This is a genomic window from Pontibacillus litoralis JSM 072002 (genome assembly GCF_000775615.1).
Lineage (GTDB): Bacteria > Bacillota > Bacilli > Bacillales > BH030062 > Pontibacillus > Pontibacillus litoralis.
Map to the genome: position 1 here is coordinate 1 of NZ_AVPG01000001.1, position 57,671 is coordinate 57,671.

57 protein-coding genes (1 of these 57 running past the window's edge) are annotated in these 57,671 nt (G+C 37.9%); 15 read left to right on the forward strand and 42 right to left on the reverse strand.

Annotated elements, in window-relative coordinates:
- Window positions 1-72 precede the first annotated feature (72 nt).
- The gene (locus tag N784_RS00005) at window positions 73-1,401 is read right to left on the reverse strand and encodes a PhoH family protein (protein ID WP_036830755.1); all 1,329 of its coding nucleotides are present in this window, start codon (window positions 1,399-1,401) and stop codon (window positions 73-75) included.
- A gap of 122 nt (window positions 1,402-1,523) precedes the next feature.
- Between N784_RS00005 and N784_RS00010 the strand changes: the two genes are divergently transcribed.
- Window positions 1,524-2,120, forward strand: a complete 597-nt coding sequence (locus N784_RS00010) for a YhcN/YlaJ family sporulation lipoprotein (RefSeq protein WP_036830757.1) — start codon at window positions 1,524-1,526, stop codon at window positions 2,118-2,120.
- Between the two features lie 170 nt (window positions 2,121-2,290).
- Here the strand turns inward: N784_RS00010 and N784_RS00015 are convergent, their stop codons facing one another.
- Complete coding sequence (locus N784_RS00015; protein ID WP_036830758.1) at window positions 2,291-2,584, reverse strand: hypothetical protein; 294 nt, start codon at window positions 2,582-2,584, stop codon at window positions 2,291-2,293.
- Between the two features lie 297 nt (window positions 2,585-2,881).
- Here N784_RS00015 and N784_RS16120 point away from each other — a divergent pair, with 297 nt between their 5' ends.
- Window positions 2,882-3,085 carry a YlaI family protein gene (locus N784_RS16120; protein ID WP_084600068.1) on the forward strand — a complete coding sequence of 68 codons (204 nt, stop codon included), beginning with the start codon at window positions 2,882-2,884 and terminating at the stop codon, window positions 3,083-3,085.
- 54 nt (window positions 3,086-3,139) lie between these two features.
- Here N784_RS16120 and N784_RS00020 read toward each other — a convergent pair whose 3' ends face one another.
- Window positions 3,140-3,514, reverse strand: a complete 375-nt coding sequence (locus tag N784_RS00020; protein ID WP_052127064.1) for a YlaH-like family protein — start codon at window positions 3,512-3,514, stop codon at window positions 3,140-3,142.
- 150 nt (window positions 3,515-3,664) lie between these two features.
- Between N784_RS00020 and N784_RS00025 the strand changes: the two genes are divergently transcribed.
- On the forward strand, window positions 3,665-3,847 hold the full coding sequence (locus tag N784_RS00025; protein ID WP_036830761.1) for a DUF5325 family protein: 183 nt from the start codon (window positions 3,665-3,667) through the stop codon (window positions 3,845-3,847).
- 65 nt (window positions 3,848-3,912) lie between these two features.
- Here the strand turns inward: N784_RS00025 and N784_RS00030 are convergent, their stop codons facing one another.
- The gene (locus N784_RS00030; RefSeq protein ID WP_036830763.1) at window positions 3,913-4,722 is read right to left on the reverse strand and encodes an inositol monophosphatase family protein; all 810 of its coding nucleotides are present in this window, start codon (window positions 4,720-4,722) and stop codon (window positions 3,913-3,915) included.
- A 141-nt stretch (window positions 4,723-4,863) separates the two neighbouring features.
- Window positions 4,864-5,049 carry a hypothetical protein gene (locus N784_RS00035; RefSeq protein WP_036830765.1) on the reverse strand — a complete coding sequence of 62 codons (186 nt, stop codon included), beginning with the start codon at window positions 5,047-5,049 and terminating at the stop codon, window positions 4,864-4,866.
- A 184-nt stretch (window positions 5,050-5,233) separates the two neighbouring features.
- On the opposite strand from N784_RS00035, the gene N784_RS00040 reads away from it, so the two are divergent.
- Both N784_RS00040 and typA read left to right on the forward strand, forming a co-directional pair.
- A complete protein-coding gene (locus N784_RS00040; RefSeq protein WP_036830767.1) occupies window positions 5,234-5,863 on the forward strand; it encodes a YktB family protein in 630 nt (209 codons plus the stop codon).
- Between the two features lie 177 nt (window positions 5,864-6,040).
- On the forward strand, window positions 6,041-7,864 hold the full coding sequence (gene typA / locus N784_RS00045; protein ID WP_036830768.1) for a translational GTPase TypA: 1,824 nt from the start codon (window positions 6,041-6,043) through the stop codon (window positions 7,862-7,864).
- Between the two features lie 294 nt (window positions 7,865-8,158).
- Here the strand turns inward: typA and N784_RS00050 are convergent, their stop codons facing one another.
- Both N784_RS00050 and N784_RS00055 read right to left on the reverse strand, forming a co-directional pair.
- On the reverse strand, window positions 8,159-8,446 hold the full coding sequence (locus N784_RS00050; RefSeq protein ID WP_036830769.1) for a UPF0223 family protein: 288 nt from the start codon (window positions 8,444-8,446) through the stop codon (window positions 8,159-8,161).
- A 16-nt stretch (window positions 8,447-8,462) separates the two neighbouring features.
- The gene (locus N784_RS00055; protein ID WP_036830771.1) at window positions 8,463-9,419 is read right to left on the reverse strand and encodes an NAD(P)H-dependent flavin oxidoreductase; all 957 of its coding nucleotides are present in this window, start codon (window positions 9,417-9,419) and stop codon (window positions 8,463-8,465) included.
- Window positions 9,420-9,560: 141 nt separating this feature from the next.
- Here N784_RS00055 and N784_RS00060 point away from each other — a divergent pair, with 141 nt between their 5' ends.
- Entirely contained in the window at window positions 9,561-11,033 is a 1,473-nt protein-coding gene (locus N784_RS00060) for an aminotransferase class I/II-fold pyridoxal phosphate-dependent enzyme (protein WP_036830773.1), read from the forward strand.
- A gap of 52 nt (window positions 11,034-11,085) precedes the next feature.
- Here the strand turns inward: N784_RS00060 and N784_RS16125 are convergent, their stop codons facing one another.
- Complete coding sequence (locus N784_RS16125; protein ID WP_084600069.1) at window positions 11,086-11,193, reverse strand: GapA-binding peptide SR1P; 108 nt, start codon at window positions 11,191-11,193, stop codon at window positions 11,086-11,088.
- Between the two features lie 262 nt (window positions 11,194-11,455).
- Window positions 11,456-12,289, reverse strand: a complete 834-nt coding sequence (locus tag N784_RS00065; protein WP_036830775.1) for a polysaccharide deacetylase family protein — start codon at window positions 12,287-12,289, stop codon at window positions 11,456-11,458.
- A gap of 157 nt (window positions 12,290-12,446) precedes the next feature.
- On the opposite strand from N784_RS00065, the gene N784_RS00070 reads away from it, so the two are divergent.
- Entirely contained in the window at window positions 12,447-13,505 is a 1,059-nt protein-coding gene (locus tag N784_RS00070) for an FUSC family protein (RefSeq protein ID WP_036830777.1), read from the forward strand.
- Window positions 13,506-13,895: 390 nt separating this feature from the next.
- On the opposite strand, the gene lpdA (N784_RS00075) is transcribed toward N784_RS00070, so the two are convergent.
- The 5 genes from lpdA (N784_RS00075) to N784_RS00095 form a co-directional block, all read right to left on the reverse strand.
- Window positions 13,896-15,302, reverse strand: a complete 1,407-nt coding sequence (gene lpdA / locus N784_RS00075) for a dihydrolipoyl dehydrogenase (RefSeq protein ID WP_036830778.1) — start codon at window positions 15,300-15,302, stop codon at window positions 13,896-13,898.
- Window positions 15,303-15,306: 4 nt separating this feature from the next.
- The gene (locus N784_RS00080; protein WP_036830779.1) at window positions 15,307-16,575 is read right to left on the reverse strand and encodes a dihydrolipoamide acetyltransferase family protein; all 1,269 of its coding nucleotides are present in this window, start codon (window positions 16,573-16,575) and stop codon (window positions 15,307-15,309) included.
- 29 nt (window positions 16,576-16,604) lie between these two features.
- Window positions 16,605-17,582: an alpha-ketoacid dehydrogenase subunit beta gene (locus N784_RS00085; protein ID WP_036830781.1), complete on the reverse strand. Its 978-nt coding sequence runs from the start codon at window positions 17,580-17,582 to the stop codon at window positions 16,605-16,607.
- A 3-nt stretch (window positions 17,583-17,585) separates the two neighbouring features.
- Window positions 17,586-18,665 carry a pyruvate dehydrogenase (acetyl-transferring) E1 component subunit alpha gene (pdhA, locus tag N784_RS00090; RefSeq protein ID WP_036830783.1) on the reverse strand — a complete coding sequence of 360 codons (1,080 nt, stop codon included), beginning with the start codon at window positions 18,663-18,665 and terminating at the stop codon, window positions 17,586-17,588.
- A 462-nt stretch (window positions 18,666-19,127) separates the two neighbouring features.
- A complete protein-coding gene (locus N784_RS00095; RefSeq protein WP_036830785.1) occupies window positions 19,128-19,832 on the reverse strand; it encodes a YkyA family protein in 705 nt (234 codons plus the stop codon).
- Between the two features lie 256 nt (window positions 19,833-20,088).
- Here N784_RS00095 and def point away from each other — a divergent pair, with 256 nt between their 5' ends.
- Window positions 20,089-20,640 carry a peptide deformylase gene (def, locus tag N784_RS00100; RefSeq protein WP_036830787.1) on the forward strand — a complete coding sequence of 184 codons (552 nt, stop codon included), beginning with the start codon at window positions 20,089-20,091 and terminating at the stop codon, window positions 20,638-20,640.
- Window positions 20,641-20,695: 55 nt separating this feature from the next.
- Here the strand turns inward: def and N784_RS00105 are convergent, their stop codons facing one another.
- Window positions 20,696-21,472 (reverse strand): Cof-type HAD-IIB family hydrolase, encoded by a 777-nt coding sequence (locus N784_RS00105; protein ID WP_036830789.1) that lies wholly within the window; start codon window positions 21,470-21,472, stop codon window positions 20,696-20,698.
- Between the two features lie 551 nt (window positions 21,473-22,023).
- Between N784_RS00105 and N784_RS00110 the strand changes: the two genes are divergently transcribed.
- A complete protein-coding gene (locus N784_RS00110) occupies window positions 22,024-22,233 on the forward strand; it encodes a DNA-dependent RNA polymerase subunit epsilon (RefSeq protein ID WP_036830791.1) in 210 nt (69 codons plus the stop codon).
- Window positions 22,234-22,236: 3 nt separating this feature from the next.
- Window positions 22,237-23,904, forward strand: a complete 1,668-nt coding sequence (rnjA, locus tag N784_RS00115) for a ribonuclease J1 (RefSeq protein ID WP_036830793.1) — start codon at window positions 22,237-22,239, stop codon at window positions 23,902-23,904.
- Window positions 23,905-24,015: 111 nt separating this feature from the next.
- On the opposite strand, the gene N784_RS00120 is transcribed toward rnjA, so the two are convergent.
- The 11 genes from N784_RS00120 to N784_RS00170 all read right to left on the reverse strand — a co-directional run bounded on the left by N784_RS00120 (window position 24,016) and on the right by N784_RS00170 (window position 36,430).
- Window positions 24,016-24,684, reverse strand: coding sequence for a potassium channel family protein (locus N784_RS00120; protein WP_036830794.1), 669 nt, complete (start codon window positions 24,682-24,684; stop codon window positions 24,016-24,018).
- A gap of 140 nt (window positions 24,685-24,824) precedes the next feature.
- Window positions 24,825-25,838: a cytochrome d ubiquinol oxidase subunit II gene (locus N784_RS00125; protein WP_198134373.1), complete on the reverse strand. Its 1,014-nt coding sequence runs from the start codon at window positions 25,836-25,838 to the stop codon at window positions 24,825-24,827.
- Window positions 25,835-27,190 (reverse strand): cytochrome ubiquinol oxidase subunit I, encoded by a 1,356-nt coding sequence (locus N784_RS00130; protein WP_036830796.1) that lies wholly within the window; start codon window positions 27,188-27,190, stop codon window positions 25,835-25,837. Before N784_RS00130 ends, N784_RS00125 begins: the two co-directional genes overlap by 4 nt.
- Before the next feature lie 331 nt (window positions 27,191-27,521).
- Window positions 27,522-27,827 carry a cytochrome aa3 quinol oxidase subunit IV gene (gene qoxD, locus N784_RS00135; RefSeq protein WP_036830798.1) on the reverse strand — a complete coding sequence of 102 codons (306 nt, stop codon included), beginning with the start codon at window positions 27,825-27,827 and terminating at the stop codon, window positions 27,522-27,524.
- Complete coding sequence (qoxC, locus tag N784_RS00140; protein WP_036830800.1) at window positions 27,828-28,439, reverse strand: cytochrome aa3 quinol oxidase subunit III; 612 nt, start codon at window positions 28,437-28,439, stop codon at window positions 27,828-27,830.
- 3 nt (window positions 28,440-28,442) lie between these two features.
- On the reverse strand, window positions 28,443-30,401 hold the full coding sequence (gene qoxB / locus N784_RS00145) for a cytochrome aa3 quinol oxidase subunit I (protein ID WP_232305947.1): 1,959 nt from the start codon (window positions 30,399-30,401) through the stop codon (window positions 28,443-28,445).
- Between the two features lie 12 nt (window positions 30,402-30,413).
- A complete protein-coding gene (qoxA, locus tag N784_RS00150; RefSeq protein WP_052127065.1) occupies window positions 30,414-31,298 on the reverse strand; it encodes a cytochrome aa3 quinol oxidase subunit II in 885 nt (294 codons plus the stop codon).
- A gap of 242 nt (window positions 31,299-31,540) precedes the next feature.
- Window positions 31,541-33,373, reverse strand: coding sequence for an ABC transporter ATP-binding protein (locus tag N784_RS00155; protein WP_036830804.1), 1,833 nt, complete (start codon window positions 33,371-33,373; stop codon window positions 31,541-31,543).
- A gap of 13 nt (window positions 33,374-33,386) precedes the next feature.
- Window positions 33,387-35,147 (reverse strand): ABC transporter ATP-binding protein, encoded by a 1,761-nt coding sequence (locus N784_RS00160; protein WP_036830806.1) that lies wholly within the window; start codon window positions 35,145-35,147, stop codon window positions 33,387-33,389.
- Window positions 35,148-35,353: 206 nt separating this feature from the next.
- A complete protein-coding gene (locus tag N784_RS00165) occupies window positions 35,354-35,803 on the reverse strand; it encodes a TlpA family protein disulfide reductase (RefSeq protein WP_036830808.1) in 450 nt (149 codons plus the stop codon).
- An 84-nt stretch (window positions 35,804-35,887) separates the two neighbouring features.
- On the reverse strand, window positions 35,888-36,430 hold the full coding sequence (locus N784_RS00170) for a peroxiredoxin (protein WP_036830809.1): 543 nt from the start codon (window positions 36,428-36,430) through the stop codon (window positions 35,888-35,890).
- Between the two features lie 408 nt (window positions 36,431-36,838).
- Here N784_RS00170 and N784_RS00175 point away from each other — a divergent pair, with 408 nt between their 5' ends.
- A complete protein-coding gene (locus N784_RS00175; RefSeq protein WP_036830810.1) occupies window positions 36,839-37,669 on the forward strand; it encodes a mechanosensitive ion channel family protein in 831 nt (276 codons plus the stop codon).
- Window positions 37,670-37,878: 209 nt separating this feature from the next.
- On the opposite strand, the gene N784_RS00180 is transcribed toward N784_RS00175, so the two are convergent.
- From N784_RS00180 to N784_RS00200, 5 genes are all read right to left on the reverse strand, one after another.
- On the reverse strand, window positions 37,879-38,124 hold the full coding sequence (locus N784_RS00180; RefSeq protein WP_036830812.1) for a YkuS family protein: 246 nt from the start codon (window positions 38,122-38,124) through the stop codon (window positions 37,879-37,881).
- 70 nt (window positions 38,125-38,194) lie between these two features.
- The gene (locus N784_RS00185; RefSeq protein WP_036830814.1) at window positions 38,195-39,313 is read right to left on the reverse strand and encodes an N-acetyldiaminopimelate deacetylase; all 1,119 of its coding nucleotides are present in this window, start codon (window positions 39,311-39,313) and stop codon (window positions 38,195-38,197) included.
- A 62-nt stretch (window positions 39,314-39,375) separates the two neighbouring features.
- Complete coding sequence (dapD, locus tag N784_RS00190) at window positions 39,376-40,095, reverse strand: 2,3,4,5-tetrahydropyridine-2,6-dicarboxylate N-acetyltransferase (protein ID WP_036830816.1); 720 nt, start codon at window positions 40,093-40,095, stop codon at window positions 39,376-39,378.
- A 143-nt stretch (window positions 40,096-40,238) separates the two neighbouring features.
- Window positions 40,239-40,688, reverse strand: a complete 450-nt coding sequence (gene cbpB / locus N784_RS00195) for a cyclic-di-AMP-binding protein CbpB (RefSeq protein WP_036830817.1) — start codon at window positions 40,686-40,688, stop codon at window positions 40,239-40,241.
- Window positions 40,689-41,206: 518 nt separating this feature from the next.
- Window positions 41,207-42,421 (reverse strand): EAL domain-containing protein, encoded by a 1,215-nt coding sequence (locus N784_RS00200; RefSeq protein WP_036830819.1) that lies wholly within the window; start codon window positions 42,419-42,421, stop codon window positions 41,207-41,209.
- A gap of 174 nt (window positions 42,422-42,595) precedes the next feature.
- Here N784_RS00200 and trhA point away from each other — a divergent pair, with 174 nt between their 5' ends.
- On the forward strand, window positions 42,596-43,231 hold the full coding sequence (trhA, locus tag N784_RS00205) for a PAQR family membrane homeostasis protein TrhA (RefSeq protein ID WP_036830821.1): 636 nt from the start codon (window positions 42,596-42,598) through the stop codon (window positions 43,229-43,231).
- A gap of 45 nt (window positions 43,232-43,276) precedes the next feature.
- Here the strand turns inward: trhA and fadH are convergent, their stop codons facing one another.
- Complete coding sequence (gene fadH, locus N784_RS00210) at window positions 43,277-44,044, reverse strand: 2,4-dienoyl-CoA reductase (RefSeq protein ID WP_036830823.1); 768 nt, start codon at window positions 44,042-44,044, stop codon at window positions 43,277-43,279.
- 137 nt (window positions 44,045-44,181) lie between these two features.
- On the opposite strand from fadH, the gene N784_RS00215 reads away from it, so the two are divergent.
- The 3 genes from N784_RS00215 (at window position 44,182) to N784_RS00225 (ending at window position 46,101) form a co-directional block, all read left to right on the forward strand.
- Entirely contained in the window at window positions 44,182-45,057 is an 876-nt protein-coding gene (locus tag N784_RS00215; protein WP_036830825.1) for a metallophosphoesterase, read from the forward strand.
- Window positions 45,058-45,137: 80 nt separating this feature from the next.
- On the forward strand, window positions 45,138-45,401 hold the full coding sequence (locus N784_RS16130) for a hypothetical protein (RefSeq protein WP_332307828.1): 264 nt from the start codon (window positions 45,138-45,140) through the stop codon (window positions 45,399-45,401).
- A 199-nt stretch (window positions 45,402-45,600) separates the two neighbouring features.
- A complete protein-coding gene (locus N784_RS00225) occupies window positions 45,601-46,101 on the forward strand; it encodes a YkyB family protein (RefSeq protein WP_332307829.1) in 501 nt (166 codons plus the stop codon).
- Window positions 46,102-46,136: 35 nt separating this feature from the next.
- Here the strand turns inward: N784_RS00225 and N784_RS00230 are convergent, their stop codons facing one another.
- The 10 genes from N784_RS00230 to N784_RS00275 all read right to left on the reverse strand — a co-directional run.
- Window positions 46,137-47,045, reverse strand: coding sequence for a chemotaxis protein (locus N784_RS00230; protein WP_036831637.1), 909 nt, complete (start codon window positions 47,043-47,045; stop codon window positions 46,137-46,139).
- A 144-nt stretch (window positions 47,046-47,189) separates the two neighbouring features.
- The gene (locus N784_RS00235) at window positions 47,190-47,567 is read right to left on the reverse strand and encodes a YbaN family protein (protein WP_036830829.1); all 378 of its coding nucleotides are present in this window, start codon (window positions 47,565-47,567) and stop codon (window positions 47,190-47,192) included.
- A gap of 338 nt (window positions 47,568-47,905) precedes the next feature.
- Complete coding sequence (locus N784_RS00240) at window positions 47,906-49,177, reverse strand: dihydrolipoamide acetyltransferase family protein (RefSeq protein ID WP_036830831.1); 1,272 nt, start codon at window positions 49,175-49,177, stop codon at window positions 47,906-47,908.
- A gap of 20 nt (window positions 49,178-49,197) precedes the next feature.
- Window positions 49,198-50,181, reverse strand: coding sequence for an alpha-ketoacid dehydrogenase subunit beta (locus N784_RS00245; protein WP_036830832.1), 984 nt, complete (start codon window positions 50,179-50,181; stop codon window positions 49,198-49,200).
- Window positions 50,182-50,196: 15 nt separating this feature from the next.
- Window positions 50,197-51,141 carry a thiamine pyrophosphate-dependent dehydrogenase E1 component subunit alpha gene (locus N784_RS00250; RefSeq protein ID WP_084600096.1) on the reverse strand — a complete coding sequence of 315 codons (945 nt, stop codon included), beginning with the start codon at window positions 51,139-51,141 and terminating at the stop codon, window positions 50,197-50,199.
- A gap of 70 nt (window positions 51,142-51,211) precedes the next feature.
- Entirely contained in the window at window positions 51,212-52,633 is a 1,422-nt protein-coding gene (lpdA, locus tag N784_RS00255; protein WP_036830835.1) for a dihydrolipoyl dehydrogenase, read from the reverse strand.
- Window positions 52,634-52,647: 14 nt separating this feature from the next.
- Window positions 52,648-53,739, reverse strand: coding sequence for a butyrate kinase (gene buk / locus N784_RS00260; protein ID WP_036830837.1), 1,092 nt, complete (start codon window positions 53,737-53,739; stop codon window positions 52,648-52,650).
- Between the two features lie 28 nt (window positions 53,740-53,767).
- Window positions 53,768-54,862, reverse strand: a complete 1,095-nt coding sequence (gene bcd / locus N784_RS00265; RefSeq protein ID WP_156965137.1) for a branched-chain amino acid dehydrogenase — start codon at window positions 54,860-54,862, stop codon at window positions 53,768-53,770.
- Window positions 54,863-54,876: 14 nt separating this feature from the next.
- Window positions 54,877-55,782, reverse strand: a complete 906-nt coding sequence (gene yqiS / locus N784_RS00270; protein ID WP_036830840.1) for a phosphate butyryltransferase — start codon at window positions 55,780-55,782, stop codon at window positions 54,877-54,879.
- 119 nt (window positions 55,783-55,901) lie between these two features.
- Window positions 55,902-57,671, reverse strand: partial view of a sigma-54 interaction domain-containing protein gene (locus tag N784_RS00275; RefSeq protein WP_036830842.1) — the 3' portion only. Its footprint extends 303 nt past the window's final position; the window shows 1,770 of its 2,073 coding nt (coding positions 304-2,073); its start codon lies off the right edge, out of view — the gene reads right to left on this strand; it ends in the stop codon at window positions 55,902-55,904.

A 57,671-nucleotide genomic window follows, 5' to 3' on the forward strand; every position in this document is an offset into this window, starting at 1 on the left:
CAAGTTTCCGCCCATGCAGGGCGCACATCCATAAAGAAATCAGGCCCGCTTACGGCCTGATTTCTTTCGATTTTATAGAAAATCTGCTGCTAGTTGAGCTAATGGTGAACGTTCCCCTTTGACGAGCTTTACATGACCACTCAGTTTTTGTTCTTTAAACTTCTCTACTACATGAATGAGACCATTATTATACTCATCTAAATACGGATGATCAATTTGATGCGGATCCCCCAATAGCACAATTTTACTTCCCTCACCAATTCTAGTTAAAATCGTTTTCACTTCATGTTTCGTCAAATTCTGTGCTTCATCAATTAATATAAGTTGTTCTGGAATGCTACGTCCTCTAATATATGTAAGTGCTTCTACTTGTATAGAGCCAATTCCAGAAAGGATTCCATCCAATTCTCCCGCTTTCTTTACATCGAATAAGTACTCTAAATTATCATAAATAGGTTGCATCCATGGGCGTAGTTTCTCATCCTTTTCTCCAGGTAAAAAGCCTATATCTTTTCCCATTGGTACTACCGGTCTTGCCACAAGTAATTTTTTGTAAAAACCGAAGTCTTCTATTTGCATCAAACCAGTTGCAAGGGCTAGCAACGTTTTTCCTGTTCCAGCTTTTCCAGCAATAGTAACAAGGGGAATATCACGCCTTAACAACAACTCCAACGCCATCACTTGCTGAGCATTTCGAGGTCTAATTCCCCACGCCTGTTCATTTTGAAAACGACACTTTTGCAACGTTCCTTGTTGATTCCTTACAATTCCAATCGCAGAGTGAGAAGGATTCATTCGATTCTTCAAAATGATAAATTCATTTGGATGCATAGATTCTGCCACTTGCACTTGTAAATCTAATTCTCCCGTCTGAAAAAACAAATTAATTTCTTCTTCATTTACGTACAATTCTTTAAAACCTTTATAAATAGCATCTTCATTAACAACGCGATCACTAAGAAAATCCTCCGCTTTCAACCCGATTGCATCTGCTTTGATTCTCATTAGCATATCTTTAGATACTAATACAACTTCATTATTTGACTTCTTTTCCTTTTCTTCTAGATGTAAATTCAAGGCTACAGCTAAAATTCGATTGTCATTCGTGCGCTCTAAAAATACTTCTTCTAATTTAGAAAACGATCTGTGGTTCAATTCTACTCGCAGCGTACCACCATTTACCAATGTCACGCCATCATGCAATTTCCCTTGCAAGCGAAGCTTATCCATAATTCTAGATACTTCTCGAGCATTCCGACCAATCTCATCCATGTTCCGCTTTTTTGAGTCTACTTCTTCTAACACAACTGCAGGTATTACCATTTCATGTTCCTCAAAAGCATAGATGGATTTTGGATCTTGTAATAGAACGTTCGTATCAATGACATAAATTTTTTTCATTCAGCCGCCTCCTGAGTAAATAGTCAACATTGTTTTGGCTAGGCTTCCTGCTATAGTATATGCACTTATGTATAAAGTTAGACGAACATCAAATTATATAAACAAGAAAAGGAGGTATACTAATGCGCTTTATAGTTCCATTATTTGCTGTATGTTTACTAGTAGCTTGTCAAACTCAAGAAGAAGAAAGCCTGCCAAAGCAAGAAAATAAACCACCAACTGTTCAAGTGAAAGACTCTGATCCTGCTCCAAAGGATAATTTAAGTAATCAAGAACAAGCCAGGCACTTAGCGAAAGTAGCTAAGGAAGTCCCTGATGTACGTAGTGCTACTTCAGTCGTACTTGGTCCTAATGTCGTAGTCGGCATTGATGTCGATAAAGAATTAGATCGATCGCGTGTAGGGTCTATTAAATACACTGTTGCCGAGGCATTAAAAAAGGATCCCTATGGAAAAAATGCTGTCGTTGTAGCAGATGCTGATGGCTATGAACGAATTAAGCAAATAGGATTAAAAATACAACAAGGCCATCCTATTGAAGGTATAACAGATGAGTTAGCTGCAATTATTGGCCGCTATATGCCAGAAGTTCCTGTACCAGATGAGCAGCCTACAGAACCAGATCAAAATAAGGAATCCATTGGCGACGAGCAGGAAAAAGAATTAGAAGATATCGAAAATGATCAGTCGAATCATTATAAAAATAAATCTCCATCATAAGGAAGTAAGACATCACCCCTAACGTTAACGTATGTAACACTTTCTTCCACTTACATTTCTTCCTTATAACCATTTCATCACAAAACGTACGAGGAAGAAACGAAAAAGCATTTAATTTACACTTTTTTAACAATAAATAGATAAAAAAAGAATGCTTAACCACTTATGGATTAAGCATTCTTTGTTGATTGTTCTTCCTTTTCCTTTATTTGATTATAATACTGCACACCGAATTGCGAACCTTCATCCACCATTTTGGTATTTTCTACACAATCGAGTTCAGGAACGCCAGCCTTCTCTAGTGGTTGATTAATCGTTTTGTTCGACTGCATACTCTGTTCATACTTTTGCTTCACTTCTACCATCTTATCCTTTACTTGTTGACGACGCTTTTCATCTTTAAGTACATATGCAGATGCTACAGTAGCAGCCCCTATAGCAGACAAAAAAAGCCCTTTCTTCATGGTATTCCTCCTCCTATCTATTTCTATTCCTCTATTTCCCATAGGTGACAATCCTTAAACATAGTTTATAAAATTATTTTTGAACTTACTTCTTAGTTATTGAATTAATTTGCGCCATGCTCATTATGCGTTTCTAAAAATTACAGAGTGCTGTCCATCAAGCTCACCAATAACATAATGGTATAGCAGTCATTCCTATCATGTCATCCAATCTATAGTTTTTTGGAAAATGTATCGAACGGAATAAGCAAATCATGCTATAATAAATAAGCAAAGAGCACAAAATGAGGTGAAAGTATGCGAGTAAAATGTGTTTTATGCGAAGATGTCCATAATATAGACAGTAATTGCTTAAAAGCGAAACGCATGAGAAACAGAAGGATTCACACGTATATGTGCCCCCCTTGCCAAGAGCGCATACGCGAAAGAACGAATGAAAGAAAAGCAACAGGGAATTTCAAACTATATCGAGAGCCTGTCAAAGAGCAGCATTTATCATAGAAAAACAAAACGTATATAAAAAGGAGACTCCAGCTAAAGAGTCTCCTTTTTACTTTATGAAACGGAATTCCTTTCTTTCCTCTCCCGATGCAAGCGTAAACGATAAATAGCAAGCACAAGTGTTGAAACGAGCAAACCTTCTGCAATTGGTAATGATATACCTAATGGAACCGTTAAAATAATACACCCTAATGCAAGAAAAGCATACACGATAATACTTTTAAAGATTGGTAATTTCTTCGCAAATCCCAGCTTAAACGTTATAATAGATAACGTTAAAATAATGACATATAAAATGAGTGCGCCACGAATAGCTATCGAAACTTCACTCTGATCATTCAAATTAAATTCTTCACCTAGCCCATTAAATAATAATCGAGCAAAAAAAGACAAATCATTTGGTACTGGTATGGCATCTGTTTGTTCCATTCATGTTCCCCCTATTTCTCCCCATATGTAGCATATCCATTCTAATAATACTAAATCTGTTTCCATCCTGCCACCCTCACATATTTTCGTTGTTCAAATAGAGAGAAATACTGTAAACTATTTATATATTGATGTAGTAGAGGTGAAAGAATGAAAAAAGAAAATATCCCATTTATTATCATTGCCATTTTAGCCGTATTAAGCTTCATGCTTGTTGGAGTAGCAATTGGTTATCGTTCTGTCATTGGCATGCTCTTCTTCCTTGTATTAGGATTCGCTATGATGGGAATCGGTTTTTCCATCAAGCGTAAACAACGTGTATCTAATACATAGCATATTAAGTTGAAGTAATAAGTACGTGTAGCGATATCCACATGTACTTATTGCTCTTTCCTTTCTTAATACTTCTTCAGTGTAATGTATTGCTCCATTATTTCTTGATGTATTGCTTTGTTCGTTGCGACGATTGAATTCGTCATCAACATATTCACCGCCTTACCATTTGCCTGCGTTGTCATACCACCTACCTCTTGGACTAATACCATTCCAGCGGCAATATCCCAAGGAGATAGTCTCATCGTCACATACGCATCCATAATGCCTTCAGCTACATATGCAAACTCCAACGCGGCTGAACCGTAAGAACGTGTACCACGAACTTTACGAATTAATTGTTGTATCCCTTCTTTATGTACACGAGTATTCTCTGTTGCCCAAATACCGTTCACTCCAACTATAGCTTCTGCTAGACTTTTCTCCTTTGATAACGGACGTAGGAGATCACCATTTTTATATGCACCTTCTCCTCGTTTAGCATGATACAAACAATCCGTCATCACATCGTAAATCAATCCAATTTCACCAACGCCATCCTGATAAACCGCTACAGAAATAGCGAAATTACGCTTTTGATGGACGAAATTCATCGTTCCATCAATAGGATCGACTATCCATAAAGTACCTTGTAAATCTTTCACATGGTCTCCCAATCCCTCTTCCCCTAACAGACGGTGTGTTGGAAATTCACTACGTATACGCTCCGCAAAAAAACGCTCCGTATCTTGATCTATCTCTGTAACTAAATCATTTGGATTGGATTTCGTTTCAATTACAAAAGGGCAGTGCATTTTTTGCCGAATTCGTTCACCTGCTTCGAGCACGAATTCTTTCGCTTTATAGTAAATCATTTGCTTATCTTTATTATTCATTATATAGAACTCCTTTAACGTATAATTTCTAAACGCCATAAATAAAAGTTAATCATAGTAAGTGTATCAAATTTAAACCTAAACTTCACTTCCTGTTCCAATAAATGAAAAAGGAGCAAGGTTATCCTGCTCCTTTTTCATTTATTGGAAAGCGATCCATTCTTTCCGTAAAGCTTCTAATCTCTCTTTTATTGTTTCCATTTCCTCCTCGTCCTCTTTTTCTATTGCTTCAAATAACCGCATCAGTTCATAATCAATCTCCATCTTCACGACTGGCAAGCGATCCTTCCTACGCTTTTCTTGTAAATTTCCCATTAAACGTTTCATTTAACAACTCACTCCTTAATGAGCTCTTTTTTTATCTATATGCTCCAATCGGTTAACATGATAAATGTTTTATTACTTTTATTTATCCAAGTAGTCCCTCATTCAAACCTTGTACATAGAATTATGTAATTCATGCGTATTATGTTAAAATTTGAACATTGCTTAAAAAGAAAGGGGTATATATATGAATTCATTTACTGGTTTTACACAACAAGATTTCGATGTTTTTTCCATTCCTGGGTTAGAACAAAGGATGGAAGCACTTAAAACGAATGTGTCTCCTAAATTACAATGCATAGCGGAACAAATAGCACCTTCTTTAACAGCTATGACAGGTGATGAAATGTTTGTTCACGTTGCTAAACATGCTCGGCGCACAACAAATCCTCCTAATGACACATGGGCAGCAGTGGCTAGTAGTAAACGAGGGTACAAAATGCTTCCTCACTTCCAAATTGGCATGTGGGAATCCCATCTGTTCATCTGGTTTGCTATGATTTATGAAAATCCAATGAAACAGCACTATGCCAACACATTGAAACAACATATTACCGAAGTACGAAATCATATTCCAGATTCATTCGTCTGGTCTAAAGATCATACCAAACCGGATGTCATACACAATAGTAATCTTACCAACGACAGCTTCTTACAATTGCTTGATCGGTTAGAAAACGTAAAAAAAGCAGAGCTATTGTGCGGCATCAATATAGATCGCCATGATCCATTAATAGCAAATGGGGAAGCCCTCATACAAAAATGTGAAGAAACCTTCCAAACGCTTGAATATTTATACCGTCTGACGAAAAAATAAATAATGTAATAAAGCACCATGCGAGAAAGAAAAGAACAACCTAACAAGGAATAATAAAATCTTTGTAAATTAATTAACGTAGTTCTGTGTTCTTTTCTTTCTTTCTATATATTTATGTTATAATAAGCAAGTTCATTAACGAACGAGATTTGATTTGATAGAGGAGAGTATAGACGAATGAATATACGAGAAGACCTTCGTAATATTGCAATTATCGCACACGTTGATCACGGAAAAACAACTTTAGTTGACCAAATGTTACACCAATCTGGTACCTTTCGTGAAAATGAACAAGTAGACGAGCGTGCAATGGACTCGAATGATATTGAGAAAGAACGCGGTATTACTATTTTAGCGAAAAATACAGCGATTAATTACCATGATAAGCGTATTAACATATTAGATACACCAGGCCATGCTGACTTCGGTGGTGAAGTAGAGCGTATTTTAAAAATGGTTGATGGCGTATTACTAGTTGTGGACGCTTATGAAGGTTGTATGCCGCAAACACGCTTTGTGCTCAAAAAAGCTTTAGAACAAAAATTAAAACCAATTGTCGTACTAAATAAAATTGACCGCCCTAGCGCTCGACCATCAGAGGTAGTAGATGAAGTATTAGATTTGTTTATCGAATTAGGTGCTGATGATGAGCAATTAGAATTCCCCGTTGTTTACGCATCTGCTTTACAAGGAACTTCTGGTCTAGAACCAGAGGACCAACAAGAAACCATGGATCCAATTTTAGAAACGATCCTCGAATCTATTCCAGGCCCAATTGATAACATCCAAGACCCATTACAATTCCAAATCACACTATTAGATTACAACGAATTTGTCGGTCGTATTGGTATCGGCCGTATTTTTAGAGGGAGTATAAAGGTTGGCCAACAGGTTGCTTTACTGAAGAAAGATGGTACTTCACAAAACTTCCGCATTTCGAAATTATTCGGATTTATCGGGCTTAAACGTGTTGAAATTACAGAAGCAAAAGCTGGTGACATCGTAGCTGTAGCTGGAATGGAAGGCATTAACGTTGGGGAGACAGTAGCAGATATCAACCAACCAGAAGCGTTACCAATCCCGAGAATTGACGAGCCGACCCTTCAAATGACCTTTTTAACAAACAATAGTCCGTTTGCCGGAAAAGAAGGTGACTATGTAACTGCACGCAAAATTGAGGAACGCCTTCGTACCCAATTAGAAACAGACGTTAGTTTACGAGTTGAGGAAACAGAATCTCCAGACAAATGGATTGTAAGTGGACGTGGGGAGTTGCACCTTTCTATTCTTATTGAGAACATGCGTCGTGAAGGATATGAGCTGCAAATCTCCAAACCACAAGTAATTATTAAAGAAGTAGATGGTATGTTATGCGAGCCAATGGAGCATGTACAAATAGATGTTCCTGAAGAATATACCGGTGCAGTGATGGAAGCGTTAGGTCATCGTAAAGGTGAAATGCTCGATATGACTAATCACGGCACAGGACAAGTCCGTATCGAGTTTAAAGTTCCTTCTAGAGGTCTTATTGGCTACTCAACAGAATTCATGTCTCAAACACGTGGCTATGGTATTCTAAACCATACCTTCAGTGGTTATGAGCCAGTTGTCGAAGGTAATGTCGGTGGTCGTCGTCAAGGTGTACTTGTTGCTCTTGAAAACGGTAAAGCAAGCACATACGGTATCATGCAGCTTGAGGACCGCGGAACAATTTTTGTTGAACCAACAACAGAAGTGTATGCAGGAATGATTGTAGGAGAACACAACCGTGATAATGACTTAACTGTAAACATTACCAAAGAGAAACATTTAACTAACGTACGTTCTGCTACGAAAGATCAAACGAATACAATCAAAAGTACTCGTAAGTTAACGCTTGAAGAAGCGATTCAATATTTAAATGACGACGAGTATTGTGAAGTAACACCAGAAAGCGTTCGTCTACGCAAGCAAATTCTTAACAAAAATGAACGTGAAAAACAGGCAAAGAAAAAGAAATAATAGCTCATTTAAAAGCGGGACTATCTCAAATGAACTGAATCCTATTAAGTAGACACTAAATAAAAAAGAGATCTGGCTTTTTAAACAGCGATGAGATGACTTCGATAAGCAGCCGGAGTCATCTTTTTTTAAAATCCATTGCTTTCTACCTTGTGTTATAGTGCTCCATATATTCATTAATCATATTCTTTAAGTCTGCTATGTTTTGCTTAAAAGAATAACCCCGAATAGGTCCACTTTTTTTAAAGTGTCTACTATTCGGGGTTTCCGTTCATACGATAGTCCCTCTTTTTATTACTTTAACGATACGATAGCTTGAGCTGAACTATTCTTCGCCTCTTGCACCGCTTTATAAATAGAATAACCTGATTGTTGTGCAAATTGCTTATCTAGTGCCTTTTCTTCGCTTTTTGAAGGAATAATTTGTTTAAATCGTCGGTATGCTGACAAAAAATCTTCTTTCTCCACACCTTGTTCATACATCTTCTCGACTAATTGATAAAAATGAACTACATTAATAATTTCTTCTGTATTCCAATGCTCTGTATCAATTGGGTAGTTATAGCTATTTTCTTCACTCACAGATAAAACGCTCCTTTTATGACCACTTATTTCTTATTTGATTCGCTTCTTCTATCATTCGTTTCATTAATTGCTCTGTCGTTGGAATATCCTTAATGCGACCAATAATTTGACCAGCCCAACCAAAGCCAACTTCACTATTGCCATCATGTATATAACGTTTATTCGCGTCTCCACTAATATATGATTTTAACACTTCATACCCAGGGTTGTCCCGCTCCAAAGCGACTATTTCATCCGTCCAATTATTTTTCAAGGCTCTTGCCGGAGTTCCTAATGAACGTTTAATAACGATTGTTGCTTGCTCATCCCCTTCTACTAAAGCTCGTTTATACGCTTCATGTGCGTGCACACATTCCTTTGTCGCGATAAAACGTGTTCCCATTTCAACTCCTTCTGCCCCTAATGCTAATGCAGCCATTAAACCACGACCGTCTCCAATGCCACCTGATGCAATTACTGGAATTTGTACCGCATCAACCACTTGCGGCGTAAGTACAAACGTACCGATGTCTCCTCGTCCTAAATGACCACCACCTTCTTGCCCAACAACCATTACAGCATCCGCTCCTAATTGTTCGGCTTTAATAGCCTGTCTCTTAGCAGCAACTAATACGAGTGTTTTTATTGGATGATTACGAACCATATCCAATATAGGCTTGGGATTCCCTCCCGTAATGGATATGACAGGAACTTGTTCTTCTATCGCGACCTCTACCATATGCTCAAAAGGACGACCATGCTGCCCTATCGCAAAGTTCACACCAAAAGGCTGCGATGTTCGTTGTTTAACTTGACGTATTTCCGTTCTCAACGCTTCAGGAGAAGGTAAACTCATCGCCGTGATTTGCCCTAACCCACCAGCGTTAGATACAGCTGCAGCTAATTCAGAATAAGCTAGATACGCAAGTCCCCCTTGGATAATTGGATACGTTATCCCTAATAAGTCCGTTACTCTCGTTTCATAAGCCATTTAAAGCACTCCTTTTCTTTATGTACATTCCTTTAAGGTTATGCTATCAAATAATAACAATTATATATAGTAACTAGCCAACCATTCTTCTTTTTGCTATAATTTTTTTGTTTTTAAGATAAATGATAAGAGGTGTTGTAATTGTCGCAACAAAAAACGCCATTATTCACTAAATTAATGGAGCACGCTCATACGAATCCTACACAATTTCATATTCCTGGCCACAAAAAAGGAGCAGGGATGGATGAAACATTTCGACAATTCATTGGAGAGCAAGCACTTTCCATTGATTTAATTAATATTAATCCTTTAGATGACCTGCATCACCCACATGGTGTTATAAAAGAAGCACAAGATTTAGCTGCTGAAGCTTTCGGTGCTGATCACACATTTTTCTCTGTCCAAGGAACAAGTGGAGCTATTATGGCGATGATTCTTTCTGTTTGTAACCCTGGTGATAAACTAATTGTACCAAGAAACGTCCACAAATCCGTTACTTCAGCCATTATTTTTTCTGGAGCTACGCCTGTATTTGTTCACCCTGAACTTGATGATCAGCTTGGCATCTCTCATGGTATTACACCTAATGCAGTACACAAAGCATTAAAAGCAAATCCTGATGCGAAGGGGGTATTCGTTATTAACCCTACCTATTTCGGGATTGCTGCTGATTTACGAAAAATTGTAGAGATAGCTCATCAATACGATGTTCCTGTCCTTGTAGATGAGGCGCACGGTGTTCATATCCATTTTCACGATCAACTGCCACTTTCAGCGATGCAAGCAGGTGCTGATATGGCGGCAACTAGTGTTCATAAACTAGGAGGGTCTTTAACACAAAGTTCTGTATTAAATGTAAAAGAAGGATATGTGACCCATAAACGAGTACAAACTGTGCTGTCCATGCTCACAACTACTTCTACTTCTTATATTTTGCTTGCCTCTTTGGATGCAGCAAGACGTCAACTCGCTACGAAAGGATACCAACTCATCGACGATACAATACAGTTAGCCGAGAAAACACGTAGAGCGATTAATGCAATTCCTAATCTTTATTGTGTCGGTGGAGAAATCATTGGTAATGCTGCAACGTTTGACTATGACCCAACCAAACTCATTATTTCGATTAAACAGCTAGGTATGACAGGATACGATGTGGAAATATGGTTGCGGGAACACTACAACATTGAAGTAGAGTTGTCCGATTTATACAACATTTTATGTATTATTACACCTGGGGATACGGAAAAAGATACAAACAAGTTAATAGAAGCACTAAGAACACTCGTACAAGCCATTCAACCAAACACAAATGGTATTCGTCCATTACAAGTAAAAGTTCCTGAAATACCTTTATTAGCCGTCTCACCACGAGATGCTTTTTATGCTGATATAGAAACGATTCGCTTAAAAGAAGCCAGTGGTCGTATTTCTGCAGAATTTGTAATGGTATACCCACCAGGAATTCCCATTTTCATTCCAGGAGAAATTATAACAAAAGAGAATATCGCTTATATTGAGGATAATTTAGATGCAGGATTACCTGTTCAAGGTCCAGAAGATAGAACACTAGAATATATTCGCGTTTTAAAAGAACATCGAGCCATTCAGTAAAAAGCTATTTAAAAAAGCTGTTGCTTCGTTTGCAACAGCTTTTTATAATTGATTATTTCTTATCATTACATTCAGGACAAGATCCATAAAGTGTAGATACTTTCTCATCTTCAAAGTGTTCGATTACTTCTTGACAATCTTGACATACAATTGTACCCATTCACATTCATCTCCCTTTATATAATTGATAAAACGGTTTCATTTGTTATGTTTTTATTATAATGTGACATACTAATGATTGCAACCCCTTTTTAGTATGTCATAATATTTTATTTAATTACTATTTCCGAGTCTAATTGTCGAATATCCACTAAATAATGCAACACTTTATTAATAAAAGTCATAACTGTAATAATGTGTTATACTATTTACCATTAAACAACACAAAAGAACAGCAATGTCGAATTGCTGTTCTTTTTCTCTTAAGGTGTCTTTATTTTTACCGGATCAATGAATGTGTAACCTTTATCTCTCAATCCATTTACAATGTCATTTAAAGCCGCAGCTGTCCATTCTCGATCGTGCATCAATAAGTTCGCACCGTTATGTAAATATTCCGTATGAACCATAATATCTGCTAACGCTTCTTCGTTTTGGTATTTTGCTTCCCAATCATATCCATACGTCCAATTCATAACGAGCATCATTTCCTTTTTCGCTAATTGCTTTGAATAATCAGTATTTGCCCCATGTGGTGCACGGAAAAATTTCGGGCGCTCTCCTATAATTTCCTCTACTAAATCATTTACTTGAACGATTTCCTCTTGTTGTTGTTGTTCCGATATCATCTGTAAGTTCTCATGAGTCATTGTATGATTTCCGATCACAAATCCCATTTCATGAATTTTCTTTAACGCTTGTTTTTGTTCTTCTGTTTGTAAGAAATGACCGTTGACGAAGAAAATAGCTGGAGCATCTAATTTTTTCAACGTTTTCGCCATTTCTAATGCGTATTGATCAGGAGCATCATCAATGGTCAGAAGTACAGATTGCTCTTCACTACCATCAATTGGTTTCACATCAAACGTATCTGTTAGTTCATATGTAGGCTCAATCGATGGAGGCTCATCTGTCTCTTCTTGCTCGGAATTCACTTGTGCTTCTTCCGTTACTTTTTCCTCTTCCGCCTTATCTAGATTATTTTCTTCCTGATTCTTCTCTTCTTTCATACTAGCTTCTTGATTATTTTCTTCAGTAGATCCACAGGCAGCTAGTACGAAAATTATGAAACAAAGTAAAACAGTAAGCTTCTTCATAATATCCTCCTTAAATTATTCTTTCATGTTTCCATTATAGTAGAATAACATCATTTCTCCTATTGTTTTCCTGTATTTACTCACGATAAAATATAAATTAGGCCTAAAGAAATATTTCAGATATAATGAATAGATAACGATATAAAAGGTGAGGATTATGGTTCAAAGTAAGAAACGCGGAAAATTATTTGGGGGACGTACATTAAAAACTGGTATCTCTGTATTCCTGACAACATTATTTTGTACTTTACTAAATTGGCCTGTTATTTATGCTGCGATTACAGCTATAGTTACGGTTGAGAATACAGCATCTGATTCTATCAAGAAAGCGAAAATTCGATTTCCTGCCGCTGCAATTGGTGCTTTCTTCGCAGCTGTCTTATATATGATTTTCGGACAAATACCTTTGACCTATGCTTTAGCCGCTATGCTAACAATTGCCATTTGTCATAAATTGCGATTAGACGATGGAATCATCGTAGCTACCTTAACAGCGGTTGCTATGATACCAGATTTTCAAAACGATTCGATTGTATCCTTTTTGATCCGACTTGGTACTACCTCTATCGGTATTATCGTATCAACAATTGTTAATTTCATCATTTTACCGCCTGATTACTCGAAGCAAATTTATCGCAATGTGCATCAATTATACGATGAAGCGGCAACCGTTTTAGAGAAAACGGTTAGGCAGTGGATTGAGCCTGCTACAGATTCTAAACAAATCAGAAAAAGGCATCGTCAATTAACAGCCAAATTAGAAAGAACTTATCAACTATCTACTTTCCAACGCGAAGAATGGAAATATCACCGTCATTCTGCACAAGAAATGAAGGCATTCCAATTTGCTCAGAAAAAGTTACATATGCTTCAACAAATCGTCTATCATTTAGGGAATTTACAATTTGTTGAGCTTGACCAAGAAAGCTTTACACCTAAAGAGAAACAACTTATAGCGACGACTATTACGACGATATCACAAATTTTACGAACATCAAACCACTTTATGTCTACTGATTACTTTAAGATAATTGAGCAACTGGACACAGAATTTTGGCAATGGAAAGAGGAGCACATAGAACAACATGGTAAGTATAGACATCACTTCCCTGCACAAACCATTGTTTATTATGAATTACTTTGCTTACATGATTTGTTAGAGGAATTAAGGTATATGGCACAAGATCGTTATCAACTCATAGAAATAGACGAATGATCCCCCCTCTATTTGCCTCTCGCCAATGGAGGGGGATTCATATACCATCCACCGAAATAATACATGACCCCCATGAATTATACTAAAACTAATGACACTGTGAAGAATACATTCATACTTACGTATAGAAAAACGAGAAGCATATTGGGTTACAATGACAACCCAAAAAATAGCTAACAAAGCTTCGAAGGTCCAATGATCTTTATTAGATAAGTGTATTATGAGCAAGTATAAACTCCATTGAATGAATAAAATATTGTACAAAAGAACATATTTCATCCTCTCTCCTCCCTCTCAAAAAAGTATATGAAAGGAAAGGGACAAGTATATCCTTTAAAACGTACAAAAATCCCCTTGCTTAAGTGGCAAGGGGATTTATTATTATTGTTATTACATAGAGTGAATTGGTTTACCTAAAGCAACTTCAGCAGCTTCCATTGTCATTTCACCTAATGTAGGGTGCGCATGAATCGTAAGTGCTAAATCTTCAGCAGTCATACCAGATTCAACAGCAAGACCGATTTCCGCGATTATGTCGCTTGCGTTTGGACCTGCAACTTGACCACCAATAATAAGGCCGTCTTCTTTGCGAGTAACTAGCTTCATGAATCCTTCACTGTTGTTAAGAGACAGTGCACGACCATTAGCAGCAAATGGGAATTTAGCCGCTTTTACATCATAACCTGCTTCTTTAGCTTCTGCTTCTGTATAACCTACAGTAGCTAATTCTGGTTCCGAGAATACTACCGCTGGAATACCAAGGTAATCAATCTCAGATGCATGTCCACTAATTGCTTCAGCAGCAATCTTACCTTCATAAGATGCTTTATGTGCAAGAGGTGGTCCAGCAACAATATCACCAATAGCATAAATGTTATCCATGTTTGTCCGACATTGCTTATCAATTTTGATAAGGCCTCTTTCGTCTAACTCAATACCAACTTGCTCTAAGCCGATTTCTTCTGTGTTAGGCTTACGTCCAACAGTAACTAGCACGTAATCAGCTTCAACAGTGTGCGTTTCACCTTTTGCTTCATACGTAACTGTTACGCCGTTTTCTGTTTCCTGAACACCTTGAGCCATTGCTTTCGTTACCATTTCTACGTTCTTCTTCTTAAGGTTCTTCTTAACAAGCTGACGCATTTGTTTTTCGAAGCCCATAAGGATATCGTCTTGACCTTCAAGAATAGTAACTTCTGTGCCAAAGTTTGCATAAGCAGTACCAAGTTCCGTACCGATGTAACCTCCGCCGATTACAACCATCTTCTTAGGAATTTCTTTAAGGTTTAGTGCACCAGTTGAGCTGATTACACGGTCTGTGAACTTAAAGTTAGGAAGTTCAATTGGACGAGAACCTGTAGCAATAATACAGTTGTTAAATGTGTATGTTTGTGAGTTCTTTTCGTCCATAATGCGAACAGTATGCTTGTCTACAAAGTAAGCTTCCCCACTAAGGATTTCTACTTTGTTACCTTTTAGAAGGCCTTGAACACCACCTGTTAACTTCTGTACGACTTTCCCTTTCCATTCTTGAACTTTAGAAAAGTCAATCGATACGCCTTCTGTTTTAATACCCATGTCATCTTCACCATGAGCATGCTCATAACGATGACCTGCTTGAATTAATGCTTTTGAAGGAATACACCCTACGTTCAAGCAAACGCCACCTAGAGTACCTTTGTCAACAATGGCTACTTTTTGACCTTCTTGAGCAGCACGAATAGCAGCTACATAACCGCCAGGTCCCGCTCCTACAACAAGCGTGTCTAATTCAATTGGAAAATCTCCTACTACCATACGATTACGCCTCCATCATAATTAGTTGTGGATCATTTAGTAAACGTTTGATTTGGTTCATTGCATGTTGAGCAGTTGCACCATCAATAATACGGTGGTCAAAGCTTAATGAAAGTGCAAGAACCGGAGCAACTACAACTTCACCATCTTTAACAACTGGTTTTTCTGCAATGCGACCAATACCTAAGATAGCTACTTCTGGATGGTTAATAACTGGAGTAAACCATTGACCACCTGCAGAACCAATGTTTGTAATTGTGCAAGATGCGCCACTCATTTCCCCACTTGTTAGTTTACCATCACGAGCTTTTCCTGCCAATTCATTAATTTCAGCTGAGATATCAAAGATTGACTTACGGTCTGCATCTTTCACTACAGGTACTACAAGACCTTTATCTGTATCAGCAGCGATACCAACGTTATAGTAATGCTTATGAACAATTTCATTCGTTTCATCATCAAGAGAAGCATTTAAAATTGGATGCTTCTTCAATGTTGATACAAGAGCACGTACGACATATGGCAAGTAAGTAAGTTTAATACCTTGATCTGCAGCGACTTGCTTAAATTTCTTACGATGTGCAACAAGTTCTGTTACATCGATTTCATCCATTAACGTTACGTGAGGTGCAGTGTGCTTAGAGTTTACCATAGCTTTAGAAATAGCTTTACGGATACCACTCATTTTCTCACGAGTTTCTGGATATTGTCCTTGAGGCGCAACTGGAGCACTTGCAGCTGGCTGTTCTGCTTTCGCTGCTTGTGTTTGTTCTTCAGCTTTCGCTTCTACAGTTTGATCACCATTCATAAACGCTTCTACGTCTTCTTTTGTAACACGACCATTTTTACCAGTTCCAGTTACACTTGTAATAGCTACACCGTTATCACGTGCAAATTTACGTACAGACGGCATCGCAATAACGCGCTTGTCTGAACCCTCATCCGCTTTCACTGGTGCTTCTTGTTTCTCTTCTGCTTTTTCTTCTTTAGGCGCTTCTTCTGTAGTAGTTGATTCACTATCATTACCTTCGTAGCCAGGAGCATCTATTGTAATAATAACAGTCCCTACAGTTGTTACTTCTTCTTCATTAACGTGTAGTTTCTTTACCGTACCTTCTACTGGAGAAGGTATTTCAACTACTGCTTTATCGTTTTGTACCTCACAAAGGACGTCATCTTCTTTAACAGAGTCGCCTTCTTTTACAAACCATTTTGCTATTTCACCTTCATGGATACCTTCGCCGATATCCGGTAACTTAAATTCATAAGCCAATGTCATGACCTCCTATCGTTTCGTTATAATTAAAAGTTTACAACTTGGTTAACTTTTTCAATGATATCGTTATAGTTTGGTAACCATACTTCTTCTGCTTGAGAGAACGGATACACTGTGTCAGGAGCTGCAACACGTAGAACTGGTGCTTCTAGGTGAAGAATAGCACGTTCTTGAATTTCAGCAGCTACAGAAGCAGCAATACCAGCTTGTTTTTGTGCTTCTTGAACGACAACAGCGCGATTGGTTTTCTCAACAGATTTAAGAATTGTTTCGTAATCAACTGGGCTTACAGTACGTAAATCGATTACTTCTGCTTGGATGCCGTCTTTTTCTAGTTCCTCTGCTGCTTTAAGAGCAGAGTGTACCATTGCACCGTATGCTACTAACGTTACATCAGTACCTTCACGCTTAATATCCGCCTTATCAAGATCAATTGTGTATTCACCTTCTGGCACTTCACCACGGAAAGAACGGTATAGTTTCATGTGCTCAAGGAAAATAACTGGATCATTGTTGCGAATAGATGAAATTAATAAACCTTTCGCGTCATATGGCGTGGAAGGAATAACAACACGTAGTCCAGGTTGTTGAGCCACTAAACCTTCTAAAGAGTCCGCATGTAATTCAGGAGTATGTACTCCACCACCAAAAGGAGAGCGAACTGTAATAGGCATGTTGTAAGTACCACCAGAGCGGTAGCGATAACGTGCCATTTGACCACTAACCGCATCCATAACTTCATATACGAAGCCGAAGAATTGGATTTCTGGAAGTGGGCGAAAACCTTGTAATGCTAGTCCAACAGCCATACCACCGATACCAGATTCAGCTAGTGGTGTGTCAAAAACTCGGTCTTCGCCAAATTCAGCTTGCAGACCTTCAGTAGCACGGAATACACCGCCGTTTTGGCCTACGTCTTCACCGAAGATAAGAACATTTTCATCGTTTTTAAGCTCTGTGCGCATCGCATCAGTAATAGCTTGAATCATTGTCATTTGTGCCATGATCTACTTCGACTCCTTCTCTTTATATTCTTCCATTTGCTCTTTTAAGTTTGCTGGAAGTTCTTCGTGCATAATAGAAATAAGGTCAGTAACCGTTTGTTTTGGCTGCTCATCTGCTTTCTTAATCGCAGCTTTGATTTCTTCTTTTGCACTTTCAATTACTTCATTTTCTTTCTCTTCAGACCATAGTCCTTTGTTTTCAAGGAACTTACGGAAACGAATTAGTGGATCCTTCTTGCTCCATTCGTTTTCATCATCTTCTGTACGGTAACGAGTAGGGTCATCACCAGCCATTGTATGTGGACCGTAACGATACGTTAATGTTTCAATAAGTGTTGGACCTTCGCCATTAATTGCACGCTCACGAGCTTCTTTAGTAGCTGTATAAACTGCTAATACGTCCATACCGTCTACTTGGATGCCTTCAATACCAGCAGCAACTGCTTTTTGTGCAACTGTTTTTGCCGCAGACTGTTTTTCAACAGGTACAGATATTGCATAACGGTTATTTTGTACGACGAAGATAGCAGGAGCTTTAAATGCACCAGCAAAGTTCATCCCTTCATAGAAGTCACCTTGTGAAGCACCACCATCACCTGTGTACGTTAATGCAACGTTTTGCTTACCACGTTTTTTCATACCAAGAGCAACACCAGCAGTTTGTGTTATTTGAGCTCCGATGATGATTTGTGGACTTACAGCATTTACATTGTCCATTTGGTTACCGTGGAAATGACCACGAGAGAATAAAAATGCTTGGTACAATGGAAGTCCGTGGAATATCAGTTGTGGTACATCACGATATCCTGGAAGTAGAAAATCTTCTTTCTCCATCGCAAAATGGCTTCCTAATTGGGATGCCTCTTGACCTGCTGTTGGAGCATAGAAACCTAAACGTCCTTGACGATTTAATGCAATAGAGCGTTGATCAAGAATACGTGCATACACCATGCGACGCATTAATTCCTGTAGGTCTTCATCAGATAAATCAGGCATAGCGTCAGCGTTAACGACTTCGCCGTCTTCATTTAAGATTTGAAACGTTTCAAACTCATTTTCAAGCTTTTCAATAGTTCGTTTCAATGTTCTTCACCTCTTCCTTTCCACTAACAAAATTTTTGTTTTCTTTTATTAGCCTTTCCAAAAAGCTAAAAATTGTGTACCGATTTGCTCATGTTGTGTTTACACTAACTTAATGAAATAATCACGTATTTAATAAACTCATCAACCTGTTACATAAATTAAGCAAAATGAAATGGTACAACTTATAACCAATTAGTAGTTTAGCTCAAAAGTGAGCAGTTCGTCAAACACTTTGTTTAACCTAGAAAACTAATACAAAAGAGTTCAGCTATAGACAATTACATCTTTTTAACAAATAACTGTATTAGTATAATTTAATTACTGTAACATTTTTGTCATCACTAAAAACACAATGGGATAGATAAGCTTCTACCATGTTTCATTCAAGCTTTATCTTCCTCATTATCATTCCTTTACATACAAAAAATAAACTGCCCAGAGGACAGCTTATTCGGTATTGTTTTAATTTTCTTTTGACTGTTCTTTATCCTTTTCACCGGATGGTTGTTGATCGTCATATTGCACTTCTAAACTTGCCGCTTCATAAAATTGTTTCTTTAGGTCATTGTACTCTTTTGTATATTGATTGAAATCTTTATTAGCCTTCATCACTTTTTCATAACTTTTATTTACTTGCTCGATTTGCTTTTCTAGTGCATCTTTTTCTACATCTTCTTTTTGCAGCATTTCATATAATTCTTGATCTAGTTTCAAGGAAGCTTTATACTTCTCATTCAACTGTTGATAGGCATCATAACGATTTTGAAAGGCTTCAATCATTTGATTTGCTTTCTCTTTAGACGTTTCGTTTTCTAAATCCTCTACTAAAGACTTTACATTATCAAATTCTTCTTTTGCTGCATCAATGCTTTCTTTCTCTACTTTCAATTTATCTTCACGCTGCTCAATGAAAGAAATAGCTTCGTCAGATTTATTTTTTATTTTTTCTAGGTCTTCTAAGCCTAATTCCATTATTTCATCATATATTTTCTTTTCCTTTTTTTCTAATTCCACCATAGATTTTTGTTGATCTTCAAAAGCAGCCTCTAATGTTACTGCTTCTTCTAAGTGATTATACATTTTCTCTGCTGCTGATGGCCCGCCAATACACCCGCTTAACACGAATATAACAGAAGTTAACACCAATAGTAATTTCCCTAATCGCACCTACATTTCCTCCTTACACAATTTACAAGATAGCGTCTATCCATCATTACTCATTCCAATGTAAATGTGGAAAGACTTAGCTTTTTTAATCAACTTTTACAAGTATGCACTATTGATTCTATCATACCATTTATACACAAGCACTGAATAATTTTATGTGTTCTAAAGTCATTGATTTATTAATAAGATTCCCATAAATATATGGTGTATGATAAACTTAAATTTATGAATGGGATTGAAAAAGGATGTGAGAAATTTGATTACAATGGATCATATTATAAGAGAAGGGGATACGGTATTACGAGAAGTTGCTGATGTTGTCTCTTTACCGCCTTCCGAAGAAGAGAAATCTATACTTAAAGACATGCTACAATTTTTAAAAAATAGCCAAGATGAGCAAATTGCAAAGGAATACAACTTACGTGCTGGCGTAGGACTTGCAGCTCCTCAAATTAACGTTTCAAAGCGGATGCTCGCTGTTCATTTTGAAGATTTCAATGGGAAGCAATACAGCCACGCTTTATTTAATCCTAAAATAGTAAGCCATTCTGTAGAAAAAACATACTTATCTACAGGAGAAGGTTGTTTATCTGTTGACCGTGAAGTGCCAGGTTACGTACCGCGTTATGCTAGAATTACAGTAAAAGGAATAGGTTTGGACGGCTACGAAGTAAAATTGCGTTTAAAAGGATTTGCAGCTATTGTATTTCAACACGAAATAGACCATTTAAATGGCATTATGTTCTATGATCATATTAACAAAGTAAATCCGTTTCAAGAACCAGAAAACGCAACTCCTGCAGATTAAAAAAATAACTAACAAAACGAGCAGCCTAGTACTAACTAGACTGCTCGTTTCTATGTTAAGACATTAATCCAGCGAGCTTAAATCCGTAAGCAAGCCCTTCTTCCTCAACATCTTTTGTAATGACATCCGCTACTTCTTTCAACTTGGGATGTGCGTTCCCCATTGCAACCCCTGTTTGAACATACTGAATCATCTCTATATCGTTTAATCCGTCACCAAATGCATAGGTGTGCTCATGAGCAATTCCTGCTGCTTTAATAAAATTCTCTATTCCAACTGCTTTCGATCCACCTAATGGCAATACATCCATGGAGTATGGGTGCCAGCGAATGAAGTCTAAATCATCATGGCTACCTAAATAATGCGTTTCATCGTCTGCTTCGCAAAACAATAATGCTTGATGAATATTATTATTCATAAAGTATCTAGCATCAATGTCAGGATAATTAAATTTTAAGCTACTTAAGCTATCTTGAATATGCGAATGTCCTGATTGAGTAGCCCGCATACCAGATTCATTCAAAAAGACCATTGGATGCCCAGCTTTTTCAGCTTTTTGATATAATTCACTAATAAAATTGGTCGTAATAGGGTTTTGATATACTACTTCTCCTTCAAACACAACGTATTGTCCATTAAAACTAATATACGACTGAATATCTAATTCTTCTCGAATGTCTTCAAACATGAACGGTGCTCTTCCAGTCGCAATCGCCACGTAGACATTATTTTGCTTTAACTGTTCAATTGCTTCCTTTGTAGCACTAGGTATGTTTTTATCGTGATCTAATATCGTACCATCTATATCTAAAAATGCAATTTGTCTTGTCATATTTACATCCTCCTATGAATGTTCATTAGCATAAAGCCTTCTTCCATTTATAAAATAAGGAAGGTACTCTATGTTAAATCCCTTATTAATGTAAACGAAAAAGGAGAATCGTGCAATTGTTTGTATCTTTTGCAGACAGGTTACACAACGTATGAATAGACCATCAAAACAACCTTCCTAAGGTGCAATTTTGCAAGCACGAGATAAGAAATTTAAATTCTCTTCCTCCTAGCTATTCAATTCTTTCGCAAAAGGTACTATACTATAAGTAAGAGGGAAATGAACGGCAGGACGTTTTTTATACAGCTTTTCTTCGTATAAGGAAAGGAGTTGTATGATATAATGTTAAAACGTTTGAAGGAAAAACTAAAGAAGCGTTTGAAAGATATAATGAACCGAAAATCATTAGCTTAATTCTTCATGTAAGACTTCAACTATACTTTAACCTTCTCTTGCAAGCATTATATCGTTACCATACAAAGCCAAAACATGCTATCATAAAATGAGGACAAGAATACGGAAATTACCAGGATGTTAGGAGAGATCGAATCATGATATTTAAAGTACTCTATCAGGAGGAGTCCATGGAAGCACCTGTTCGTGAACGTACAACAAGCATGTATGTTGAAGCACAAACAGAACGTGAAGTACGTACTAAACTAGCCGATCGAAATATAAACATTGAACTTATTCAAGCATTGACGGAAAGTCACCTTGAATATGAAAAACAATCTGAAGCTTTTCAAGTGGAGAATCTATAGTTCATGAAATTTGTTAAGAATGACCAAACAGCAGTTTTTGCTCTTGGTGGTCTAGGTGAAATCGGTAAAAATACGTATGGAGTTCAGTTTCAAGATGAAATTATTCTGATTGACGCTGGGATTAAGTTTCCTGATGATGAACTTCTAGGTATTGATTACGTTATACCTGATTACACGTACCTAGTACAAAACCAAGACAAAATCAAAGGACTATTTATTACACACGGACACGAGGACCATATCGGCGGGATCCCGTTCCTATTGAAACAAATTAATATCCCTATTTATGCAGGGAAACTAGCGATCGGTTTAATTAAAAATAAGTTAGAAGAACATGGTCTTTTACGAAATACGAAACTTCATACCGTACACGAAGATGATGTCATCAAATTTCGTAAAACATCTGTTAGCTTTTTCCGTACTACACACAGCATTCCTGACGCCTTAGGTATTGTCGTAAAAACACCTCCAGGAAATATCGTACACACTGGAGACTTTAAGTTTGACTTCACCCCAGTTGGTGAACCAGCCGACTTGACAAAAATGGCTGAAATCGGAAGAGAAGGTGTGCTTTGCTTATTATCGGATAGTACAAATAGTGAAGTACCCGGGTTTACCATGTCAGAACGTGTTGTTGGAGAAAGCATCAATGACATATTTAGTAAAGTAAAAGGAAGAGTCATATTTGCTACATTTGCCTCTAACATTCACAGACTCCAACAAGTTGTAGAAGCATCTGTACAAAATAACAGAAAGATAGCAGTATTTGGCAGAAGTATGGAAGCATCCATTAATATTGGAATTGAATTGGGTTATATCCAAGCTCCAAAAGGAACGTTTATTGACCATTCGCAAATCAATCGCCTACCTAGTCATGAAGTGACCATATTATGTACTGGTTCTCAAGGTGAGCCAATGGCAGCTCTATCTAGAATTGCTAATGGAACACACCGCCAGATTCAAATTATCCCAGGAGACACTGTCGTATTTTCTTCCTCTCCTATTCCGGGTAATACGGTAAGTGTGAGTCGCGTTATTAACATGCTTTATCGCGCAGGAGCAGACGTCATTCACGGCTCATTGAATAACATTCACACTTCTGGACATGGCGGTCAACAAGAGCAAAAATTAATGCTACAGTTAATTCAACCAAGATACTTTATGCCTATTCACGGTGAATATCGCATGCAAAAAATGCACACGAAATTAGCTAACGAAATGGATATAGATCCAAGTAATTGCTTTATTATGGATAATGGTGATGTTCTTGCATTAGGTAAGGATAATGCAAAGATTGCAGGCAAAATACCTTCTGGTTCCATTTATGTTGACGGTAATGGAATTGGTGATATAGGTAATATTGTACTTCGAGATCGACGCATTTTATCAGAAGAAGGCCTTGTTATTGTTGTCGTAAGTATCAATATGAAGGAATTCAAGATTGCTTCTGGTCCAGATATCATTTCCCGCGGATTCGTTTATATGCGTGAATCAGAAGATCTTATTAATGAAGCGCAAAAGCTTGTAGCAAAGCATTTGGATAAAGTAATGGAGCGTCGTACTACTCAATGGTCCGAGATTAAAAATGAAATCGCGGATACCATCGCACCATTCCTTTATGAAAAAACAAAACGTAAGCCAATGATTCTACCTATTATTATGGAGGTATGATCACAAGGAACGTTTGCCTAACCTCTTAACAACTTTATTTTCCTTTATACGAGCAATCCCCCCTAGTCTTGTTTATGACTTAGGGGGGATTTTGTTTATGTTATGAATAAATCAATCATCATCATCAACTAAGTTCTTCTCAAACCTTGATAAATCACGATCTTCACCTATGATAATTAATATGTCTCCGTCTAAAATTGTCTCTGTTGGCATTGGAGAAACATCAATGTCTCGATTCCGCTTTATGCCTACGACGTTACATCCGTATAGAGCACGAATATCTAAATCAACGAGCGTTCTACCAATTAACTTCCTTCCCGCTTTAACTTCCACTACCGAATGGTCATCGGACAACTCTAAGTAGTCAAGAACATTATTCGATATAATGCTGTGTGCTATCCTCTTTCCCATATCCCGTTCAGGATGTACCACTTGGTCCGCACCAATTTTGTTTAGCACTTTCTCATGATAGTCATTTTGCGCTTTTACAGTGATTTTCATAATTCCTAACTCTTTTAACATTAACGTAGTAAGTATACTTGCTTGAATATTATCTCCAATCGCCACGATGACATGGTCGATATTTCTAATTCCAAGCTCTTTTAATACTTTTTCATCAGTAGAATCTGCTATTACTGCATGGGATGCTATATCTTTATATTCATTTACTTTGTCTTCATCTAAATCAATAGCTAACACTTCCATCCCTTCACGGTTTAACTCTTTACAAATACTCCCTCCAAATCGACCTAAACCAATTACTGCGTATTCTTTTTTCATCTATTCGAACCTCCAACCTACTTAAACTTATTCAATTATATAATTCCAACTACTAACAACATAATTTTATCACAAAATCACAAAATAGAAAAAAACCTATTGGCACTCCTGTAAAGGCTCCAATAGGCTTTTGTAACGTATTATTTCTTTCCTTTCACATAGTCAGCATCAAACAAAAATAGACGCATTAATAAAATGAGAGAAGGGATTAACAATAACAGCCCTAGAATAAAGGAAATTACTAATGCAAGCCCCATCGTATCATTTGTTACACCACTTTGTATCGTTACAAACGGTTCAATTAAGTATGGTAAGTGGGATGCCCCATAACCGAAAAAGGCAAAGAAGAATTGTAACATAACAAAGATAAAGGCAAGCCCAAATTGCTTCTTCTGATAAACAAGATATAATGCTGCTAAGAAGAAGGCAACAGATAAACCGAACATCCACCATAAATCCAACATTTTCTCAAAATGACGTTCATTGTGCTGACTCATGAAAATAAACGTCGTTAAACTAGCAATAATTGTTGGTGAACTCCAGAATAGCATGTACTTTCTTACTAGATCTCTTGCTGGTAAATCATTTGCTCGATTTGCATAAAACGCTAAGAAGGCCGAGCTTATATAAAGGACAGACACGATTGCTAGAAATACAACACTCCAAGAGTATGGACTTGTTAATAGCTCCCCTGTGAGTAAATGCACTCCATCAGCCGTTTCTTCAATAAAGCCACCTTCGGAAATCGTTAATGCTGTTGATAACGCTGCTGGAATGAATAGCCCTGTTGCCCCATAAAGAAACATATACACATTACTTTGTTTCGATCCATAATTTTCAAAGGCGTAAAATGATCCACGAATCGCTAACAAAATGATCGCAATACTCCCTGGCACAAGTAACGTTTGACCAAAGTAATATGCTGTATCTGGGAAGAAACCTACTAATCCAACGAAGAAAAACACGAAGAATACGTTCGTCACTTCCCAAACTGGTGATAGATAACGAGAAATTAATTTATTGATAATATGATCTTGCTTCGTTCTTTTCGCATAATAAGCAAAGAAACCGGCTCCAAAATCAATAGATGCAATAATTAAATATCCATAAAGAAATAACCAAAGGACAGATATTCCAATTATTTCATAGCTCATGATTGGCCACCTCTTTCTTTCCAATCAGGATAACGGTGCTCTAACTCTACTTCTACTGGGTTGTTCTTAAACAATTTACGTAAAACAGTCACACAAATTACACCTAGTAAAATATATAGCAGTAAGAACAAGAAGAAAATCCAATCAACATGAGGAGATGTAGTAGCTCCATCCGTTACTTTCATAAATCCTCTTAACACCCATGGTTGGCGACCAACTTCAGCAAACACCCAACCAAACTCTGTTGCTAACATTGCTGCTGGACCATTGATCACAACTAACCATAATAACCATTTGTTATGTTCGTTCCAGCGCTTCATTTTCGAGAATAACAGGAACATAGAGGAGACAAATAAAGCATACATGCCTAGCGTTACCATTAAATCAAACATGTAATGAATCCAAAGTGGCGGCGTTTCATCATCTGGAATTTGATCTAACCCTATTACTTCACTTTGAAAATCATTAAAGGCTAAGAAACTTAAAGCATTCGGAAGACGAATTTCATTATGGATTTCATTATTTTCATCTAATGTACCATAGAGAATAAGGTCTGCTCCTTCTTCTGTTTCAAAGTGCCATTCTGCGGCAGCTAGTTTCTCTGGTTGTTCTTTCGCTAAAAATTTAGCAGATAAATCACCCGCTACAGCGGTTAAAATAGCAAAGATAAATGTAATGGTTAACGTTAATTTCAATGCTTTCTTATGATAATCTGTAGACTTCTTCTTCAAAATAATAAATGCTGTAATAGCTGCTAATATTGCTGCTGATGTTAAATAACTAGAAGTAAGAACGTGAAATACTTTTGACGGCGTTGCAGGATTAAACATCGCTGCAATCGGATCTACATTCGTAAACTTATCTCCTTCTAATTGAAACCCTTGTGGTGTATTCATAAAGGAGTTAACTGTTGTAATAAAGAATGCGGACATACCTGCCCCTATAACGACTGGAAGCGATAATAACCAATGATAGATTGGCTTTTTAAAGCGATCCCACGTGTATAAATAAATACCTAAAAAGATAGCTTCAAAGAAAAATGCAAATGTTTCTAAAAATAGCGGCAAACTAATAATATTACCTGCTAGTTGCATAAAGCTAGGCCATAGCAAAGATAATTGTAAACCTATTGCAGTACCTGTTACTACCCCTACTGCTACTGTAATTACAAAACCTCTCGCCCACCTTCTTGCTAACAACGTATAGTGAGGATCGTTTTTCTTAATACCAATAAATTCAGCTATGGATATCATTAACGGAATACCTACACCAATCGTTGCAAAGATGATGTGAAATCCTAACGTTAATGTCGTCAATAACCTACTCATCAGGACACTGTCAAATTCCATCATTCTTGTTGCCTCCTTTTCTTTGTATGTTCACAAATTCATAGAATGATCACATATGTCATAAATCTTTCACTTTTTTTACCCTCTATCATTGACTATAAATCGTTAAAATGAAATAACGTTGAACATACAGTGACAATTTTGTGACATAATTCACAATGTAAGATTCATCATATAGTTTAGCTAAGATTAATTTGGGATACAAGATTTTTGCACCAAGATATTTGTGAACATTACGTGAATGCAATATATGGAAAGTAAAACCGTTTTTTATAAATGGTAACCTAACAAAAAAACTGCTTCTTCTGAATTAGAAACAGTTTTTTTGTATTATTTACATGTGATGGCTGTGCATCATCGCATTGATTACCCAAATAGAACCACCGACGATGACAATTCCTATAAAAGCACTATAAAGCATTGTAATAATTTGTGTCATACTTTCTCCTTCACGGATGTGCATAAACATAATTAATTGTACACCAGCTTGTAATATCGCAAGGAATACAATAAACCAAATTTTTATATTGGTTGCAAAGTCTGTGTACAAGGCCCCCCAAACAGCGAGTAAAGTTAGTGCAATAGAAAATATAAAGCCTATGATATGTTTCCACGGGAAGTTATGATTGTTTTCCGCCATTTACATCACCATCCCTGTTAAATACACGCCTGTAAAGATAAAGATCCACACAACATCTAAAAAGTGCCAATATAAAGAAATAATGAAGGCCTTACGTGCAGTTGTTGCATTCAATCCACGACGTGCTAGTTGAATTAGAATGAACGTCATCCAACCGACGCCAAGTGCAACGTGAGCACCATGTGTACCTAAAAGCGTAAAGAAACTAGACCAATAGGCACTTGTTTGTATGCTTGCACCTTCGTGAACATAATGAATAAACTCCATTACTTCAAAGTATAAAAAGCCTAATCCTAACATTAAGGTAAACAAAAGCCACGTCATAAGCCCTTTCTTATTGCCACGCCTCATTTCATGAATGGCTAGCCCACAAGTAAAACTACTTGTTAAAAGGATAAACGTTTCAATGAGTACATCTTTTATTGCAAATAACTCTTTTGGACCTGGTCCATCAGCTATACGACCAGTTAACACGAAATATGCGACGAATAACGTACCAAATAACGCAATTTCCGCACCTAAAAATATCCAAAATCCGAGAATGTTCATTTGATTTTTCTCCGTTTGATATTCTAATGGTTTATTTGGATTAACGGAATGTGCATGTCCCATTGATTACGCCTCCTTCCTACGCGCCTTGCGTTCTATTTCTTTTATTTCATCTACTTCTACATGGTACCCTTCATCAGGGTCGAATGAACGAACAATCATCGTAATAAGAACACCAATGCCACCGATAATGCCCATCCACATCCATTCGAAAACTAATCCGAAACCAGCAATAAAGAACAAGATAGACATAATAAACGGTACTGCCGAATTGTCTGGCATATGAATTGGTTCAAGCTCTACTTGATTAACATCAAATTCCGCTTCTCCTTGCTTCTTCATTTCCCAATAAGGATCTAATCCATGCACTTCAGGAACTTTCGCAAAGTTGTAATAAGGTACAGGTGATGGTGTAGACCATTCTAGAGTTCTACCATCCCAAGGATCACCTGTTGTAAGCCTTTCTGCATAACGAATACTATAGTAAATGCTATACACGAACACCATAAAACCAAGTGCCATAAGCAATGCACCTATAGAAGCTACAACATTTAAATCAAACCAACCGGATTCTTCTGTATACGTGTGCACACGTCTTGGCATCCCAGCGAATCCCAAGAAATACATAGGGAAGAAACAGACGTTAAAACCAACAACGAATAACCAGAAACTAATTTTACCCAGTTTTTCATTTAACTTATGACCAAATACTTTCGGATACCAATAATATAAACCCGCAAAGCAAGCAAAAACAGTACCAGAAATTAATACATAATGAAAATGAGAAACTAAGAAATACGTATTATGATACTGATAATCCGCAGCCGCCATGGATAGCATCACACCTGTAACGCCACCTATTACGAAGTTTGGAATAAACGCAAGTGCCCATAGCATGGCTGTGTTGATCTTAATTCTTCCTTTATACATCGTAAATAACCAGTTAAATATCTTTACACCAGTTGGTATGGAAATGGCCATCGTTGTAATAGAGAAAAACGAATTAACAGAAGCCTCTGCTCCCATTGTAAAGAAGTGGTGTACCCATACGATAAAGCTTAAAAATGCAATAACCACCATGGAGTAAACCATTGCTTTGTAACCAAATAGATTCTTTCTAGAGAATGTACTAATCACTTCTGAGAAAATTCCGAATGCCGGAATAATAACAATATAAACTTCAGGGTGTCCCCAAATCCAGAATAAGTTGGCCCAAAGCATCGGCATACCGCCATCCATCAGTGTAAAGAAATGGGCTCCAAATAAGCGGTCAAATGTCATCATTGCTAACGCTACCGTCAACACTGGGAACGCAAAAATAATTAGAATACAAGTGATTGCCGTTGACCATGTAAACATCGGCATGCGCATTAATGTCATACCTGGTGCACGCATCTTCAAAATAGTAACCAAGAAGTTAATCCCCGTAAGTAGTGTACCAATACCAGAAATCTGTAAACCTAATAAATAATAATTCTGACCGATACCGGCACTTAATTCATCTCCTGCAAGTGGAACGTATGAAGTCCAACCTGCTGATGGAGAACCACCAATAACGAAAGAAATGTTAAACAACATTGCCCCCATGAAAAATGTCCAGAAACTCACCGCATTTAAAAACGGAAAAGCAACATCACGTGCACCTATCTGTAATGGGACAACAATGTTCATTATCCCTATTAAGAAAGGCATTGCCATAAAGATAATCATGATTGTTCCGTGCGTTGTAAATATTTCTTGATAATGAGTGGAATCTAAAAACTCAGCATTGGGCATTGTTAATTGCACTCGCATTAACAATGCATCTACTCCACCTCGGAATAGCATCAGAACTGCTGAAATAATATACATAACACCTAATTTTTTATGGTCAACTGTTGTTAACCATTCTTTCCAAAGCCATGTCCATTTTTGGTATTTCGTTAAGACAAATACAATACCTATAATGGTTAAGACAATGGAAATCTGAGCTCCAAAAATTAACGGATCCCCAGTGACAAAAAATTCATCCCATGCCATATTCATTGCCTCCTTGCATCAGTGTGATCCTTCTTTTTCGGGATCGTATCCTTGACGTTCATACGCTTTGAGCGTGTACTCTGCATCCATCGCATGATTTACATATTCTAAGTGTGTAGACGAGTATGCTTGTGTTTCCACATGACCTGGCAACAGTAACTCATCATACTTATCTTGCGTTAATTTAGGTGCTTCCTGCCTAGTTTCTTCTACCCAAGCATCAAATTCATCCTCTTCTTGCGCATATACTTTAAAGGTGTGTTCAGTAAATCCTTCCCCTGTAAAGTTTGCATTCCGACCGTCATAAACACCTGGCTCATCAGCTTGTAAATATATCTCCGTCATCATTCCTGCCATGTTATACTCCTGTCCTCCAAGTTGAGGAATCCAAAGCGCCGCCATGGAATCAGCAGAAGTTAATTTAAACAAAATAGGTTGATCTTCAGGAATGTGCAAATAGTTAACTGTCTCAATATCTTGCTCAGGATAACTGAAAAACCATTTCCAATTAGCAGATGTTGCGTGTATGACAAGAGGCTCTTTATCTCTCGTACTCTGCGGAGGTTCTTCTAATTGATAAATAGTTCGAACAGTTGGAACTGCTAACAAAATAACAATAATAATCGGGATACCAGTCCAAATCAACTCCAACCATTTATTCCCTTCCATCTCCTCCGGTTCATGGCTATCATAACCAGGTCGCTCTCTGTACCGCACAAGTATAATGGTAAACAACACAAATACAACCATAACTACGAATAACATAAGAAAAATAGACCAGAAAATAAGATCTTTCTGCGCCTCACCTACTGGACCTTTAGGATCTAACACAGGCAATGCGCTACATCCGCTCAGGAAAAGCAAAAGCGAGCTAAATAAGAACGAATGCTTTACAAACTTCATATATCGTCACCTACCTCTTGTATAATTTTAAATCACTACTAATCGTCTCGAGAATTGTTCATTTCATCACATACATGGACGTAATATATAGTCACTCTCTATTTTTGACCCAAACTATATTATCAAAATTTTTTACTATCGTAAATAAAAATTCACAAATATATCATAAAATCAGCGTTTTTTGTGTGTTAAAATTCTCAAAAAAACCACCTTATTCTCTTTCAGGAATAAGGTGGTTTTCATTATATCGCATCTAACATATTAAATTGTGTCTGCACTAAACGGAAATAAGCGCCTTGTAATTTCATTAATTCTTCATGTTTTCCTTGCTCTAATATGCGCCCCTTTTCGAGTACAATAATATTATCCGCTTCTCTTATGGTGGATAGGCGATGCGCGATAATGATTGCTGTTCTTCCTTTCAACAATTTCTTTAATGCTTGTTGTATTTTCACTTCTGTTTCGGTATCAATGCTAGACGTTGCTTCATCTAATATAATAATTTTCGGATTTGCTAACAAAGCTCTAGCAAAAGATAGTAATTGGCGTTCCCCTGCTGAAAGAACACTCCCTCTCTCCTCAACCTCTGTTTCATAGCCATATGCTAGACGTTGAATAAAATCATCTGCACCTACTACTTTAGCAGCTTCTTTTACTTCTTCTTCTGTAGCTTCTGGTCGACCAAAACGAATATTCTCCATAATGGTTCCGGAGAAAATAAATGTATCCTGTAAGACGACACTTATTTGTTGACGGACACTATTTAAGGTCACATCACGTAAATCATATCCATCAATTTTTACGCTGCCTTTCGTTGGGTCATAAAATCGACAAATTAAATTAGCAATCGTTGATTTTCCACTACCTGTATGGCCTACTAGAGCTACAGTTTGACCTTGTTGCATTTCTAACGATACATCATGCAACGCTAACCGATCTTGATCATAAGCAAACTGTACTTGTTCAAACATAACTTTACCTTTTATGTCTTTCAACTCACTAGCACTTTGCTTTTCTTCCACGTTCGGCTCTTCATCTAGAAATTCAAAAATTCGTTCAGATGCTGCCATTGCCATTAGCAATTGATTGTACATTTGTCCTAATCGAGAAATCGGCTCCCAAAACATGCCAAGGAAAAACGCAAAGGAAACAAATGTCCCAATTTGAATCCCACCATTTTCAGGGCCTAAAATGATTAAATGTGCTCCGTAAGAGATTAAAATAACGGTACCAATCGCATTGCTCATTTCTACGAACGGCCTAAACATCGCACTTTTCTTTGTCGCATTTCGCCAGCTCTCAAAATTATCTTGATTTACTACATCAAAGTACTCAGTATTCTCTTGTTCTTGAGAAAATGATTGCGTAATTCGAATACCTTGAATGCTTTCATTTAAATGAGAGTTTAATCTAGATTGCTGAATTCGAACTTGTTGCCAAGAACGCCGAATACGCTTACGAATCTTCGTCGATATAAAGAACATAATCGGCAATATAACGAGAATTGCTATCGCTAACTTCGGACTTAAAGCGAACAATATAACAACGATTCCTACTAACGTAATAACGTCCATTAACAGGTTGATTATCCCATTTGTAAACAATTCTTGTAATGAATTTATGTCATTCATAATTCGTACTAAAATCGACCCGGCTGATCTTGAATCAAAAAAACGATGGGATAGACGCTGTATGTGGGAGAATAAATGTTTCCTTAAATCATAAATTACATTCTGTCCTAATATATTCACCCACCGAATACGCAAAGCGTTCGCAACATAATTAACTAAGTACATCAACGCAATGCCGACAACTAGCTGCATAAGCAACGTTGTATCCTTTTGTTGAATGGCGACATCAATCACAACTTTCCCTATTAAAATCGGAACAATCAAGCGGATAAGCGTCGATACAAGCATAGCTGCAATACTCAGTGGAAGAAGGTTCTTCGAATATGGCTTCACATATTGTAGCAATCGCATCATTTGCACCCAATTAAACGGTTTATCGATTGCTTGATCTTGTGTATATTTAAACCGATATAAATGCTTGCTTTCTTTTCCTTTCGTCACTATATACGTCCTCCTTTCATGATGAGCTTTTCACTGTATTTAAGACCATCTCTTTATCTTGGTATTGAATATCATAAATTCGCTGATATGGCCCGCCGTTCTGTAATAACTTTTCATGTGTACCTCGCTCCGTTATGACCCCATCAGCTAACACGATAATTTCGTCCGCATGTTTCAAAGAAGAGATGCGGTGAGCAATAATAAATGTCGTCCTCCCTTTCATCACTTCTTTCAACGCTTGTTGAATTCGTACTTCTGTTTCCATATCTACCGCTGACGTTGCATCGTCTAATACAAGAATGCAAGGATCAATTAATATTGCCCGGGCAATAGCAATACGCTGTTTCTGACCACCAGATAAACCCATTCCTCGTTCACCAAGTAATGTATCATATCCTTTAGGCATCGCCATGATAAATTCATGCGCTTGCGCCCGTTTAGCTGCATCCATGATGTCCTCCATGCTCGCTTCAGGGTTTCCATAAGCAATATTTTCTTTAATCGATGTGGAAAATAAAAATGTTTCTTGTAATACAAAGCCAATACTACTCCTTAACTGTTTTAATCCATATTCTTGTACAGGCTTACCATCTATCAACACTTCACCTTGTTGCGGTTCATAAAAACGTGTCATCAATTGTGTTATACTCGTCTTCCCTGAGCCAGTAGAACCAATTAAACCAATCGTTGTTCCCGGTAGAGCTTCAAAGGAAATATCTTTTAATGCCGCATCATCACCTTCGTCGTATGCAAGGGTAACGTCTTGAAAGGTGACATGCCCTTCGATAGCTGATGATTGAAATGGCTGTTTTATTTCCTGTATCTCTTCCTCCGCCTGTAATATTTCTAACAGCCGCTCACCTGAAGCTTTCGATTGGGAAAATAAATTAATCACAAAGCCTAAGTTCATTAGCGGACCAAGAATATACCAAACTAAGCTAAAAAAAGCGACTAACTCCCCGTACTGCAAAGATCCTTGCATCACTAAATAACCACCATAGCCTAATAACGCTACAACACTCACATTCCCAACAAACTCCATCAAAGGAAAGTATTTAGCCCATATATTCGATGTATCAATATAATTGGTGCGATATTCATCGTTACGATCAGTAAATCTTCCTACTTCATAATCTTCTCGTGATAAAGACTTAACCGTAGTCATCCCACTAATGTTCTCTTGCACACGGGTGTTCATATTACCAAAGGCTTTTCTAATACCACGGAAAGCTGGGTGTACCCGTTTATCAAATTGAAACACAACAACTAGCAAAAATGGCATCGCCGCCATCGTAACAAGCGTTAAAGATGCAGAGTAAAAAAACATAACACTTAAGCTTACGACGATTAATAATGCAATGCGAATTAATTCAGCAAACCCAAAAGATAAGAAAAAACGAAATGCTTCCACATCTGCTGTTAATCGTGACATTAAATCACCTGTTTTAGCATTATCATAATAACGAAATGGTAGACGTTGTAACTTTCTATACAATCCATCCCTTAACGAATAGACAGATTTAATGCCGAATAAATCCCCCAAATACTGTTGTAAATACGTCGATATACTCTTTATCAACATTAAAATGATAAAGACCCCTGCTACTACAGGGATTAACGCATATCGTTCTAAATAAACCACTTCATCGATGGTAACTTGAAGCACAATTGGATATACGATAGTAATGAACGTTACAACAACAAGAAAAAATAAAGATAGAAAAAAATATCTTTTAAATGGCATATAGTAAGCTTTTAATTTGAATAACGTGTTCAAGTAAATCCCTCCCCCTTCTTGTCATTTCTTCTTTTTGTGATGTATACATAAATATATCGAGTATCGAAATAATTTTCCACTGTTTCGACCTATTTTTTTAAATTTTTTAAAAATTCATTTTTGCACACATGATATATTTCCAATGAATGTTAACAATTTAAAAACCCCTACTTCTAAACAGAAATAGGGGCTTTTGATTAACTTATTTATTTTTCTGATTCACCTAACACGCGATTTACACGTTTTTCTAGCATCTTCATGCCACCGCCACCTGCTTGAAAGTGGCGAAGGTTACCTTCTTTATCAAAAACATAGTATGCAGGGACGTATTCATTTTCAAATGCATCTGTCAACGTATGCTTATTGTCTACAAAGATTGGTTGTGAAATGCCATGTTCTTCTGCTACCGCTTTAACTTGTTCAATATCTAAATCTTTCTCTGAGCGCGGCATGTGTACTGCAATAACGTTTAGTTGCTCGCTATGACGATCGCGAAAATCATTTACATTTGGCATCGCTTCTTTACATAATCCACAGCTTACAGACCAAAAGTGAATAAGCGTTGGCTTCTCACCAAGTAATTCTTCTTTCGTAACTTGACCGTTCAACCATTCTGTTGCTCCTGTTAATTCGGGCATTGGTGCTCTTAATTTCATTAAATAATCCTCCTTATTGTTCAACGATGTATCTTGATAGTGTAAAAGGCCTAACTGCATTAGTTAGACCTTTATCCGCTCTTCTTATAAAGTATCTTGACCTGGCTTCCAGTTAGCTGGGCATAGGCTTCCAGTTTGAAGTGCTTGTAATACACGAAGTGTTTCGTCTACGTTACGACCAACTTCATCTGGGTTAATCGTAGCATGCTTCAATTCGCCTTCCGGGCTAATGATAAATAGCCCACGTAACGCGATTCCCTCTTCTTCAACAAGAACACCGTAGTCTTTAGAAACTTGGTGATTAGTATCAGCCGCTAATGGATAAGTTAAATCGCCAAGGCCATTTTCGTCACGATCTGTGTTAATCCATGCTAAGTGTGTGTGTACAGTGTCTGTAGAAGCACCAATTACTACCGCATCAAGGTCTTCAAACTCATCGTATCGATCAGAAATTGCTGTAATTTCTGTTGGACACACGAAAGTGAAGTCCATTGGATAGAAAAATAGTACTGTCCATTTATCGTTTTTCATATTTTCTTCAAGGCTTACTTTTGCAAATTCTTTGTTAGGCATTACTGCTTCCATTTCAAAGCGTGGAGCTTGTTTAGATACCATACGTTCTGCCATTGTAATCCCTCCATAAATGTTTAATTAAGTATTTTGAGTAATCACTAAGATGTTCTATCGGGTTTCTATTATAACCACAATTCCTATTATAACGAAGGCTCACATTTTAGTCAATGTTAAATTAAAATTAATGTAATCTGGATGGAAACGCTATTAGGAAAAGGCTAACGGTTATATTGTTACCCCTGTCTATTCTCATTAAACACTATTTTGATAGAAATGAGAAGTAATATGCCTTTAGAAAAACATGTAGAAGCTCTTCTTTTTAAAAAACAAGTTTATACATAAAAGGTAACGTCTAAACATAATCTGACGTTTCTTCACATTATTCTTATTGCAATCCATTTCAAGGAAAGGTATAGTGTTAAAAGTGAACAAAACGTGACAACGAAAGGGGTATAGAAGAATATGAATTTGGATTGGTCCAACATGTTAGACAATGTGATAACGGTAGGATGGAAAGTAGCATTTATCGTCATCGTCTACATGATCGTTTCTCCACTTGGAAAGAAAATCATCCAATCGATTATTGGAAAAGCAGGAAAGAAGCAAAAGCTATCCGAAGGACGTACGAAAACATTAGAACGATTAATGATGAACATATATGCCTATGTATTAGGATTCGTTTTAATTGCGACACTATTCGGGTTATTAGATATTGAGATTGCTCCTCTTATTGCTGGTGCTGGTATTGTCGGGTTAGCTATCGGATTTGGAGCACAAGGACTTGTCAGTGATGTAGTGACTGGTTTCTTCATCTTATTAGAGAAACAAGTCGAGGTAGATGAATACGTAACAGCTGGTGGTATGAATGGGATTGTTGAAGAAGTAGGATTACGCACAACGAAAATCCGCGGATTAGATGGCACATTAAACTTCGTACCAAATCGTTACATCACAACGATTAGTAACCATTCCAGAGGAAATATGCGTGCACTTGTGGACATTGGTATTTCTTATGACGAAAACATTGATGAGGCTATTAAAGTATTACAGCAAGTATGTGAAGAATTTGCCCAAAATGATGAACGTATTAAAGAAGGTCCAGATGTGATTGGTGTTAATAGCCTAGGTTCTTCTGATGTCGTTATTCGTGTATTAGCTCAAACAGAAAACATGGAGCAATGGGGCGTTGAACGTGATATTCGCAAACGCTTGAAAGAAGCATTAGATGAAGCTGGTATTGAAATCCCATACCCACATCAAGTGAATATTACGAAACATGTAAATCATCAATGAACTACATTTGACCATTTGCGGAATAGAGAGCGACACTAAAAGGATGGCTTCGGTGTGTTAAACCGGGTCATCTTTTTTTTAGGAATGAATCCATTTAACCAATTACGTAATTGGCTATAAGATCCTCTAACGAAAAAATGACCACACTGCCGCACTAAAAAGCCAAAAAGCTGCGTATACAAAAATACGTCAGCTCTTTGGACAACACTTTATCTATTGTTTCGTTCATCTACAACTTGACATACTTCATCTGCCGTCATTCCATGCGCGCTAATAACCGCTCCTTGAGTAACAACATCCGCCATTCCCATTACGTTTTGATCCTGTCCAGAGATGACGCAGCAATCGCAGCCCCTCGCATCTTCCTCATTTCTCAAATCAACTATATCATAGCCTTTCTCTTGTAATGCTTGACGAACATCTGTTAATGTACCTTCTACCCCTATTTTTTCCATAAAACATCCTCCTTTTAGTTGAACTTCTACTTTAGTAGTTTATCCGGTCTTAAAGAAGGTATGCACCACGTCACTTTAGATTTCTTATGGTGGCTTCTACTACATCTACTCCTACTCGAAGCGCCTCTTCTTTCGGTTGCAATTGATTATGATGCAATCCGTGTGGCGAATCCACACCTAGCCAAAACATAAACCCTGGTATATCCCTCAACATATAACCGAAATCTTCCCCAGTCATAGCGGGTCTCGCCTCTTGATACACATAATCTTGTTGCTCTACGATGTGACGGAAGGATTCCACCAAATTCCCACTATTGTACACTTGATAATAATTGGAACCGTAATCAATCGTTATAGAACAGTCATGAATCATTTCATTACCTTCTACTAGCGCTTCTACTCGTTGCTTTAACCGTTCCATCGTTTCAGGCAGGAACGTTCTCATTGTACCTTCTAAACGAGCAGTTTCGGCAATACCATTTTGAACATGCCCTGCTGTCATTTTTCCAAATGTAAGAACTGCCGAATCTAATGGATCGACATTTCTAGCAACAATTTGCTGTGCTCCAACGATTAAGTGACTCGCTGCAACAACCATATCCTTTGTCATATGCGGAAACGCAGCATGACCACCTTTTCCTTTAAAATCCATAAACAACTCACTCGTATTGGCAAATAATAATCCTTCTCGTGAAGAAATCGTCCCTATAGGTAACTCCGGAGCAATGTGTAAAGCAAATATTTTATCAGGCCACCATGCTTTCATTTCCTCACTTTCCATCATCGATAACGCACCACCTGGACTCTCTTCTGCCGGCTGAAATAGAAACAGCACGTTTTGTTCAGCTGGATGGGTCGCTAAATTCGTTAACGCACCTATGGCAATCGTCATATGAAAATCGTGTCCGCACGCATGCATGTTGCCTGAATGAACAGACTGAAAAGAATAATCCGTTTGCTCTTGAATAGGTAATCCATCCATATCTGCCCTGTATGCAATCGTCTCATAAGGGTTTGTCCCAGCTACTTTCACTAAAATACCAGTACGCCACGTTTTCACTTCTAAATGTTGTTGCGGTAAGGAAGCAATATACTCTAACAAGTAGGCTTGTGTTTTTGTTTCTTGAAACCCCAACTCTGGGATCTGATGTAAATCTCTTCTTATATTTATCAAGGATTGTAATTGCATCTTGTTCCCCTCTTCCATATTAAAATGTAGAAAAAGCAGGAGGGGTTAGCTCCTGCTTTTTCTTAATTATCCAATTTACGTAATTCTTGTTTGATTTCTGTTTTTCCTTTTGTTTGTTCATCAATTTCTTTAATAACCTTTGCTGGTGTTCCTGCAACAACGGTGTTAGGTGGTACGTCTTGAGTTACAATCGCACCAGCAGCAACAACTGCTCCCGCACCAACAGTAACACCTTCTAATATGACTGCGTTCGCTCCTACTACTACACCGTCCTCTACAACAACAGGGCTTGCAGAAGGCGGTTCAATAACACCGGCAAGCACAGCACCTGCACCAATATGACAGTTTTCCCCTACAGTTGCACGTCCACCAAGAACAGCATTCATATCAATCATCGTACCTGCACCAATAACAGAACCAATATTAATAGACGCACCAAGCATAATAACTGCTCCATCACCAATTTCTACTTGATCACGAATAATTGCACCAGGTTCAATCCGGGCATTGACATGTTTTAAGTCTAATGTAGGAATAGCTGAATTACGGCGATCATTCTCAACTACATAATCTGCAATGCTCGCTTCGTGCTTAGATAGAAAAGCTTCTACCTCTTTCCATTCACCAAAAAGCACACCACTTTCTTGTTCAACAAAGGCTTTTATATTCTCACCAAAGTCCAAATCTTTAACATTATCCCCTTTGATATACACTTTGACCGGTGTAGACTTTTTACTATTCGAAATAAAAGAAATAATCTCATTTGCATCCATTTGTTTCATATGTTATCCTCCTTGGTTATGTAAAACATTACATGTATGCTAATACTTTAACAAATATAGGCTTGCAATGACAAGAAATATCCACCATTATTTTTGTACGATAAAAAACGCTAACCTTCAACATTTTAGGTTAGCGCACTATATTACAAATGTTGGTTATACGTGTGCAAATGACGTTTTAACCTTTTTAAAATTGCTCTCCTCGTTAAGATGCCTTCAAAGAAACCTTCGTCATCTACGACACAAACAAAGGGATGGTTCGTTACTGCATCCAGTCCCGTCGAAAACGTATCTTCAAGATTTAGTAATGGTATGTCCGTCTTCATTACTTCTTGTACAGTGATGTTGGACAACCTTTCTAACTCAAATTCCTCTATGCCTAACATATTATCTAATATAATAGTCTTACTTATACTTCCTTTTAACTTATATTGTGGGTCAAGAACCGGAACAGCTGAATACCCAGATTTAACCAACACTAACAACGCATGTTCTAACGGATTCCCTCCTTGAACATGTGCTACTTTCTCAGACGGTATAATTAAATCCTTTACCGTATATTGCTCTAATTCTTCTCTTTGCAAACTAATCATCCATATACACTCCTTCTTCTTTCACACATAGAGGAGTCAAGCAAACCACCCATATGATTGTTACGTTGCCCACCTTTCATCATACCATGTTTTCCGTAAATTTCAACTCAGCGCATGTTATGCTCCCCACCTTGCATTCTTTCTTTCATACTATGTTGTATGTTGATTTGTATCGGATGTATAGTGAGATATCCACAAACCAGACATGATTGCACATTCTCTTTAAAAAGCGCACAACAATAAAGACAATAAAAACGCATTAGAACACCTTCTTCCTTAGGTTGTCGTGATACTATTCTATCTTTAAAACAACCTTCATGGCGCATGATTCGTTCGGAAAATTCGGACAAAAATAGACATCTAAAATAATCTCATAATTGCTTCGTTCAAAAAACAGCCAAACGAATGAATTACATTTTACTATAAAAAAGACTCATGCTGCGATTTGAAATGGATTTTGATTAAGCATCATTTCTTGCTTTGACAAAAAACGAACCCATAATGGATTCGTTCTTCCTTCATATAAGCAAACATTCATGCTCAAATATGTAAGCGTATTGAATATCAATAAAAATAGAAAAATGATCGGATAAAGGAAAACTAAACGTTCGAACCATTGCACGTGTGTCTATATCAGAATACAGATCTGATAATCTCCCTTTGTTCCACGTTCGCATTTGTACAATGTTCTCAAGAAAGTAAGGTCGAAATGCCCAATTCGTTCCTATTATTTCTGGTTGCTTCACCCATTCATTGTTATATTTACGAAAGTTGGATGAAATTTGTTGTCCGTCACTGTTACACACATACATACGAAAACTTTCCTCATCAAAGTAATGGGTTACTCTTTCAATAAAGGCATCTACTTTTTTAGCCCCTTCCCAGTGATCCAATAGTCCTCTCATTCGCTGATCCCAATTTAAAATAAAGGCAATACGATCTTCAATCAATTTCTTCTCTCGACGAATAAACCCATCAAATTGGTTTTTCATCAATGTTGCCGTATTTTGTGTTGGGGGAAAGCTAAAGCATGGTTTCTTTAAATAAAAACCTTGATAATATCTTCCACCGTGCTTCCAAGCGTAATAAAGTTGAATATCATCTTCAATATTTTCAAACAATAATGCTGCACCAATTCGTTTGGCTAACATGGATATCGAATACAGAATATCATGATGACTACTCAAATCCGCATCATGCAAAATTTTGGAATCAATTTTCAATATGTGAGGTTCCAGTTGGCGTAGCCGATCTAGATTCGAACTTTTTGCCCCGACATGATCGACTGCAATTTGAATACCAAATGTTTTGTAATACAATAGTAAATGAGCTAAGCTTTCAAAGTCCTCATCAAAATCATGTTCCGTAATCTCTAACACAATACGATTGTATGAAAACCCCTGTTCCACTAAAGGAGATAATGTTTGTATAAGTTGCTCCCCATTCCACATTAGCTGCTGAGCGCTACGGTTAATAAACAACAAGCTTTTATCATCTTGTTCTTTCCATAATTGCTGAACTGCTTGTGTTAACAAGTAATCATCCAATTCTAACTTAAACTCTTCTGGCACTTGAGGATCGACAAAGAAAGGTCCTAAACTTTCATATTCCCCTTCTTCCTCAATTCTACCTAACACCTCATAACCGATAACATCATACTTAATAGCTGTGAAGATCGGTTGAAAAGACGGTTTTACTTTATCAATTTGCTCCATTACATCTATCGGGTCCATATACGAGTACCTCCTAACAACCAGGTCTTTACCATTCTATTCTATTGTAGGTAAACGCACAAATATGTGACATGCACCTAATTAATATCAGTATACTCGAAAATCATCATTAGGGTATACGGAAGAAAAGATGTATAATAAATATAAATTATTTCACGAAAGAGGTTATCATTAATGGAAACCCATACGTTTACCAAAAAAGAAGAAGTCGTAAATGCAATCACTCACGGTTTCGGCGTGTTGTTAAGTATTGCAGCGCTTAGCTTATTAGTTGTATTTGCAAGCATGAGTGGTGATGCCATTGATATCGTTTCTGTAACGATATACGGATTAACGATGGTATTTCTATACACTTCCTCTACGCTCGTTCATGCCTTTCCACCTGGTAAATGGAAAGATCGGTTTGAAATATTAGACCATGCCGCCATTTACTTATTTATTGCAGGAACATATACCCCAATTGCTTTAATCTTACTAAGAGGTCCGCTGGGCTGGTCTTTATTTGGCCTCGTTTGGTTTATCGCTATTGCCGGTGTAATATTTAAAATGTTCTTTGTAAAGAAATTCGTCGTTCTATCTACAATTATGTATATTATGATGGGGTGGATAATAGTATTTGCTTGGAATCCACTTGTTGCACAAATTGCATTAGGTGGTGTCGTTTTACTTATTATAGGAGGACTATTGTATTCCTTCGGCTCCATCTTTTACGTATGGCGAGGCTTCCGATTCCACCATGCAGTTTGGCATTTATTCGTTATTGGTGGGTCAGTTATGCATTTTCTAGCTATTTTCTTTTACGTCCTTTAACGACAAAGACTGCTAACATTAGGCTAGCAGTCTTTCTTTTACTTTTTAGAAAGGAAACTTGTTCAACCATTGACCTCCATCAAGGGTAACAACCTCTCCATTCATGTATGAAGCTTTATCTGATAATATAAAATGGGCTAAGTCAGCGATTTCCTCAGGCTGACCTAATCGGCCTAATGGTACAGATTCCAATGTTCGTTTCGCCGCTTCTTCAGACTCAAACAATTTATCTGCTCCACCTGTTCGCTCAATAGGTCCTGGAGCAATCGCATTGGTTCGAATATTATATTTATACCCCCACTCTACGGCAAGTGTTCTCGTCATCGTTAACACTCCGGCCTTAGCGCATGCCGAATGCATAACTCCAGCTCCTGCATTCCAAGCATATGTAGCAACAATGTTCAAAATATTCCCTTTAATACCATTTAGAATCCAATAGTCACCTACCTCTTTGCTACAATAAAAGGTCCCATTTAACACAATATCAATAACCGAATTCCACCCGTTTACAGACATTTTGTCAGCTGGGCAAATGAAATTGCCTGCGGCGTTATTGACAAGATGATCAATACGTCCAAAATAATCTACTGTTTGTTCTACCATACGCTGAACATCTTCTATCTTCCTTACGTCCATTTCCACTGTAAGTACTTGATCATGCTGCCCTTGTGCAATTTCCTCTTTTGCTGTTGCTAATCGTTCTGCATTACGACCAGTAATGACAACTTTAGCACCTTCTTGTACGAATTTCTTTGCCATATACTTTCCCATTCCACTAGAACCGCCCGTTACGATTACAACTTCCTTTTCCATCTTTCATCACTCCTTATATATTCCCATTCTGCACACCTCTTTTTATTCCCTTTATTTTCGGAAAATTTGTTATAATCTAAATAAAATAATTTACTATGTACAAAGGAGCTATATCTATATACAAGGAGGGAACAACGATGCAAAGACAAATAAATCGGCGCTCCTTTTTACAACGACTTTGGAAAAGTGCGCTAAGTGTAATAGGGCTAAGCGGAAGTACGTATTACTATGCTAAATACATTGAACCTAATCGCTTATCCATTCAACAGGAAACCATCTCATCCATAAAAATACCCCAAAGCTTTCATAACGTAACCATCCTGCAATTTTCAGATATTCATATCGGTTTTCATTATACAATGCAACAATTTGCCCAGTTAATAAAAACGATTCAGCTCCAACAACCAGACTTGCTGTTGTTTACTGGAGATTTATTTGATGTACCTAATACCGTTTCCGTCGTTGAACTACAGCAAGCCTCCCAACTGTTAGCTACTGTGCAAGCACCTTTAGGTAAATACTGGATATACGGGAACCATGATCACGGTGGATATGGAACAGATATCATCGCTCATTATATGGAGATAGGCGGCTTTCAATTACTGCAAAATGAACATCAATACATTGAAAAGAATGGACAATGTATTTGTCTTGCTGGAATTGATGATGTGATACTTGGACAGCCTGATGGGAAACGAGCATTACAACATAGTGACCGGAACCTATTTACGATTATGATGTGTCATGAGCCAGATTATGCCGAAGAAATGAAAGAACTTCCTATTGACATTCAATTATCTGGACATAGCCATGGCGGACAAATTCAGCTACCATTTATCGGCCACCTCATCACACCTCCCTATGCACAACAATACGTCGAAGGATGGTATAACGTGCCGAATAGCTCTTCTTATTTATACGTTAGTAGAGGGATTGGTACGACAAGACTTCCTTACCGTTTATTATGCATGCCGGAGTTTACGATTCATACGCTACAATCGAAATCAAAATAAGTATCACTTCATGGACACGCTCACTTAGTCATTCTCATCATAGGATGTTAGGAAAGTCTATAAATAAAGGAGAGAAAATGATGCAACCTTACCAAATTTCACCCTATAATAGTCCTATTCCCGCCCTTCCACAAAGACATGTCCCCGTTAACAACCAACGCTTTTTCGGCGGACCCTTCTTACCGTTTGCTCTCGGCGGTCTTGCAGGTTTAGCTATTAGCCCATTCTTCTACAGACCACCATATCCGTGTTATGGCTACCCTTGTGGTCCGCGCCCCTATTACGGACCTTATCCATATGGCGGACCAGGATACGGCGGATCTTATTATCCAGGATATTATTAGTTTACAAGACATGGTACATGAGCAGGAAAAGCTAGCCGAAATGGTTAGCTTTTTTTCATTTAGATATGTCGAAAAAGAAAAAAACGTGCTAGAATACAAACATAAGCTTGCAAATGAATGGAAAACCATTGTAAGTAGATGAGTCTGTCATTGGTCATTCACACATTAACTATTAGAAGAATAATTAGGAGGAACCATTTTGACTACGAATGATTTCCAATTAACAACGGAAATGATTGCCCAAGCTATCTTTGTCGTAAATAAACACGCAAAAACAGCTTCAGAACCGAAACAATTGTATACAGTAAAGAAAAAAGCTATCGAAAAACTATTAAAACAAAATCGAGCGAAGAAAGTAGGTCTCCACTTTTCTGATCATCCCAAATATAGCCATCAGCATTCGACACTTCTCGTGCAAGTGGATAACTTTTACTTCCACATCCCCCCTAAAAAAGCGGATTTCGACACCATGAAGCATTTAGGAAAAATAGATCAATCCTTTCGAAATCCAAAAACAACCCTTTCCCTTACGAAAGCAAAAAAAATTCTTTACACTTTTTTAAATTGGGAAGACCCTGAAAAAAGGTCGAAGAAAAACGGTCAATACCAACGATCGCATCAGTATTATAATCACACTTCTCCATTTTCTCCTTGGGGCCAGTTTACTACGTGGAATCATAAGTCTAACAAACATAAATAAACAGCAGGAATAGACATCTACCTGCTGTTCTTCTTTTACAAAACGTATTGGTCAATCATTTGCACTAATTGTACAATTTCTGGTTTAGAAACTTGTGCATTTGCGCCGACTCTTTCCCCTTTATGGCGCAAATCTTCCGTAATCAACGAAGAGAATATAATAACTGGTAATATGGAAAGCTGTTCATGATCCTTCACTCTTTTTGTTAAATGGTGCCCGTCCATTTGAGGCATTTCTATATCTGTAATCACTAGCTGTACGTGCTCTTGTAACGTCTTCTCATCATCTGATGCACAAGACTCTAAATAGTCATATGCTTCCTTGCCATCTTCAAATAGACGAAGATCCGTATATCCTGCCTCATGCAACGTTTCTTTTAACAACTCTCTTAATAGTGCGGAATCCTCCGCAATGACAATTCGCTTATTCGTACGCTCTCTTTCTCCTAATTGATTCATAGATTGAACGTTAATGCTTGATTCTGGGTTTATATCAGCAACCATTTTCTCGAAGTCTAATAATAATAACATCACTTCATTCATCTTCACTACACCAGTGATTTGCGTTTCTAACCCTTGATACATTTTATTTGGCTTTTCGATATTTTCCCAGGAGATGCGATGAATTTGCGTTACTGTATGGACGTGAAAAACAATTTTCTGTTGATTAAATTCTGCTACGATAAATTTATCTTGCTGCGGATGATCAGAAGGTGGAAATCCTAAAGCATGAGCTACATCGACGACCGTTACGACTTCTCCACGAATCTCAATGATCCCCTCTACAGAAGGATGAGAATGCGGAATCTTCGTCACCTCCGTAGGATTAAGTATTTCTTTCACCTTGATAACATTAATTCCGAAATGGTTCGTGCCAATTCCAAACTCTACTATTTCTAATTCATTCGTACCGCTCTCTAATAAAATACCTTTATCTTGTTGCATCATATGTATAAACCTCCTAAGCTTGTATCAGTTACTCATCATACATTCCTTCTCTATAGTCATATCGGATATTTAGACAACTTTTCAACTACAATTCAATGAAAAAAACTCCACTATTTCGTATAGTAGAGCTTCCTTATCTTATTATGGTTGCTTATTTTTACGTGTCGGTACAAATAAAAATAAAATTATGGTTTGTAACACTAGCATGATACTTAAGCCTAGTCGAACGTATATATAATCTAAATAATAGATGGAAATGCCTACAGATATATATAGAAAAATAATGATTTTAATTTTACTACTCATTGGAACGGAACGTGTATCTATAAATTCTTGTACATATTTCTTATATATTTCCGTTGATAATAACCAAGCATGAAATTTATCTGAACTCCTGGAGAAACATACTAAAGACAACAAAATAAAAGGAGTAGTTGGTAAAAGTGGTAGGTAAACGCCAGTAAATCCTGCTGCTAATGAACCAAACCCTATCGTTAATAAAATTGTCTTTCTTACCATCCCTTCACCTCCATACTTATTCTACAGTCCATTTAGAGACTACAAGGTACTTAGACCAACTTATAGTATATCAAAGAATACCTTCTTCATCTTGTAAAATGCTGATAAACTTTGTCTAAAATATGTCCTCCTATAAAAGAACCAGCTATTTTTCTAGGTGCAATTAAAAAAGGAGCGTTCGCATTACGCTTACATTCTTCTCAATCTTCTATCCAAAATAAATCATGCAATATGAAGAACCTGCCCCAACTCCAGCAGTATTATAATGGAACCGTTAATTGTGAATAAGGATCATGACAAAAATGACCTTAGCAAATCTTGCTAAGGCCATTTTTCACTTAATAGATTGAAGTATTGTCTTTCGTCATATTCTCTAATATTTCTTTTACTCGTGCTAGGAAATTACCTGCTACAAGTCCGTCTAATACACGATGGTCAAGTGATAAACATAAGTTCACCATGTCACGAGCAGCAAACATACCATTCATGTAAACTGGTCGTTTTACAATCGATTCAATTTGTAAAATTGCTGATTGTGGTGGGTTAATGACTCCCATTGACTGCACGGAGCCAAACGAACCAGTGTTATTCACTGTAAATGTGCCACCTTGCATATCATCGTTTGTTAATTTACCGTTACGAGCTTTCGTAGCTAATTCCATAATGTCTTTTGCAATACCTTTAATTGATTTCTCATCTGCATCTTTAATGACAGGTACGAACAATTCGTCATCTTTTGCAACAGCAATATTTAAGTTAATGGCTTTACGTTGAATAATTTTGTCGCCAGCCCATGTGCTATTTAGCTGCGGATATTCTTTTAATGCTTGCGCAACTGCTTTAACGAAGAAAGCGAAAAACGTTAAGCTGAAGCCCTCTTTTTGCTTAAAGTCATTTTTCATCGAATTACGGTATTCCACCATGTTTGTTACATCAACCTCGACCATCATCCACGCATGAGGAATTTCCGTTTTGGATTTCACCATATTATTAGCAATCGCTTTACGAACACCAGTCACAGGAACTTCTATATCACCAGCTTGAACTGTTGGTTGCGGACCTGGTGCAGATTTTGCTGCTGGTTTAACTTGTTGTTCGGCTTTAGCTGCTTGCTTAGGCTGTTCTTTCACTGGTTTCGGAACATGACCTGATACGATGACTTTCTCTATATCTTTACGAGTAATACGTCCACCACGACCTGATCCTTGTACTTGATTTAAGTCAATGTCATTCTCTTGTGCCATTCGCATAACAGCAGGAGAATAACGTTTTTTCATCGATTGATCGGCAGCTTCTTCTGGAGCTTCTGCTTCTGGAGCTGGTGCTTTTTCTTGTGCCTTGTCTTCATCTGCATTTGCTCCGCCAGATTGTTCGGTTTCAATATAGCAAATCAAGTTGCCTACTTCAACCGTCTCTCCTTCTTGAGCTACTAACTCTACTATTTTACCAGTGAAAGAAGATGGGACTTCAGCATTTACTTTATCAGTCATTACTTCTGCGATTGGATCATACTTTTCTACCGTATCCCCCACAGATACTAACCACGAACTTATTGTTCCTTCTGTTACACTTTCCCCGAGCTGGGGCATGTTAATTTTCTCTTTAGCCAAGCCTTTTCACTCCTTCTATCTTAAAATTCTGCTAAGTCGCGCATTGCTTGTTCTACTTTATCCGGATTAACCATAAAGAATTTCTCCATCGTTGGTGCGTATGGCATAGACGGTACATCAGGTCCTGCAAGACGTTGAACAGGAGCATCTAGGTCAAATAAACAATTCTCTGCAATAATGGCAGACACTTCACTAATAATACTTCCTTCTAAATTATCTTCTGTAACTAGAAGTACTTTACCTGTTTTCTTAGCCGCTTCTATAATAGCTTCTTTATCTAACGGATAAACCGTACGTAAGTCAAGAATATGGGCGTCAATGCCGTCCTCCGCTAATTTCTCAGCTGCCTGCAAAGCAAAATTAACACACAAGCCGTACGTAATAACCGTAACGTCAGAACCTTCTCGCTTCACATCTGCTTTACCAATCGGTAGTGTATAATCCTCTTCTGGAACTTCTCCTTTAATTAAACGATACGCACGTTTATGCTCAAAAAACAATACCGGATCTTCGTCACGTATTGCTGCCTTTAGTAGTCCTTTAGCATCATACGGGTTAGAAGGCATCACAATTTTCAAACCAGGTGAATTAGCAAATACTGATTCTACGGATTGTGAGTGATACAACGCTCCGTGAACCCCACCACCATATGGAGCACGAATCGTAATCGGACAGCTCCAATCATTGTTCGAACGGTAACGAATTTTCGATGCTTCTGAGATAATCTGATTGACAGCCGGCATGATAAAATCAGCAAACTGCATTTCTGCTACTGGACGTAAGCCATACATAGCTGTACCAATACCAACACCCGCAATCGCCGATTCCGCTAATGGCGTATCGATTACGCGTTGTTCCCCAAAGGTTTCATACAGCCCCTCTGTCGCTCGGAATACACCACCACGCTTACCGACATCTTCCCCTAATACATAAACTTTCTCATCTCGTTCCATTTCTTCATGCAACGCTTTTGTAATGGCTTGAATGTAGGACATTACTGGCATAATATCGCCCCCTCCTTACTCTTTTTCAGCATATACGTATTTCATGGCACTTTCAGGATCCGCATATGCTGCATTTTCTGCATAGTCTGTTGCTTCGTTTACGATTTGCTTTAATTCTTCTTCTAGTTGCTGTTCTTTTTCCTCTGTAAGGATACCAGCTTCTTGTAAATAGGCTTTGAATGTAATAATAGAGTCTTTCTTTTTTGCTTCTTCTACTTCTTCTTTCTCACGATACGTACGATCATCATCATCACTCGAATGAGCCGTTAGTCGGTAAGAAACGGCTTCAATTAAAGTCGGGCCATCTCCTTGACGGGCACGATCAGCTGCTTCTTTAACAACTTCATATACAGCAAGCGGATCATTACCATCCACCGTATATCCAGGCATGCCGTAACCTTGAGCACGATCAGATACCTTTTCACATGCAAGTTGCTTTTCTACCGGAACAGAAATCGCATATTTATTATTCTCAACCATTGTTATAACCGGTAGTTGATGAACCCCAGCGAAATTTAACGCTTCATGAAAATCACCTTGGTTAGAGGAACCTTCTCCTAACGTTACAAACGAAATGAAATCCTCTTTTTGCATTTTAGCGGCTAAAGCAAAGCCAACTGCGTGCGGTACTTGTGTTGTTACAGGTGATGAACCAGTGATGATCTGGTTTTTCTTCTGCCCGAAGTGTCCTGGCATTTGACGACCACCAGAGTTCGGGTCTTCTGCTTTAGCAAAACCTGAAAGCATTAACTCTTTTGCAGTCATCCCGAATGCTAGAACAACTCCCATATCACGATAATATGGAGCTACATAATCTTTTTCACGATTTAACGCGTACGCTGCTCCTACTTGCGCTGCTTCTTGTCCTTGACAGGAGATAACAAACGGAATTTTACCTGAGCGATTTAATAACCACATACGCTCGTCAATCTTTCTAGCGAGTAACATCGTTCGATACATATCTAATACTTGATCATCTGAAAGGCCTAATTGTTGATGGCGAGTGTTTGCCACAAAAACCCCTCCTTATTTATCCATGAATTTGTTTTCCATCTACTGCTAGTGCTGCTTCTCCCATTACTTCTGAAAGCGTTGGGTGTGGGTGTATGCTATGTGCGATTTCCCACGGTGTTGCATCTAATACCTTGGCAAGTCCTGCTTCGGAAATCATATCTGTAACGTGAGGCCCAATCATATGCACACCTAATAAATCGTCTGTTTGTTTATCGGCAATTATTTTAACGAAGCCATCTGTTTCACCGAATACAAGTGCTTTTCCGATTGCTCTAAAGGAGAATTTTCCTACTTTCACTTCAAAGCCTTTCTCTTTTGCTTGTTCTTCTGTTAACCCGACGCTAGCGATTTCAGGGTTAGAATATATACAAGACGGTACTTGTTCCATATTCATCGGCATTGGTTGTTGGTCTGCCATATGCTCAACAGCGATAATTCCTTCATGGGAAGCTACGTGAGCAAGTTGCATACCACCAATTACATCGCCAATGGCATAAATATGTGATTCTTTCGTTTGATAAAATTCATTCGTTTTAATCGCACCATTTTCGAGTTGTATGTCGGTATTATCAAGTCCGATATTATTCACATTCGGCGTTCGTCCAACGGAAACGAGCATACGGTCTGCTTGATACGTTTGCACATCTCCTTTTATTTCTGCTTGTACTTCAATACCATTTTCTTTCTTCAACGTATCTCCCATTACTTTCGCACTTGTGACAAGCTTGACCCCTTTTTTCTTTAACAAACGGGTCATTTCTTTAGCAATTTCATGGTCTTCTGTAGGAAGAATACGATTTGAATATTCCATTACTGTTACTTCAACGCCGAAATCAGATAACATAGATGCCCACTCAATACCGATGACACCACCTCCGACAATTAAGATGGAAGCAGGTAAGTTCTCCATTGAAAGTGCTTCATCAGAAGTCATCACATATTGTCCATCAACTTCTAGACCTGGTAGCGTTCTCGGGCTTGAACCAGTTGCAACAAGAACATTCTTTGGTATCAACATCATATTCTCATCACCATTATTCATCTCAACAGAAATTGTCCCTGCAGTTGGTGAGAAAATACTAGGCCCTAAAATGCGACCAAATCCTTCATAAATGTCGATCTTGCCTTTTTTCATCAACCCTTCGACGCCTTTATGCAAAGTATCAACGATGGATTGTTTACGTTCTTGTACTTTAAAGAAATTTAAAGTAGGTTCAGACGTTTCTATACCGAACGTATGTGCTTCTTTCGTTTGACGGTACACTTCTGCACTTCGTAGTAATGCTTTAGATGGAATGCACCCTCTATGTAAACAAGTGCCTCCTAATTTACCACTTTCTACAATGGCTGTTTTTAAACCGAGTTGTGATGCTCGTACAGCAGCTACATATCCTCCAGTGCCGCCTCCAAGTACTACTAAATCATATTCTTCTGCCAATTTTCTCTCTCCTTTCAAACAACTGGGTTCGGATACGACTTTGGTTCTTCCTCATTTCGTAACACTCGCAAAGCACCTTCATTTAAAGCTTGTAGTTCGTCCTCCCCAGGAAAAACAAGACAATCAGCAATCCAATGTACACGCTCTTTTATCATAGCAACAAATTCTTTACCATAAGCTAGTCCACCCGTTAAAGCAATCGCATCTACTTTACCATGAAGCACCGCACTCATAGAGCCTATTTCTTTAGCTATTTGGTAGGCCATCGCTTCGTACACTTGGCGAGCTTCATCATCTCCAGCTTCTATTCTTTTCTCTACCTCAATCGCATCGTTCGTTTCTAGGTAAGCCATGATTCCTCCATGACCAACTAATTTCTTCATGATTTCTTCGCGATAATACTCCCCTGAGAAGCATAACGATACTAAGTCACCTGCTGGAACCGTTCCTGCACGTTCTGGTGAAAATGGACCATCGCCATGAAGCCCGTTGTTCACATCGACTACTTTGCCGCCATGATGGGCACCAATTGTAATACCGCCACCCATGTGCGTAATGATCATATTCATTTCTTCATATTTGCGTCTATAGTGATCAGCCACTTTACGCCCAACAGCTTTCTGATTCAATGCATGAAAGATACTTTTTCTTGGGATTTCTGGCACACCAGAATAACGAGCAACACTTTCTAGTTCATCCACCACTACAGGGTCAACGATAAATGCTGGTATGTTTAAGGATTTAGCAATTTCATTCGCAATCATCCCACCTAAGTTTGAAGCATGCTCCCCGTTATAGCCTTTCCTCAAGTCTTCTAGCATCACTTCATTCACTGTATAAGTGCCTCCCTTAATAGGGCGCAACAAGCCACCTCGAGCACAAACAGCATCGAATTTTGAAAGATTAATCCCCTCATAATCGAGCGCATCAACTATCATTTTTTTCCTAAATGTGAATTGATTGACGACATTAGGATAAACGGCTAAGTCCTCTCCTTGATGACGTATGGTTTGTTCAAACACACACTGTTCATTCTTAAAGACGCCAATTTTCGTCGATGTGGAGCCTGGATTAATAACAAGTGTTCGAAAAATTTGTTCTTGCAACACTTCACCCTCCATTTCTTGCTTTATTTTAGCGTCGGCTTAATATATGATGTTCATTTTGTAAAAACGTGCTTTTCGTTTGTAAACGCTGCTCTATTCTCTCTTCCGCCATGCGATCTGCTGCCACATAAGATGGAATATTATCACGATGAGATATTTCAAATACGCGTGCTACCGTATCATACACACCTTCTACTCGTTTCATTGCACGTTCTTCATTGTAACCGTTCAGCTCATCTGCTACGTTAATAACGCCACCAGCATTAATAACATAATCTGGCGCATAGACGATACCCATTTCATGAATTTGATCGCCGTGACGATTTTCTTTCAATTGGTTGTTTGCAGAGCCAGCGATTACTTTCGCTTTCAATTGAGGAATTGTTTCATCATTAATCGTTGCACCTAAAGCACAAGGAGCATAAATGTCACAATCTACACTGTATATGTCATCTGGTTCAACAGCTTTCGCACCAAACTCTTCTACTACACGATTTACCGCTTCTTTGTTTATGTCCGTAACGATGAGTTGAGCTCCTTCTTCATGCAAGTATTTACATAGACTATAAGCCACATTTCCCACGCCTTGTACTGCGATAACTTTCCCTTCTAAAGAATCAGATCCATAAGCTTCCATTGCAGCAGCTTTCATTCCACGATAAACACCATAGGCCGTAACTGGAGACGGATTTCCTGATGAGCCGAATGCTGGCGAAATACCTGTGACGAAATCTGTCTCTTCATGAATCGTATCCATATCTTGTACCGTTGTACCTACATCTTCAGCTGTAATGTAACGGCCGTTTAACCCTTGAATATAGCGACCGAAAGCACGGAACATTTCTTCATTTTTGTCTTTTTTCGGATCACCGATAATAACTGTTTTGCCACCGCCTAAATTTAATCCGGCTGCAGCGTTTTTATATGTCATACCTTTTGCTAGGCGCAATGCATCTTCAAGTGCTTCTTCTTCCGAATCATACGTCCACATACGCGTTCCACCAAGAGCTGGACCTAGAGTCGTATCATGAATAGCAATAATTGCTTTCAAACCAGATTTCTCATCTTGACAAAAAACAACTTGTTCAAAATCGTATTCCTTCATATACTTAAATAATTCCATTTCCATTTCCTCCCTTAATATCTTTCTGATGTTAATAATGCTAAAGCTAATGAATATAGTTTACTCTCCGCTGAATCAGCTCGAGAGGTTAACACAATTGGAGCATTTGCACCGCTAATAATACCTGCTACCTTTGCATTAGCGCAATAAACAAATGATTTATATAAAGCGTTAGCTACCTCAATTGTAGGAGCTAAAAGAATATCCGCTTTACCAGCAACATTGGATTCAATGCCTTTTTGCGTTGCTGCAACTTGAGAATATGCATTATCGAAAGCTAAAGGGCCATCTACTTCACACCCTTTAATTTGTCCTCTTCTTTGCATTTGCGTCAATGCTGCTGCATCTAAAGTTGCTTGCATGGCAGGATTCACTACTTCTACTGCCGCAATTGGAGCAACCTTAGGCTCTTCAATCCCAATCGCTTTTGCAACACGGACCGAATTATTGAGTATTTGCACCTTTTCTTCTAATGTTGGTGCAATGTTCATTCCAGAATCAGTTAACATCATCAGTTCTTCCCGGTCTGGAATTTCAAAAACAGCAACGTGAGATAACACATTTTTAGAACGAATACCGTATTCTTTATGTAAAACAGCCTTTAATACGGTTTTCGTATCAATATTCCCTTTCATCACTACATCCGCTTCTCCGTTTGCTACCAATTTAACGGCTACAGATGCGGTTTCTTTCTCATCTGGCACATGGTGGATATTTAATTCTTTACGATTAAGCTGAAAAGATAGTTTAGCCGCAATTTGTTCGATTTTTTCTTGATTTCCAACTAAGCGAAATTCGGCCAGCTCATGTTCAAGTGCGTGTTGTACAGCTTCCAATACACCTTCATCCGCAGCTTGAGCTATGGCCACTTTTCTTTTTTGTTGTTTATTTACTCGATTTAATAATGCTTCTAAATTCATTTCATTCTCCTTTCTAGCCTTCACCCTCTATATATGCAAAAACCATGCCAACTTAATTATTCCATGAAAGCGCTTCAAACCAACGATTCAAACCTTGCAAGGGATTGCATATATGAATATTATTGCATGCTATTCTTGTCAATTTGATATTTATCTAGCTTATAATACAAATTTCGAATCGATATTCCTAGACTTTGTGCAGTCCTTGTTTTATTGAAATGATGCGATTGATACGCTATCGTTAACACATGCTTTTCATATGCATCCATTGCTTGTTGCAAGCTCCTTCCTCCCCATTCTTCAGGGTATCGGAACTCCTTCATATCATCTGTTTTAGGATGGTTTCTTAACTCAGGAATATGTGTTAATTTTATTTCTTCTTCATTAATCGCCATGTAAATCATCGCTCTACCAATAATATTTTCTAATTCCCGAACGTTACCAGGCCAATCGTATGCTTGTAAATAAGAAACGGCCTCTTCATCCATTCGTTTCACTTCACGCCCATATTCCATGTTCAGCTTTTGAACGATGCGATCAACTAATAACGGAATATCAGACCTTCGTTCACGTAAAGAAGGAATGAAGATCGGCAAACGATTCAATCGGTAATAAAGGTCTTCCCGAAATGTACGGTTCACAATAGCTTTTTCTAAATTAACATTGGTGGCAGCTATAACCCTAATGTTGATTGGAATTGGCTTGGTACCGCCGACACGAATAATTTCCCTTTCTTGCAGTACTCTTAACAGCTTAGCTTGGATAGATAGAGACAATTCCCCAATCTCATCTAGAAATATACTTCCGTTGTTCGCCTCTTCGAACAAACCACGCTTTCCGCCGCGCTTCGCCCCAGAGAAAGCCCCTTCTTCATAACCGAACAACTCACTTTCTAAAATTGATTCTGCGATAGAAGCACAATTGACACGAATAAACTTGTTATGACGGCGATCACTTTCATTATGAATAGCATGCGCAAACAACTCTTTTCCCGTTCCCGAATCTCCTCTTAACAAAACGTTTGCTGGTGTTTTGGCACATACTTTCGCTTGTTCAAGGGCAATCACCATCTCTGTCGAATCGCCGATAATATCATTAAATGTATATTTCGCCTCTAAACTTCGGATAATCTGTCTCGCCTTCTTCAATTCGCTCGTTAACGATTGAATTTCTGATACGTCATGGAGAATACCCACACTCCCTTTTAAATGGCCGTCTACGATGACGGGGGCAACGTTAACAAGCACTTCTTTGTTCGAAGGTCCTACACTTAAACGAACACCTCGAACCGGTCGCCGAGTTTTCAAGACACGCATATGCATGCTTTCTCCTTGAGAAATATCAACAGTTGCAGGTTTACCGACTATATCTTCTTCTTTTAAACCAGTAATTCTCGTGTATGCTGGGTTAATCATGATTCCCATGCCATGCTCATCTACAACTGATATTGCTTCTTCGGACGATTGAATAATGGCTTCAAGCATCGTCTTTAACTCTTTTAAATCTGTGTTCTCTTCTGCTAAATGAACGACTTCAGTAATATCTTTAAAAACAGCAAAAGCACCCATCAATTCTCCACTTGTACCAATTAAAGGAATTCTTGTAGTGACAATTTTCCTACCATTTTTCAAGACTAGTTTCTGGTTTACTTCTTTACGGCGCACTTTGAGAATGTGTGGTAACTTAGTTGACGGTATTAACTCGTGTATACTTGTATACGTAACGTCTTCCCTTTTCACATCTAAGATACGCATGGCACTACGATTAATAAAGCTAATTTTCTCCTCTTTATCAATAACAATCATGCCGTCATGTATAGAATCTAATAACAGTTCTTGATTTTTTGATTGTGCTTGTATTTCTTGTAGCAACTCTGTTTTTTCTTCGAG

Excerpts from the sequence above, each read along its gene's own strand:
- N784_RS00005 (WP_036830755.1), bottom strand. The coding sequence starts at position 1,401 with ATGAAAAAAATTTATGTCATTGATACGAACGTTCTATTACAAGATCCA.
- N784_RS00010 (WP_036830757.1), top strand. The coding sequence starts at position 1,524 with ATGCGCTTTATAGTTCCATTATTTGCTGTATGTTTACTAGTAGCTTGT.
- N784_RS00015 (WP_036830758.1), bottom strand. The coding sequence starts at position 2,584 with ATGAAGAAAGGGCTTTTTTTGTCTGCTATAGGGGCTGCTACTGTAGCA.
- N784_RS16120 (WP_084600068.1), top strand. The coding sequence starts at position 2,882 with ATGCGAGTAAAATGTGTTTTATGCGAAGATGTCCATAATATAGACAGT.
- N784_RS00020 (WP_052127064.1), bottom strand. The coding sequence starts at position 3,514 with ATGGAACAAACAGATGCCATACCAGTACCAAATGATTTGTCTTTTTTT.
- N784_RS00025 (WP_036830761.1), top strand. The coding sequence starts at position 3,665 with ATGAAAAAAGAAAATATCCCATTTATTATCATTGCCATTTTAGCCGTA.
- N784_RS00030 (WP_036830763.1), bottom strand. The coding sequence starts at position 4,722 with ATGAATAATAAAGATAAGCAAATGATTTACTATAAAGCGAAAGAATTC.
- N784_RS00035 (WP_036830765.1), bottom strand. The coding sequence starts at position 5,049 with ATGAAACGTTTAATGGGAAATTTACAAGAAAAGCGTAGGAAGGATCGC.
- N784_RS00040 (WP_036830767.1), top strand. The coding sequence starts at position 5,234 with ATGAATTCATTTACTGGTTTTACACAACAAGATTTCGATGTTTTTTCC.
- typA (WP_036830768.1), top strand. The coding sequence starts at position 6,041 with ATGAATATACGAGAAGACCTTCGTAATATTGCAATTATCGCACACGTT.
- N784_RS00055 (WP_036830771.1), bottom strand. The coding sequence starts at position 9,419 with ATGGCTTATGAAACGAGAGTAACGGACTTATTAGGGATAACGTATCCA.
- N784_RS16125 (WP_084600069.1), bottom strand. The coding sequence starts at position 11,193 with ATGGGTACAATTGTATGTCAAGATTGTCAAGAAGTAATCGAACACTTT.
- N784_RS00065 (WP_036830775.1), bottom strand. The coding sequence starts at position 12,289 with ATGAAGAAGCTTACTGTTTTACTTTGTTTCATAATTTTCGTACTAGCT.
- N784_RS00070 (WP_036830777.1), top strand. The coding sequence starts at position 12,447 with ATGGTTCAAAGTAAGAAACGCGGAAAATTATTTGGGGGACGTACATTA.
- lpdA (WP_036830778.1), bottom strand. The coding sequence starts at position 15,302 with ATGGTAGTAGGAGATTTTCCAATTGAATTAGACACGCTTGTTGTAGGA.
- N784_RS00085 (WP_036830781.1), bottom strand. The coding sequence starts at position 17,582 with ATGGCACAAATGACAATGATTCAAGCTATTACTGATGCGATGCGCACA.
- N784_RS00105 (WP_036830789.1), bottom strand. The coding sequence starts at position 21,472 with ATGACAAGACAAATTGCATTTTTAGATATAGATGGTACGATATTAGAT.
- N784_RS00110 (WP_036830791.1), top strand. The coding sequence starts at position 22,024 with ATGATATTTAAAGTACTCTATCAGGAGGAGTCCATGGAAGCACCTGTT.
- rnjA (WP_036830793.1), top strand. The coding sequence starts at position 22,237 with ATGAAATTTGTTAAGAATGACCAAACAGCAGTTTTTGCTCTTGGTGGT.
- N784_RS00120 (WP_036830794.1), bottom strand. The coding sequence starts at position 24,684 with ATGAAAAAAGAATACGCAGTAATTGGTTTAGGTCGATTTGGAGGGAGT.
- N784_RS00125 (WP_198134373.1), bottom strand. The coding sequence starts at position 25,838 with ATGAGCTATGAAATAATTGGAATATCTGTCCTTTGGTTATTTCTTTAT.
- N784_RS00130 (WP_036830796.1), bottom strand. The coding sequence starts at position 27,190 with ATGATGGAATTTGACAGTGTCCTGATGAGTAGGTTATTGACGACATTA.
- qoxD (WP_036830798.1), bottom strand. The coding sequence starts at position 27,827 with ATGGCGGAAAACAATCATAACTTCCCGTGGAAACATATCATAGGCTTT.
- qoxC (WP_036830800.1), bottom strand. The coding sequence starts at position 28,439 with ATGGGACATGCACATTCCGTTAATCCAAATAAACCATTAGAATATCAA.
- qoxB (WP_232305947.1), bottom strand. The coding sequence starts at position 30,401 with ATGAATATGGCATGGGATGAATTTTTTGTCACTGGGGATCCGTTAATT.
- qoxA (WP_052127065.1), bottom strand. The coding sequence starts at position 31,298 with ATGAAGTTTGTAAAGCATTCGTTCTTATTTAGCTCGCTTTTGCTTTTC.
- N784_RS00165 (WP_036830808.1), bottom strand. The coding sequence starts at position 35,803 with ATGAAATTAAGAGCACCAATGCCCGAATTAACAGGAGCAACAGAATGG.
- N784_RS00170 (WP_036830809.1), bottom strand. The coding sequence starts at position 36,430 with ATGGCAGAACGTATGGTATCTAAACAAGCTCCACGCTTTGAAATGGAA.
- N784_RS00175 (WP_036830810.1), top strand. The coding sequence starts at position 36,839 with ATGAATTTGGATTGGTCCAACATGTTAGACAATGTGATAACGGTAGGA.
- N784_RS00180 (WP_036830812.1), bottom strand. The coding sequence starts at position 38,124 with ATGGAAAAAATAGGGGTAGAAGGTACATTAACAGATGTTCGTCAAGCA.
- N784_RS00185 (WP_036830814.1), bottom strand. The coding sequence starts at position 39,313 with ATGCAATTACAATCCTTGATAAATATAAGAAGAGATTTACATCAGATC.
- dapD (WP_036830816.1), bottom strand. The coding sequence starts at position 40,095 with ATGAAACAAATGGATGCAAATGAGATTATTTCTTTTATTTCGAATAGT.
- cbpB (WP_036830817.1), bottom strand. The coding sequence starts at position 40,688 with ATGATTAGTTTGCAAAGAGAAGAATTAGAGCAATATACGGTAAAGGAT.
- N784_RS00200 (WP_036830819.1), bottom strand. The coding sequence starts at position 42,421 with ATGGACCCGATAGATGTAATGGAGCAAATTGATAAAGTAAAACCGTCT.
- trhA (WP_036830821.1), top strand. The coding sequence starts at position 42,596 with ATGGAAACCCATACGTTTACCAAAAAAGAAGAAGTCGTAAATGCAATC.
- fadH (WP_036830823.1), bottom strand. The coding sequence starts at position 44,044 with ATGGAAAAGGAAGTTGTAATCGTAACGGGCGGTTCTAGTGGAATGGGA.
- N784_RS00215 (WP_036830825.1), top strand. The coding sequence starts at position 44,182 with ATGCAAAGACAAATAAATCGGCGCTCCTTTTTACAACGACTTTGGAAA.
- N784_RS16130 (WP_332307828.1), top strand. The coding sequence starts at position 45,138 with ATGCAACCTTACCAAATTTCACCCTATAATAGTCCTATTCCCGCCCTT.
- N784_RS00230 (WP_036831637.1), bottom strand. The coding sequence starts at position 47,045 with ATGCAACAAGATAAAGGTATTTTATTAGAGAGCGGTACGAATGAATTA.
- N784_RS00235 (WP_036830829.1), bottom strand. The coding sequence starts at position 47,567 with ATGGTAAGAAAGACAATTTTATTAACGATAGGGTTTGGTTCATTAGCA.
- N784_RS00245 (WP_036830832.1), bottom strand. The coding sequence starts at position 50,181 with ATGCCAGTAATGTCCTACATTCAAGCCATTACAAAAGCGTTGCATGAA.
- N784_RS00250 (WP_084600096.1), bottom strand. The coding sequence starts at position 51,141 with ATGTATCGAACGATGTTACTCGCTAGAAAGATTGACGAGCGTATGTGG.
- bcd (WP_156965137.1), bottom strand. The coding sequence starts at position 54,862 with ATGGAATTATTTAAGTATATGAAGGAATACGATTTTGAACAAGTTGTT.
- yqiS (WP_036830840.1), bottom strand. The coding sequence starts at position 55,782 with ATGAATTTAGAAGCATTATTAAATCGAGTAAATAAACAACAAAAAAGA.